The sequence below is a fragment of the Rhizobium sp. BK112 genome (genome assembly GCF_014193215.1).
Taxonomy (GTDB): Bacteria; Pseudomonadota; Alphaproteobacteria; order Rhizobiales; family Rhizobiaceae; genus Rhizobium; species Rhizobium anhuiense.
This window is the reverse complement of sequence record NZ_JACHYZ010000006.1, coordinates 169,606-226,065: the sequence shown is the minus strand read 5'-3', so window position 1 is coordinate 226,065 and position 56,460 is coordinate 169,606. Positions and strand designations below refer to the sequence as shown.

Sequence of the window (56,460 nt, the reverse complement as noted above, 5' to 3'; positions counted from 1 at the left end):
CGACCCCGTGGAACCACGACACGGAATTGATGCATGTGGCGATCAAGGGCTATGACATCGCACCGGCAACCACGCCGCATGCCAATCTGGTCTTCCTGATCGACGTCTCGGGCTCGATGGACGAGCCGGACAAGCTGCCGCTTCTCAAGAGCGCTTTCCGTCTTCTGGTCAACCGGCTGAAGGCCGACGACACCGTCTCGATCGTCACCTATGCCGGCAATGCCGGCACCGTGCTGACGCCGACGCGGGTGGCGGAGAAATCGAAGATCCTGTCGGCGATCGACGGACTGGAGCCCGGCGGCTCGACCGGCGGCGCCGAAGGTATCGAGGCCGCCTATGACCTTGCCAAACAGGCCTTCGTCAAGGACGGCGTCAACCGGGTGATGCTGGCGACGGACGGCGATTTCAATGTCGGCCCGTCGAGCGACGAGGACTTGAAGCGCATCATCGAAGAGAAGCGCAAGGACGGCATCTTCCTGACCGTTCTCGGCTTCGGGCGGGGCAATCTCAACGATTCCCTGATGCAAACGCTGGCCCAGAACGGCAATGGCAGTGCGGCCTATATCGACACCTTGGCGGAGGCACAGAAGGCGCTGGTCGAAGAGGCCGGATCGACGCTGTTTCCGATCGCCAGCGACGTCAAGTTCCAGGTCGAATTCAACCCGGAAAGGATCGCCGAATACCGCTTGATCGGCTACGAGACGCGGGCACTGAACCGCGAAGATTTCAACAATGATCGTGTCGATGCCGGCGATATCGGCTCCGGCCACAGCGTCACGGCGATTTACGAAATTACGCCCAAGGGAAGCCCCGCGGTCATGAATGACGACCTGCGTTATGGCGACAAGGCGCCGGCCGAGACCGCCGATACCGCGCGTCAAGACGAGCTTGCCTTCGTCAAGATGCGCTACAAAAGGCCGGGCGAGGACAAGAGTGCTCTCATCACCACGCCTGTCAATGACAGCAACGCGGTCGTCGCCGTCGATGCCGCGCCGCAGGATGTCCGTTTCTCCGTGGCCGTCGCCGCCTTCGGCCAGAAACTGAGCCGCATCGCCACCCTCGATTCCTATTCCTATCGGGCGATTGCCGATCTAGCCGCGGCATCGCGGGGAACGGATAGCTTCGGCTACAGGTCGGATTTCCTCGGCCTGGTCCGGCTGGCGGACGGCCTCAGCCAGCGGTGAGGTAAGACGTAAATGCCGTCGCAAACGAGAGGCCGTCCCAAAAGGGCGGCTTCGGCTTAGTGATTACCCCGGTCTCGACCCGTTGGCAGTGAGATAGACAGCATAAAGGGACGTGCTTGCGGTGATGAAGAGACGGTTCAATTTCTCTCCGCCGAAGGTGACGTTGGAGACGCCCTCGGGAATATGGATCTTGCCGATCAACGTTCCATCCGCGTCATAGGCGTGGACGCCATCGCCGGCGCTCGTCCATATCCGGCCTTTCCGGTCCACGCGAAAACCATCGAACAGGCCTGAGGTACATTCCGCGAAAACGCCGAGATCGCTCAGTCGTCTCTCATTCGAGACTGCGAGCTTCCGGATGTGACGCGGGCCGCCGGGCTGGTGCGTTGCCCCGGTATCGGCGACGTAGAGCACGCTCTCATCCGGGGAAAAAGCCAGTCCGTTCGGCTTGACGAAATCGGAAGTGACCTGATCAGTCGTGCCTGTTGCCGGGTCATGCCGGTAGACGTGGCATCCGCCGATTTCCTCCTCGCCGTAGTCGCCCTCGTAGTCGTGAAGAATACCGTAGCTCGGGTCGGTGAACCAGACGGTCCCATCGGATTTGACGGCGACGTCGTTCGGGGAATTCAGCCGTTTGCCTGCAATCCGATCGGCCAGGACGGTAATCCTGCCGTCGAATTCGGTGCGGGTGACACGGCGCGTCAGGTGCTCGCAGGTGATGAGCCGGCCCTGATTGTCGACCGTGTTGCCGTTCGAGTTGTTGCTGGGCGCGCGGAAGACCGACGTATGCCCGCTGGTATCGTCGTAGCGCATCATCCGGTTGTTGGGGATATCCGAGAAAACCAGATACCGCCCGGCGGCAAACCAGGCCGGTCCCTCCAGCCAGCGACCACCCGTCCAAAGCCGCTCGACGCGGGCGTGGCCCACGAAGCAGCTTTCGAAACGCGGGTCGAGAACCTCGAACCCCGTACCGTCTATTTGCCCGAACATGATGCTCCTCCCTATCATCAATTGTTATCGATATCATATTGTCGTGTTTTGAAGCTGTCGTACAGGTATCGATGCGCCGAGAATCCTGGTTTTTCGACTGCGGAACGGTGCATTACTGCAATAAAATCGATTGTGCGATGATAGCGATAACTTTATCCTGTGTTGAATTGCCCAACTCGGAAGCTTTGTGAAAGCGGAGACCAGTGAAGAACGAGGATGTGCCGAAAGACAAGCGTCTCAAGCCGGGAGAGGCTCAAAAGCTGACGATGGCGGAGGTCGCCAAATATGTCGGCGTCTCCGCCATGACCGTTTCGCGTGCCTTTCGCCAGGATGCGAGTGTTTCCGAGGAGACCCGCAAGCGCATCATGGAAGCCGTCGATGCGCTGGGCTACGTGCTCGATCTGTCGGCCGGCAGCCTGTCGTCGCGGCGCAGCGGCTTCATCGCCGCCCTGGTGCCGTCGATCAACAATTCGAATTTTTCCGACACCGCACGCGGCATTACCGATGCGCTGGAAAATACCGGCCTTCAGCTTCTTCTCGGCTATACCGACTATTCGGCGGAGAAAGAAGAAGAGCTGATCGAGGCGATGCTGCGCCGCCGCCCGGAAGGCATCATCCTGACCGGTGGTTCGCACACGGCGCGCGCACGGCGGATGCTCGCAAAAGCCGGCATTCCCGTTGTCGAGACGTGGGAACTTCCGGAAGATCCGATCAATCAGGTCGTCGGCTTCTCCAACAGCGAGGCGATGTCCTTGCTGGTGCGGACGCTTGCCGGCCAGGGATATCGGAAGTTCGGTTATATCGGCGGAACGACGGCGCGCGATACGCGCGGCAGCCAGCGGCGCAGCGGTTTCCAGAAGACGGTTGAAGAACTCGGCCTCGGACCGGGACGGATGATTTCCTTCGGCGTTCCGCCCATCACCATGGAACAGGGTGGCCAGGCAATCGTCAGCCTGCTGGAGCGCTGGCCGGACACGGAAGTGGTTCTCTGCGTTTCCGACCTCTCCGCCTTCGGCGCCATCATGGAATGCACGCGCAGGGGAATGAAGGTTCCTCGGGACATCGCCGTTGCCGGTTTCGGCGATTATGAGATCTCCTCCATCTGTCATCCGCGCATCACCACCATCAATGTGGACTGTTATGGCATCGGTCGCCAGGCGGCCGGTCGCCTGCTGCACGCCCTGCAAAGTGGCGAGGCGACCGGCGATGAGATCACATTGACCGGCTATAGGGTTGTCCTGCGCGAAAGCACGGACAGGAACGGCACGCCGACAGCTTGAGCACCACAACGCCGCGCGTCTTTCAGATGCGCGGCGTCGCAACAGTTTGAATTTTTGAACATCTATTTCTGAATCGATTCCGATTTAAGGAATGATCCAGCAGGTTCAGAAGGCGATCTGGACTTTCATCGACTTGCTGCGATCGCCGGCCAATTCGAAAGCGGCGACGGCCTCGTCGATTCCGAAGACACCTGTCAGCAGCGGCTTCAGATCGACGCGACGCGCGTTGATCAGTTCGACGGCGAGCGCAAATTCCTCGTGAAAACGGAATGTCCCGCGCATCTCGATCTCTTTCGCAACGATCATGTTCTGCGGAATCGAGACATCGCCGCCAAGGCCGAGCTGAACGAGAACGGCGCGGGGCCTGAGCGTCTCCAGGCCCGCGCGCACCGCCCGTTCATTGCCTGACGCCTCGAACATGACGTCGAAATATCCCTTGTCGGCGCTATAATTGGCGAGGTCGGCGGCATGCGTGGCAACGTTGATCGTTCTGTCGGCGCCGCTGGTGCGGGCAATCGCCAGAACGCTGTCGGTCACGTCGGTCGCGACGATCTCGCGGGCGCCGAGAACGCGGGCTGCAACGATCGCCAGCATGCCGATGGGGCCGCAGCCGGTGACGAGCACCCGTTTGCCCAGCAGCGATCCGGCGCGGTTTGCCGCATGCAGCGTCACGGCAAAGGGTTCGGCAAAGGCGGCCTCGTGGATGGAAATGCCATCGGCGACCTTGTGGCATTGCCAACGTTCCGCCACCAGCCGCTGGCGAAAGCCGCCCTGAATATGCGGCATCGGCATGGCACTGCCGTAAAACCGCATGTTGAGGCAGTGATTCTGCTGTCCCTTCAGGCAATATTGGCAATGGTTGCACGGCCGGCTCGGCGAAACCGCAACGCGGTCTCCGACGGCAAGGTCGGCGACGCCGGCGCCCAGCGCCTTGACCGTGCCGGCGATCTCATGGCCGAGGATCATCGGTTCGCGCAGGCGCACGGTGCCGAAACCGCCATGATTGTAATAATGCAGGTCGGAACCGCAGATACCGCCGGCTTCGATGGCGATCTCCACCTGCCCGGCGCCCGCAACCTCCGGCTCGCGCTCCTCGATCCTCAGATCCTTGGCGGCATGGATGACGATGGCTTTCATATCGGGACCCTCACACGACGGGAGTTGGAAGCGGGTTGCCGGCAAAATGCGCGGCGAGATTGTCTCTGACCAACTGGCCCATGGCCTTACGCGTCTCGACGGTACCGGAGCCATGATGGGGCTGCAACACCACGTTTGGGAGCGTCAGGAAACGCGCGTCGATCTTCGGTTCGTTCAGGAAGACATCAAGGCCGGCGGCCTTGATCGTGCCATCCCGAAGGGCTGCGATCAGCGCCTCTTCGTCGACGGTCGTTCCGCGCGAAACATTGATCAACATGCCGTTGGGACCGAGCGCTTTGAGTACATCGGCGTTGATGATCTTCATGGTCGCCTGCCCGCCGGGGACGATGACGATCAGAAAATCGGCCCAATCGGCAAGTGCGACCAAGTCCGGCTGGTAGGCATAGGCAACATCCTTGTGCTCGTTGCGGGCGAAGTAGGAGATCTCACAGCCGAAAGCGGCGGCCCGCTTGGCAATCGCCTTGCCGATCCGCCCCATGCCGGCGACCCCGACTTTCTTGCCGGAGACCCTCGTCACCAGCGGCATTGCGACGCTGCCCCACTGGCCGGAGCGGACGAGAACGTCGGCCTGCGGGATCTGCCTTGCCGTGGCAATCAGCAGTCCGATGGCGATATCGGCGACATCTTCGGTCAGCACGTCAGGCGTGTTGGTGACGCGAATGCCGTTGGCGCGGGCATAGGACAGGTCGATAGCGTCGGTGCCGACGCCATAACAGGAGACGATCTCCAGCTTCGGCAATTGCGCCATCAGCTCTGCGGACGCGCCGAGTTCGCCGCGCGTCGCTATGGCGCGGATATCCTTGCCGACTCTTGCAATCAGTTCCTGCCGGTCGGTTGCTTCCCACAGGCGATGGATGCGGTAGTTCGCCTCCAGATCCACCATGTCCCATTCCGGATAAGCTCCGGCCATCAAGATTTCTATCTCAGGCATTCCGTTTCCATCCCGCATTTTGACAGTTGATTATGTTATCGATAACATATAATTCGAAAAAGGGATGTCAAGTGAGTTTCACCGCCAGCGGCAGCGTCAGCCGTCGCCCGCGGCGAGACCGGAGGAGTTATGAGATGAAGAACTTGTTTGATCTTACCGGACGCCTTGCCCTGATCACCGGCTCGAGCCAGGGGATCGGTTATGCCCTGGCCGAAGGGCTGGCGCAGCATGGCGCCGAGGTCATCATCAACGGCCGCACGCCCGAAAGCGTCAAACGCGCGGTCGCGAGCCTCAAGGATCAAGGCCTGTCGGCCCATGCGGCGATCTTCGACGTCACCAGCAAGGACGCCGCCAAAGAAGGCATAGATGCGATCGAAGCCGATATCGGGCCGCTCGACATCCTGATCAACAATGCCGGCATGCAGTTTCGCACGCCGCTGGAAGACTTCCCGGCGGACAAATGGGAGCTGCTGCTGACCACCAATATTTCGAGCGTGTTTTACGTCGGCCAGGCGGCGGCCAAACCCATGATCGCCCGCGGCCAGGGCAAGATCATCAACATTGCCTCCGTGCAAAGCGAACTGGCGCGCCCCGGCATTGCTCCCTACACGGCGACCAAGGGCGCGGTGCGCAATCTGACCCGCGGCATGTGCGCCGACTGGGCCAAGTACGGCCTGCAGATCAACGCGATTGCGCCGGGTTATTTCAAGACGCCGCTCAACCAGGCGCTCGTCGACAATCCGGAATTCTCTTCATGGCTCGAGAAGCGGACGCCGGCCGGACGATGGGGCAATGTCGAGGAACTGGTCGGCGCTGCCGTCTTCCTCTCGGGCCGCGGCTCGTCCTTCATCAACGGGCACACGCTTTATGTCGACGGCGGCATCACGACCTGCCTCTGATAGAGACGGGACGATGAAGCGCGAGAAAATGGCACCGCCTCTGGCCGTTGTCGTCATGGGCGTCAGCGGCTGCGGCAAATCCTCGGTCGGAGAACGCATTGCTGCCCAAAACGGCATGGCGTTTCTAGAGGGCGACCAGCTCCACCCGCCTCAAAACGTCGAGAAGATGGCGCAGGGCATACCGCTGACCGACGACGACCGCCTGCCCTGGCTCGACCGGATCGGCGCGAAAATCAGCACCGCGCTGGACGCATCGCAAGGATTGGTGATTTCCTGTTCGGCGTTGAAGAGAAGCTATCGGGACAGGTTGCGGCAGGCGGCGGGCGGGCGCCTGGCCTTTGTTTTCCTGGAGGGGTCCCGCGATCTGTTGCTGTCGCGGATGCAGGCGCGTCAGGGCCATTTCATGCCGGCGTCCCTCCTCGACAGCCAGTTGCAGACGCTGGAGCCGCCGGCCGGTGAGCCTGGTGTGGTGACGGTGGCGATCGATAATGCCTTGGATGATATTGTAGCGCTGGCTTGCAAGGGATTGAGCGGCATGGCCGTCAAGGGAGGAGATTAGCATGCAGGATGATCACAGGGCAGATGTCGCCGTCATCGGCGCCGGCATCATGGGAACGGCAATCGTCAGCCGATTGATCGAAACCGGGCACAAGGTCTCGGTCTTCGACCTGGACGCCGAAAAAGTCGCGGCTTTGCAGGCCAAGGGTGCCTATGCGGCAGGCTCCGTGGAGGATGCGGTCTCACGGTCGGCGTTTTGTGTGCTCAGCCTCAATCACGCAAATATCGTCCGGGCCGTCGTCTTCGGCGAAAAAGGTGTTTCGGCGGCTGCCAATGCCGACAAGGTGCTGATCGACATGTCCTCGATCGACCCGGCCGAAACGGCCGACATGGCGACGCGGTTGCGCCGGGAAACCGGCATGGCATGGGTGGATTGCCCATTGTCCGGCGGCGTGCCGGGTGCGCTGAGCGGACGCCTGACGATCATGGCCGGCGGCAGCCCCGAGGATTTCGAGCGGGCGCGCGTGGTGATGCGGCATCTTGCCGCCAATTACACGCTGATGGGCGCATCGGGCGCCGGGCAGACCACGAAGCTGATCAATCAGCTGTTTTGCGCCGTTCTGTTCCAGGCCGTCGCCGAGGCGGTCAAGCTCGCTGAAGCCGGCGGCGTCGATCCGGCTGCCATTCCGGCAGCCCTTGCCGGCGGCAGGGCGGATAGTCGCATATTGCAGGAATTCATGGCGAAATTCGCCGCCCGGGATTTCTCGCCGACAGGCAGGATAGACAATATGTTGAAGGACTTGGATTCGCTTCAGGCCTTTGCGCTGAAGACGAAGACGCCATTGCCGATGACCGGCGCGGTGGTCGAGATCCACCGCCTGCTCTGCTCTGCCGGCCTCGGGCCGAAGGACTCGGCCGAGATGATGCGGCTTCTCGACGGATTTCAGGCCGGCTGACGTCAATTCCTCGAGAAATTCGCGATCGTCATCTTTCCGCTTGACCATCCGTAAATGTTATCGATAACATACAGTCAATGACAACTGCAGCTTTGGGAGGAGCCACAGTGGAAGCCAAGAGACTGCTGGAGTTCCAGTCGATCACCAAGAGCTTCGGCGGCACGCAGGCGCTGCGGGACGTCTCGATCGACCTGCGCGAGGGCGAAATCCTCGCGCTGCTGGGAGAAAACGGCGCCGGCAAATCGACGCTCATCAAGACACTTGCGGGCATCTACAAGCCTGATAGCGGCGACATCCTGTTTCGCGGCCAGAGCTATCATCACCGCCCTCCGAAGCCGAACGAGCGGCAGCCGGTTGCCTTCATCCACCAGGATCTCGGTCTGATCGAGTGGATGACGGTCGGCGAGAACATGGGCCTGTCGCAGGGCTTCTCGATGCGTCGCGGCTTGATCGATTGGAACAGGACGCAGGCGCGTGCCAAGGAAGCCTTGAAACTGGTCGGCTGCGATTTTGATCCCACCACGCGGGTCTCGGCGCTGTCGCGCACCGAAAAATCGCTTGTCGCCATTGCCCGTGCGCTTGCCGTCGAAGCCGACGTTCTGGTGCTCGACGAGCCGACGGCGAGCCTTCCCGCCGATGAAGTCGATCGGCTGTTCAATGCGATCCGCCCGCTGAAGGACCGTGGCGTCGGCATGATCTACGTCTCCCACAGGCTCGACGAGATTTTCCGCATCGCCGATCGGGTCGCCGTTCTGCGCGACGGCTGCATGGTGGGACAGAAGCCCGTCAGCGAGACGACACCCGACGAGCTGGTGACGATGATCATCGGCCGCAGCGGCGACAGCCTCTTTTCCAAGACGGAGATCAGGCCCGGCAAGGCAATCGTCGAGGTTCGCGATCTCGTTTGCGCCGGCACGAGCCCGATATCCTTCGAAATTCGCGAGGGCGAGCTTCTGGGCCTGGCTGGATTGCGTGGCGCCGGTCAGGAACGGATCGGCCGCGCGCTGTTCGGCTGCGAGCCCTTCAACGGCTCGGTTCTGCTGCATGGCGAGGCCCCGGACCTTTCGAGCCCGCTGCGGGCCATGGCGTCGGGCATCGGTTTGATTGCCCGTGACCGGACGGAAGAATCCGTGGCGCTGTCGCTTTCCATTCGGGAAAATACCTATCTCAATCCGGGCGCCGTCGGACGTGGGCTTTTGTCCTTCCTGTCGCCGCGCGGCGAGGCCGATCTTGCCCATAAGATCGGCCATTCCGTCGGCCTGCGGCCGAACGACCCGGATCTGCCGGTGGAGGCCCTGTCGGGCGGCAATCAGCAGAAGGTAGTCGTCGGCCGCTGGCTGGCGACCGGCCGCAAGCTGCTGATTGCCGAAGATCCGACTGCCGGCGTCGACATCGGCGCGCGTGCGGAGATCTACCGTCTGATCACCCAGGCACTCGAGGCCGGTCTCGCGGTTGTCGTGGTGTCGACGGATTTCGAGGAAATCGCCCATATCTGCCACCGCGCGCTGGTCTTCTCGCGCGGCAAAATCGTCAGTGAACTGATTGGAAGCGCCCTGACGACGGAGGCGGTCATCACAGCCGCATCCGCATCGGAAGCCGCTTGAGCCATCGGGAGAACAGCCATGCAATCCATTGAATCCACGGCGTTGGAGCCGACCAAGAGCGAAATGGCCGGCCTGTCCACAGGCCAGAAGATCGGACGCCTGATCCCGGTTTACGGGCTGGTGATCCTGACCGTCGGCCTGATCGTGATCTTCTCGATCCTGCTGCCCGATACGTTCCCGACCGTGTTGAATATCCGCTCGATCGTCTCCGACAAGGCAATCATTGCGCTTCTGTCGCTCGCCGCGATGATCCCGATGGCGTCGGGCCGCATCGATCTCACTGTCGGTTATGGCATCGTGCTCTGGCACATTCTCGCCATCAGCCTGCAGACGGCCTACGGCCTGCCCTGGCCGGTCGCAGTCTTCTTCGTTCTCGCACTCGGCGTCTTCACCGGCTTCATAAACGGCCTGCTGGTGGAGGTCGCGAAGATCGACAGCTTCATCGCGACGCTCGGCACAGGAACGGTTCTTTACGCGCTTGCCCTCTGGCACACCGGTGGGCGACAGGTGGTCGGCGTCCTGCCGGAAGGTTTCTATGCGCTGAACGGCACCATGCTGTTCGGCCTGCCGATCACCGGCTTCTACGTGCTGCTGATCGCAATCTGCATGTGGATCGTGCTCGAATACCTGCCGATCGGCCGGTATCTCTACGCCATCGGCGCCAATCCGAAGGCCGCCGCCCTCAATGGCATTCCGGTCCGCAAATTCGTGATCGGCGCCTTCGTCACCTCGGGGCTGCTGGCGGCCCTGACCGGGGTCCTTCTCGCCTCGAAGCTGCGGATCGGCCAGGCAAGCGTCGGCCTCGAATATCTGCTGCCGGCGCTTGTTGGCGCATTTCTCGGATCGACGACGATCAAGCCCGGACGGGTGAACGTCTGGGGCACCTTGATCGGCGTCATCATCCTGGCGGTCGGAATTTCCGGAATTCAGCAATTCGGCGGGTCGTTCTTCGTCGAACCGCTGTTCAACGGCGTCACCCTGCTGATTGCCATCGGCATAGCAGGTTACGCCCAGCGCAAACGCGGAGCTGTGAGGAGGATCACACCCGCATCCAAATGAGGATGCCGGCTCATGTCGGCATTTCACAACAAACAAAATGGAGGAGTGAACATGAAGCGCAGAATGTTATTGCAGGCAACGGTCGCAACCGTCGCCGTTATGCTGAGCATCCCGGCATTGGCCGATTCCATGGCCGACGCCAAGGCCGTGGTCGACAAGTATGCTTCCAAGGTGAGCGCCTGGGATGGCCCGACGAGCGGCCCCAAGGGCGCGACCGGAAAGAACATCGTCATTCTTGCCGCCGATATGAAGAACGGCGGCATCCTCGGCGTGGTCAATGGCGTTCAGGAAGCGGCAGGCGCGCTGGGCTGGACGGTGAAGGCGCTCGACGGCGCCGGTTCGATCGGCGGGCGGACCGCCGCCTTCGGCCAGGCCATGGCGCTGAAGCCGGATGGTATCATCATCAACGGCTTCGACGCGGTCGAGCAGAAGCCGGCGATGGAAGCGGCCAAGGCTGCCGGCATTCCGATGGTTTCCTGGCATGCGGCGTCGGCTGTCGGTCCGGTTCCCGAAGTCGGTGTCTTCGCAAACGTCACCACCGATGCGATGGAAGTGTCGAAGTCCGCGGCGGATTGGGCCTTTGCCGATGCCGGCGGCAAGCCCGGCGTCATCATCTTCACCGACTCCACCTATGCGATCGCGATCGCCAAGGCCGATCGCATGAAGAAGGAGATCGAGGATCTCGGCGGCACGGTGCTCGAATATGTCGACACGCCGATTGCCGAAACCTCTCAGCGCATGCCGCAGCTCACCACCTCGCTTCTGCAGAAATATGGCGCGAAGTGGACGCATTCCCTGGCGATCAACGACCTCTACTACGACTTCATGGGACCTTCGCTCGCCTCGGCCGGTATTGCAGGCGACGGAAAACCGGTGAACGTCGCCGCCGGCGACGGTTCGGAGAGCGCCTATCAGCGGATCCGCGCCAAGCAGTTCCAGGCCGTCACGGTCGCCGAGCCGCTCAACCTTCAGGGCTGGCAACTCGTCGACGAATTGAACCGCGCCTTTGCCGGCGCTCCCTGGTCGGGCTACGTCTCGCCGCTGCATGTGGTAACGAGCGCAAACGTCGAGTTTGACGGCGGACCGAAGAACAGCTTCGATCCCGACAACGGTTACCGCGATCAATACAAGAAAATCTGGGGCAAATAAGCCTTTCAGTCAGGGCGTATCGACCGATACGCCCTGATACTCCGACAACACACCACCATCGATCCAGCTCCGGCGAGTTTTGGAAAAGAGACCCCATGATCATTCGTTATGCTTTGTTTGAAGGCGAAATCCATCCCGGCAGAGAAGCGGAATTCCGCGCATTCGTGCGGCAGCGGCTCGTCCCTCTCTGGACGAAGTTTCCGGGCGCCGAGGAAATCCGGGTACTGGACGGAATGGAACGAGACGAAGGCGCCCCGATCTATGCCATGGCGCTCGCCATTCGTTATCCCGATATGGATGCGGTGAAGGCGGCACTGCTTTCCGATGTGCGGTCCGAGAGCCGCGAAGTCACCGGCGAACTCCTGCAACTCTTCACCGGCAAGGTGCATCACCACGTATTCTCGGCCAACGAATACGCACCGGCCTGACATCAGGCGAGTTTGACGTCGACGCCGGTTCGGGCGAAGGTCGGTTACTCCGGCCGCCGCCTGCTCTTATCAACAGAAGAGACCTATTAAGCGCCCGCGGACGACCGTCCCAGGCGCTTTTTTCACGCCTGCTCACCCCCATCATCCTGCGAAGGTGCCGGATGCGATCGTTCCGGATGCTCGACTTTTGGGGACAATTTTCCACCAGCGACGCTTTTATTAAACTAAATAGTCTACCGATTTAGTAGATTATCCGCCATTTTACCGTGCATCGTTCCTGCAAACAACAATCCGAAACGGGAAGATCGACGATGACATTGGCAAAGACATTCAAAATTGCGTTGTTCAGTCTGCTTGGTCTCAGTGCCGTTCACGGTCCGGCGGCGGCCCAGGCAGATGCCCCCCTGCTTGCCAAAGTGCCGCCAGGCACGGTGCTGACGATCGGCGATCCGGTCACCCAGAAAGCCCTCGAAGTGTCCGGCCTCGACAAAGAGCTCAGTTTTGAAGTGAAATGGGCCAATATCAGCGGCGGGCCGCAGACCTCGGAAGCTTTCCGCGCCCATGCGCTCGATGTCGGATCGGTGGCCGAGATCCCCTCGATCTTCGCCAACTGGAACAACCTGCCCGTCCGCAATATCGCCTATCGCGAACGCCGTGACCCGATTGCCAATCCCATCTACCGCTTCGGTATCGCACCCGGCGCAGCCGTCAAGACGCTCGCCGATTTCCGCGGCAAACGCATCGCCTTCAGCCCGGGCCAGGCCCAGGGCACGCTCGTCCTTCGGGCACTGCATGCGGCAGGTTTGAAAAGCAGCGACGTCACCCTGGTGGAACTGCCGAGCACCGGCGACGTCTATCCGAAGGCATTGGCGAGCAAGCAAGTCGATATCGCGCCGCTCGGCGGTGTCTATATCAGGCGCTACATCGGCCAATATGGATCGGACGGAGCGACCCTCGTGGAGCATGGCCTGCGGGACGATCCGAGCCATCTTTATGCGCCGCAATGGGTTCTCGATGATCCCGCCAAGGCGGCAGCTCTCGCCGAATATGTGGGCCTGTGGGCACGCGCCACCGAATGGGTGAACCGCAATCCGGACCTCTGGATCAAGGAATATTATGTCGGTCAGCAGGGCCTCAGCCAGGAGGATGGGGAATTTCTCGTCAAGCTGACCGGCGAACAGATCGTTCCCGCCGATTGGGGCGAAGTGAAGAAGCGCCACCAGGAAACCATCAATCTGCTGGCGGACGAGCTCGGCTACCAATCTTTCGATGTGGAAAGGATTTTCGACAACCGTTTCGAAAAGCTCGGTGCCGCGGCTCTCGCCAAGAGCCAGTAACGTTCGACATCCCTTCGGAGAGGAGACCTGAAGCATGGCAACCACTTGGGATGCAGATGAGGCGAAACTATCCCTGACATCAGGCGGGAGAGTTGCGCATCGAGTTTCACGAACGGCAAGGCCGGCCGGCTCGACTGGCTCCGCCGGCCCTCGCACCCGTCGTAGGCTGGGTCCCGGACCCGCGATCCCTTTCGGGCTGCAGATCGGGCCGGCATTGCTTGTCCTGACCTGGGTCATCGGCTCGGCGCTCGGATGGATCGACCCGCGCATCCTGTCAGCGCCGTGGACGGTCATCGAGGCTTTCGCAAGGCTGATAGAGCAGGGCCGCCTGCAGGACAATTTCGTGACGTCGGCGACCCGCGCCCTGCTCGGCCTGAGCATCGGATTGCTGATCGGTACGCTCCTGGCGGTTGTCGCCGGCCTGTCCCGGATCGGCGAAGCCCTGATCGATGGTCCGGTCCAGATCAAACGCGCGATCCCGACGCTGGCCTTGATCCCCTTGCTGATCCTGTGGTTCGGCATCGGCGAGGGCATGAAGGTCACCACCATCGTGCTTGCCGTCATCGTGCCGATTTACATCCACACCCATAATGCGCTCCGCAGCATCGACAGCCGTTATGTCGAACTGGCCGAGACGCTGCGCATGAGCCAGAAGGACTTCATCCTTCAGGTGGTGCTGCCGGGCGCCTTGCCGGGTTTTCTCCTGGGTCTGCGGTTTGCCGTCACCCTCTGCTGGGTCTCTCTCGTCGTGGTCGAGCAGATCAACGCTACCAGCGGGCTCGGCTACATGATCGATCTTGCCCGCAATTACGGGCAGACCGACGTCATTCTCGTCGGCCTGGTGGTCTATGTGCTGTTGGGTCTCGTTTCGGACGGTCTCGTCCGTCTGCTCGAACGGAGGGTCCTCTCATGGCGCCGCACCCTGGCAAATTGAAGCCTGCGACCAAGGCCGTCCACGTGCGAAACCTCGTACGCCGGTTTGCGAAAAAGACCATCCTTGACGGCGTCGATCTCGACATCGAGGAAGGCGAATTCGTCGCCCTGCTCGGCCGCAGCGGCTCCGGCAAAAGCACGTTTTTGAGAGCTCTTGCCGGCCTCGATCACGATGTCCAGGGCACCGGCACCCTCGAGACGCCGGAAAGCCTTTCGGTGGTTTTCCAGGATGCCCGCCTGCTGCCGTGGCGCAGCGTGATCCAAAACGTTACGCTCGGCCTGGCCGGCACCACCGGTCAGGAGGAGGGAAGGAAGGCTTTGGCGGAAGTGGGACTTGAAGGCCGGGAAACGGCGTGGCCGAACCAGCTTTCGGGCGGCGAGCAGCAGAGGGTCGCCCTTGCCCGTTCCCTGGTGCGGGAGCCGGCCCTGCTTCTCGCCGATGAGCCGTTCGGCGCGCTCGACGCGCTGACCCGGCTGAAGATGCACGATCTGCTGCGGGAATTGTGTGCAAGGCACCGTCCTGCGGTGCTGCTCGTCACGCACGACGTCGGCGAGGCGATTTCGCTGGCCGACCGGATACTGGTCCTCGACGAAGGCCGTCTCATCGAGGATCTCAAGATCGATCTGCCGACGCCGCGCGATCATGGCGATCCGCGCTTTGCACAATTCCGCGCCCACCTCCTCAGCCGGCTCGGGGTCGACCTCCCGGGCCGCAAGGCTGCCTGAAACGGGCAGCAGCTCAATTTGATCTGGAGATAAGCCAATGAGCACATCGAAACGGCAAATGCGGCTTGGCGCGTTCATCATGGCGACCGGCCATCATATCGCCGCCTGGCGCCATCCGGAGGCGCAGGCCGATGCCGGCCTCAATATCGATCACTACCGGGAGCTCGCCCAAACCGCCGAGCGCGGCAAATTCGATCTCGTCTTCGTCGCAGATAGTCCTGCGGGATGGGACCGCACCAAGGACCCGGAAGCGCTTCGCCGCACCGCCCAGGGCGCGCATTTCGAGCCCCTGACCCTCTGGGCCGCCCTCTCGCAGGTCACCAAGCATATCGGCTTCGTCGCCACCGCATCGACGACCTATGAGGATCCCTATCTTCTCGCCCGCAGGTTTGCGTCGCTGGACTATATCTCCAAGGGCCGTGCGGCCTGGAACGTCGTCACGACGGGCGCGGATGTTTCGAAGAATTTTTCGATCGCCGGCCATCCCGCCCATGCCGATCGTTATGAGCGGGCCGAGGAATTCGTCGACCTGGTGAAGGGCCTGTGGGATTCCTATGAAGACGACGCCTTCATCCGCGATAAGGAAAGCGGCGTCTATCTCGATCCCGACAAGGTGCATCTCGTCGATCACAAGGGCAAGTTCTTCTCGGTGGCCGGTCCGCTCAACGTCGGCCGTCCGGTTCAGGGCTATCCTGTCATCGTGCAGGCCGGCGCATCCGAACCGGGACGCGAGCTTGCCGCCCGCACGGCCGAGATGATCTTTACCGCCAACCAGACTCTCGAGGATGCGCAGGAATTCTACTCCGACGTCAAAGGGCGGCTCGCCCGCTACGGCCGCCGGCCGGACGAACTGCTGATCAGTCCCGGCATATTCCCCGTTCTCGGCGGCACGGAAGCCGAAGCCCAGGCGAATTACGACTATATCCAATCCCTGGTTCATCCCTCCATTGCCTGGAATATCCTCGCCCGCCACTACCGGGGCGTCGACCTTTCCGGCTACTCGCTTGATGATCCCGCCCCGCCCCTGCCCGATAATACCGAACTCAACAAAAGCCGCCTCAAGCTGGTTTCCGATCTGGTGTCGCGCAACAATCTGACACTGCGCCAGTTCTATCTGGCGGTCGCCACCGCTCGCGGCCACCGGACGGTTGTCGGAACACCCGAGCAGATCGCCGATGCGATGCAAACATGGTTCGAGAACGGAGCCGCCGACGCCTTCAACATCATGCCGCCGGTGCTGCCCACGGCGCTGACCGATTTCGTCGATCAGGTCGTCCCCATCCTGCGCAAGCGCGGCCTGTTCCGGCACGAATATGAAGGCACGACGCTGCGGGAGAACCTCGGCCTCCAGCGCCCGCCGAACGGCTTCGCACTTCAGGTGCAGCAGCAAAAGGCGCAGGCCGCCGTATGATCTCCCGGGGGCTTCCCGGTTTCCGTGTTCCGATCACCGACAGAACTGCAGCATCGCATGAGCAATCATTCCGAATTTCTCTGGTATATTCCCAACGACGTCAGACCCGGTCATCGCGGCGATTCCGCTGTCGAGAACCACAACAGCCTGGATACGCTGACCAGCCATGCGCGGGCGCTCGAAGAGCATGGCTGGAAGGGGGCGCTCATTGGCACCGGTTGGGGCCGCCCCGACACGTTCACCGTCGCGGCCTCGCTCGCCGCACGGACCACCACCTTCGAACCGCTCATCGCGATCCGCCCTGGCTATTGGCGACCGGCGAATTTCGCATCCGCGGCGGCGACACTGGACCACCTCACAGGTGGGCGGGTGCGGATCAACATTGTGTCGGGCAAGGACAACTTAGCCGCCTACGGCGACAGCGAGGGCGATCAGGCGCATCGTTATAGCAGAACCAGGGAGTTCATGCGTCTGGTCCGCCGATTGTGGACGGAAGAAAACGTCACCTCGGCGGGCGAGCACTTCCGGGTCGCCGAATCCACCGTGGTGCCGCGCATCGAGGTTCGTGGCGACCGTCGGCACCCCAAATTCTATTTTGGCGGTGCCTCGGAGGCGGCCGAGCGGGTGGCCGCGACCGAGGCCGATGTCCAGCTTTTCTGGGGTGAGCCGTTGGATGGTGTCCGCGAGCGGATCGACCGGCTCAAGGCGCTGAGCCGGGAGCTCGACCGCGACCTCCCGCCGCTGGAATTCGGCCTGCGGATCACGACGCTGGTCCGCGACACCACGGAACAGGCCTGGGCCGATGCCGAGGCGAAGGTCGCCGAGATGGCGAGAAACAAAGGTACCGGCTGGCACGATCACCAGCGCGTGCTCGCCGTCGGCCAGCAGCGGCTGCTTGAGCTCCATGAGCGCGGCGACGTCCTCGACGACAACCTCTATACGGCGCCGGGCAAGTTCGGCGGCGGCGGTGCCGGCACCACCTGGCTGGTCGGCTCGGCGGCGGATGTCGCCCGCTCGCTGCGCAAATACCAGGATCTCGGCATCACCCACTTCGTACTGTCCGACACGCCCTATCTCTCCGAGATCAGGCGGCAGGGCGATCAGCTCCTGCCGCTGCTACGCGGCTGAGGCAGAAGCAGGAATTCCTCGCCGCCCATGCGGATTGCCAGGCTACCTTCCCTCCCGGCATCGCCCAGCAAGCCGGCAACGTGGCGGAGAACGATATCGCCGATGGAATGAAAAGATGTCGTTGATGCTTTTGAAATGGTCGATGTCGACCGATAACAGGGCGGCATGGGTCAGGCTGGAACCGACCCAGTCCGGGTGCGGCATTCCCAATCCAGGCGCACGGCGCTGTCGAGCAGTTCCCGCCAGCTCGCTGCCGGGTTCTCGTCATGCTTTGACTCGGAAGAAGCCCGGCGTGCCACCTCCGCCCCATTTCTTTCCACGCCGCATCGTCCATGAGAACCTCTAACAATTCTCAAAGTGTTGGGCTTAACAACCGGCGAACTCCGTTGGTAGGCATCGACTCGCTGTCCTAATACATCCGGAAAGACTCGTAATTATTGTTGGTTCATTCCCCGAGATCATTGTTCGAATCGGGCGCAAGAAAAGCGCAACGGTCTAATCCCACAACATAAGATCTGTGTAAGCTCTGCCAGACAACTTATCATATTCTCCTGATGCGGGCATATGCCCATTGGATGCGCAAAATTCCGCGAAAATATACGAAAAGCGCAGCAGAATGACGCCCTGTCGGCTCCGTTTACACTCTCTAAAATATATTCGCCTAAATTTTTAGATGTCGGAGCGACGGTCTCAGGATCGTCACCTATGCCATGATGGCGCACCAGGCCCCCGAAATCTCGCATAATATCGACGTTGTTACTTTGACGCACCGCCTCGCATCTTGGGCGCGATGGCTCCGCGCACTCACAGGGTAAACGCGCAAGGGCATGCAAATGGCATCGTTCCAGCACGCAAAGGCGCCTTTCGGCGCATTCGGGGACAGCTCGAGGGCCTCGCATTTGAACGAGATATCACGCGCGACCCTGGCGGCCAGACACGTTTCAACAAACCTCGCCCACACGATGGAGAGTGCGAATGAAGAGCATTAAGAGTTTCGGGATCGCGGTGCGTCTCACCCTTGGCTTCAGCTTCCTGGTTCTGCTGATGGCCGGCCTGACCATCTATTCGGCGGTCAAGGTCGCTGAGATCAACGACAATCTTGAAACGATCAACGACGTCAACAGCGTCAAGCAGCGCTTTGCCATCAACTACCGCGGCAGCGTGCACGATCGGGCGATCGCCATCCGTGACGTCACTCTGGTGACCTCTGCCGATGAGCGGAAGACTGCCGAGGCATTGATCGAAAAGCTGGCCGCGTCTTACGCCGAGAATGAAAAGCGCATGGCGGAGATGGTTGCATCGCCGGCAGGTGCGACGGAACAGGAAAAGACCATTCTCAGCGAAATCGCCGACATCCAGGCGAAGACCAATCCGCTGGTCGCCCAGATCATTGCGCTGCAGGAGAAGGGCGACGGCGAGGCAGCCCGCAAGATCCTGCTCGAACAGGCGAGGCCGGCCTTCGTTGCCTGGCTTGGCGCCATCAACAAATTCATCGACTATCAGGAAGCGCTGAACAAATCGATCGGCGGCGAGGTTCGCAGCGCGGCGAGCGGCTTCAAGCCGATAGCGATGACTGCGCTCGGCATTGCGGCCGTTCTGTCCATCATTGCCGCTGCCATCACCGCACGCACGATCGTCGGCCCGCTGGCAAAGCTTCAGCTTTCCCTGAAAGCGATGGCGGAAGGCAATCTCGACGGCGATCGCCGCCTCGAGGCGCGCGGCGACGAGATTGGCAGGCTCGCACGGGCCGTGGCCGGCTTGCGCGACGCCATTTCGGCAAAGGCCGAACGGGAAGCCGATGCGGAAGCCAAGAGGTCGGTGGCGGAACGGCACCGGCTCGAGCAGGATGCCGGTGAACGTCGCACCCTGGCCGAGCAGACGGACCAGGCTGTCGGCCGGCTGGGCACCGCATTGCAGGCGCTGGCCGACGGTGACCTCACGCAGCAGATCGACACGCCGTTCATTCCGTCTCTGGAAAAGCTCAGAGCCGACTTCAATTCCGCGGTCGAAAAGCTCCGCGCCGCGATGCAGAAGGTTGCCCAGAACGCCAGCGCCATCGCCGGCGGCGCGCAGGAGATCCGCTCCGCCTCGGATGATCTCGCCAAGCGGACCGAACAGCAGGCTGCATCCGTCGAGGAAACGGCGGCTGCGCTGGAGGAGATCACCACCACCGTCGCCGACTCGAGCAACCGGGCTCAGGAAGCCGGCCAGCTCGTTCGCAAGACGAAGGAAAATGCGGAACGCTCGGGCAGCGTCGTTCGCGATGCGGTCGACGCCATGGGCAAGATCGAATCCTCCGCCACCGAAATCGGCAGCATCATCGGCGTCATCGATGAAATCGCCTTCCAGACGAACCTGCTGGCGCTGAATGCCGGCGTCGAAGCGGCGCGCGCCGGCGAAGCAGGCAAGGGCTTTGCCGTCGTCGCCCAGGAAGTGCGCGAGTTGGCGCAGCGTTCCGCCAAGGCGGCCAAGGAAATCAAGGAACTGATCAACGCGTCGAATGGCCATGTGAAAAGCGGTGTCGCCCTGGTTGGCGAGACCGGAAAAGCCCTGCAGGAAATTGCAGTGCAGGTACAGCAGGTCGACGGCAATGTCGTGGCGATCGTCGGCGCTTCGCAGGAGCAGGCGACGGGGTTGAAGGAGATCAATGCCGCCGTCAACAAGATGGATCAGGGCACCCAGCAGAACGCCGCCATGGTGGAAGAAGCGACAGCCGCCGCCCATAGCCTCGCCAAGGAAGCCGACGCGCTGTTCCAGTTGCTGGGCCAGTTCAACATCGGCGGAGCGGTGGCGCCGAAGCGCATATCGCAGCCCGCTGCCGTGGCACAGCATGCTCAACCGGTGGCCTCGCCGGCGCGCCAGATGATTGCCAAGGTGGGCAAGTCGTTCCAGGCGAATGGCAATGCGGCGCTGGCCGGCGATTGGGAAGAGTTTTAAGTCGAGCTGATCCCCCTCCAGCTTGTGCTGGAAAGCAAATGGTTACGAAGGGCAGCGTTTGCTGCCCTTCGTATTTTCATCCTAGGCCCGAGCCGGAACCTTGGCCGGAAGCAGGGCGTTGACCACGACCGCAACACCGATGTTTGCCGCAAGCGCCAGCAGTCCCGTGTAGACGGTGAAGGGTTCGCCGCCGAGGCTGATCAGGTGCAGAGGTTTCCAGCCGGCATCCCAGACGAGGAAGGTGCCGCCGCAGAAGCCGACGAACCAGCCGGCAAGCAGGCCGGGTGCGCGGAACCAGTTGGTATAGAGACCGAACACCAGGGCCGGAAGCGTCTGCAGGATCCAGATGCCGCCGAGCAGCTGCAGGTCGAGGGCGAATTGCGTCGGCAGGAAGATGATGACGAGAAGCGCACCGACCTTCACCACCAGCGACGTCACCTTGGCGACCTTGGCCTCACCCGCATCGCTGACATTGGGATCGACATAGGCTTTCCAGAAATTGCGGGTGAACAGATTGGCGGCGCCGATGCTCATCACCGCTGCCGGCACCAGCGCGCCGATGGCGATCGCCGCAAAGGCGAAGCCGGAGAACCAGCCCGAAAACAGCGTCTTGAACAACGTCGGAACGACATCATTGGCGCTGTCGAGCTTCAGGTTGGCGGCGTGTCCCATATAGCCGAGCAGCGCGAGAAGGCCGAGCAGCAGCGTATAGGCGGGCAGCATGATCGCATTCTTGCGGATCGTCTTGCCGCTGTTGGAGGCAAAGATGCCCGTCAGCGTATGCGGATACATGAAGGCCGCGAGCGCTGAACCCAAGGCGAGCGTGGCATAGGCGACATACTGATTGCCGCCGAGCAGCAGGCTGCCGGAACCCTTGGCCTGGAAGGCCGCGTCAGCCGAGGCAAAGACATTGGCGTAGCCTCCGAGCTTCGACGGGATCAATGCGACGGCTGCGATCACGACGATATAGATCATGATGTCCTTGACGAAGGCGATCAGAGCCGGCGCGCGCAGACCCGCTGAATAGGTGTAGAGCGCCAGCACGATGAAGGCGATCGCCAGCGGCAGTTCGCCATGCAGCCCGAGTGCCTTCAGCACCGCCGTCATGCCGACGAGCTGCAGGGCGATGTAGGGCATGGTGGCGATGACGCCGGTTGCCGCCACCGCGAGTTCGAGACTGCGCGATCCGTATTGACCGTGAACGACGTCGGCCGCCGTCACATAACCGAAATCCTTGGCGCGTTTCCACAGAACCGGCATGACCATGAAGACGAAGGGATAGACGACGATGGTATACGGCAGCGCGAAGAAGCCGTAGGCGCCGACGGTATAGACCAGCGCCGGGACGGCGATCACGGTGTAGGCGGTATAGAAATCACCGCCGACGAGGAACCAGGTGATCCAGGTGCCGAAGTTGCGTCCGCCAAGGCCCCATTCATCGATATGGGCGAGTGTCTCCGGCTTGCGCCAGCGGCTGGCGACGAAGCCCATGACGGTGACGAGCGCGAAAAAGAAGATGAAGACGGCAAGCGCCGTGCCGTTGATGTCAGTCGTCATGGCGGGTGCTCCGATAGGCGATCCAGGTCAGCGTCGCGGTGATCGGCACCCAGAGAAGCTGATACCAGTAGAAGAACGGAAAGCCGAAAAGAGACGGCTCGCGGAGATTGTAGAATGGCGGCCAGAGCAGACCTATAAACGGAATGACAAGCAGCCAGAGCGCTGCCTTGCTACGTGGTTTTTCCATGTCGGGATCCCTTTCAGGCGCCGCGGGCGGCGGTCGCCATGTTCCAGTTGTCGGCGTGGAAGGCAGGTCTGTCAGCCGGCGGCCGCGGCAGGCCCGGTTCGGGTCGCTTGCGGTTTTCCGGTCGATCGGAAGCTGATGTAACGCATGTGAATTCCTCCCAACGGCTCGCACTCGGCCAGCCGTGAGGGGAGTCCTAGGGCGCTGGTTTCATCCCCACAAGATGGGTGCAAGGGTGAAATGCCGGGGCCTACCCAGAAGTGGGTAGGCGCGAATTCACGTCGACTTTTGCAACGATGCCGTGGTCGAGCGCATAGCGGATGAGGCCGGCCGTGGTTGCGATGCCGAGCTTTTTCTTGAGATTCTTGCGATGGGTTTCCGCCGTGGCGGAGCTTATCCCGAGCGCCTCGGCGATCTCCCGGTTGCTCCTGCCGGCAACGATCAGCCCGAGAATGTCGCGTTCGCGCGGTGTCAGGGGATCGCTCCCCTCCTCCACCCGCTCGCCCATCAGCGCGTCGAAGACACCGGAGGAGAAATAGGTGCCGCCACCTGCCACGGTCTCGATGGCCGAGACGATCTCGTCGGTCGAGACGTCCTTCAGGATATAGCCGGCAGCGCCATGCATGACCGAGGAGGAAATATATTCGCGGCTGTCATGCATCGAGAGCATCACCACCCGCGCCTGGGGCAGTTCGTTCCGGAACAATTCGATCGCATCGATGCCGCTCAGCTTCGGCATGTTGATATCCATCAGCACCACTTGCGGCAGCACCTGCCGGCCGATGTCGAGCCCCGTTTGCGCAAGCCCGGCCGTGCCGGCGACTTCGATATGGTCGAATGTTTCGAGCACTGCCTTCAACCCGTCCAGCACCAGCGGATGGTTGTCGATCAACAGCACCTTGATTTTCAGGCGTTCCGTCATGCGGCTTCCGCCTGCCGATCGGCGGGACGATTGGCCGATTTCGGCAGCATCGCCGTCAGCGTCGTGCCGGTCTCGCTGCTGTTGATCAGCAACAGACCGCGGAAGTGGGCCATCCGTTCCTGCATGTTGCGCAGGCCAAGACCCGATCTGCCGGATAAGTCGCCCCTGGCGCCGTCGAAGCCGGTGCCGTTGTCGGTGACGGTCATGCGGGCGCGGCCGCCGTCGCTCCAGAGCTTGACCGAGAGTTTGGAGGCGCCCGAGTGGCGTTCGACATTGTTGAAGGCTTCCTGGGCGACGCGATAAAGCGCGGTGCTCGCCTCGGCCTTCAGCGTGTCGGTGAAGCCCGAAGCATCGATCTTCGTCTCGATCCCCGTCCGCTCGGCGAAATGATAACACAGCGCCTCTAACGCCGCCGTCAGGCCGAGATCGTCGAGCACACGCGGCCGCAGATCGTGCGACAGCCGCCTGATCTCCTTGATGGCGCCGTTCAGCGCCTCGACGCCGCGGTCGATGGTAAGAGCGGCATCGTCGACATTGGTCCTGACCTTGCGGCCGGCAAGGTCCATCGCATAGCGCACGCCGACGAGATTCTGGGAAATGCCGTCATGCAGCTCGCGCGCAAGCCGCGCGCGCTCTTCTTCCTGGGTGTCGATGACCCGCTGCGTCAGCGCCTTGAGCCGGCTGTCGGCCATGCGGCGCTCGTGGAAAGTCAGCAGCATGCAGGTGGTGAAAACGACGAGCACCGAAGGCACGGCGATCAGCGCGACGATGATGAAGGTCCGTCTGATGTTGGCGCGCATGTCGGCATTGGCGGCGGCACTCTGGGCAAAGACATCGTCGAGGTAAACGCCGGTGCCGACCACCCAGTGCCACTTGTCGAGACTGACGACGAAGGAGAGCTTGTCGGCGATCTGTCCGGTCGATGGTTTCTGCCATTTGTACTGATGCAGGCCGCCGCCCGCTTTTGCCGTGGCGATCAGTTCGGCAATGACCTTGTCGCCATCCGGATCGGTCAGGTCGAGCCAATTGTGCCCGTGCCGGAACGTCTGGCGCGGATGGACGATATTGTTGCCGTCATAGTCGTAGACGAAGAAATATCCGTCCTTGCCGTAGTCGAGCGAGGTCAGAATCGCCGCCACCTGCTGCTTGGCAGCCTCGTCGTCGGCGCCGGCCTTGTCGTAGATCGTCTGGATGGCGGACAGGGCAAGGTTGGTCAGATTGAGGATTTCGGCTTCCTTGGTCTTCAGCATGTTCTGCTCGAACGTATCGATGCTGTTCTTGGCGAGGTTTGCCGATTGCCATGTGATGAAGGTGGTGATCGCAAGGATCGAAATGACGAGCGGGACGATCGCCAATGCGATGATCTGGTGTCGTAGCGTCAACGATCATTCCTCCCGAGAATGTGTGCCCGGAATTATGCCCTTTGCCGAATGCGAGTCCAGCGGCTTGTCCGCGCGGCCGCGCCAGCGCTATTCCAGCGGCACGAACAGACCGAGCTTGACGTCGCGCAGCACGACATTCGTGTGCATGCGGCGGATCTGCGGATTGTCTGCCATGATCAGCGCAGCGATATCGTCATAATGTTCGACGTCGCGGGCGGTGACGATCGCGATCAGATCGACCGCGCCCGTGACGTAATAGACCTGCTGTATGTGATCCTGCTTCTCCGCCCACAGGCGGAACTTCGCCAGCGCGTCGTAATTGTCCCGCTCGATCTCCATCCCGACGATGAACACCATCGCCGTTCCCGTCGCCTTGCGGTCGACGACGGCCACCTCCGCCTTGATGATCCCCTCCTCGCGCAGCCGCTTCAACCGTCTTTGCACGGCCGAGACCGACAGCCCGATCCGTTCGGCGATCGTTTCGGCTTTCAGCTGGCAGTCGCGCTGAACGATATCGAGAATGTCACGGTCAAAACGATCCAGTTGTTCCATTGTTCAGTCCAATTCTCGCTGCGGCACTTCGCGGTTTCTGCCGCATTCGCCGCGTGAGGAAGATTATTTTGCACAAATTATGCAGAAGAGACAAAAATTGCGCGAAAAAACCGCGTTATTTTATCATTATCCTTCGCAAATCCAGTCCAGCCGGAACCATGCATGTCGGATCAACCCTTTCCTGCTCTTCGCGTCGAAGATCTTCATAAAAGCTTCGGCTCGCAAGAGGTTCTCAAGGGTATTTCGGCGGAGGCCCACAAGTCTGACGTGATTTCGATTATCGGCTCGTCGGGCTCCGGCAAGAGCACCTTTCTCAGATGCATCAATTTCCTGGAAACCCCGGATCGTGGGCGCATCGCCGTGAACGGCGAGGAAATCGTGCTGGAAATGGGCCGGGACGGCCGGCTGCAGCCGCGCAGCTGGCGGCAGATCGAACGGCTGCGGACCGGGCTCGGGATGGTCTTTCAGAGCTTCAATCTCTGGGCTCATCGGACGGTGCTGGAAAACGTCATCGAGGCGCCGGTGCACGTGATGGGCATTCCGCGGCGCGAGGCCGTCGAAAAAGCCGAGGCCCTGCTCCACAAGGTCGGGCTCTTCGACAAGCGTCACGCCTATCCGGCTTTCCTCTCCGGCGGCCAGCAGCAGCGCGCGGCGATTGCCAGAGCCCTCTGCGTCGATCCCGATGTCATGCTGTTCGACGAACCGACATCGGCGCTTGATCCGGAGCTGGTCGGCGAGGTCCTGAAAGTCATCCGCGATCTCGCGGAAGAAGGCCGGACCATGCTGATCGTCACGCATGAAATGCGCTTTGCCCGCGATGTCTCGAGCCGTGTTCTCTTCCTGCATCAAGGACGGATCGAGGAGGAAGGTCCGCCGGAGCAGATTTTCGGGGCGCCGGTCAGCGCCCGCTGCCGGGAATTCACCGGTCTCAGCGCCCACTGATGCCGACCGCTCTCTCATCGACAACACAAACCAGGAGAATCCTGCGAATGAAACTGCTCCCCACGCTTTTCGCCGGCGCGGCACTCGTGCTTTCCGCCGTCACCGCACAGGCCGAAGTCCGCTTCGGCGTCATGAACGAATCCTATCCGCCCTTCTTCGCCAAGGACGCGTCGGGCCAATGGCAGGGATGGGAAATCGACCTGATGAATGCCGTCTGCGAAGAGATGAAGGAGAAATGCTCGATCGTCGACATTTCCTGGGACGGTCTCATTCCGGCGCTCCAGAGCAAGAAGTTCGACGTGATCTGGTCGTCGATGTCGAACACCGCGGAACGCTCGAAGGTGATCGACTTCACCGACAAATATTACAACACGCCAAGCACCCTGATCGGTCCCAAGGACCAGAAGCCGGGCGCCACCGCCGAGGACGTGAAGGGCAAGACCATCGGCATCCAGGTGTCGACGATCCAGTCGGAATATTACAAGAAGTATTTCGCCGGCGCTGCCGAGGAAAAGACCTACCAGACGCTCGACGAGGCTTTTCAGGACCTCGCCTCCGGCCGTATCGACTATGTCTTCGGCGATTCACTGGCGCTTGACGCTTTCCTGAAAAGCGATGGCGGCAAGGATTGCTGCGCAAAGGCGGGCGACGTCGCCGACGACAAGGAGATCCTCGGCGCCGGCGTTTCGGGCGGCCTGCGCAAGGAAGACACGGAGCTGAAGGCCAAGCTGAACGCGGCCATCGCTGCAGTCCGTGCCAACGGCCAGTATGACGCCATCACCAAGAAATACTTCGATTTCGACATCTACGGCGCGAAGTAAGCAGTCCTGAGAATGGCGACCGCGCAACAAGGTATTCTGGACCTGCTGTCTCCCTATCCTCCGGGATGGGGCGGCGTTCTCTTGGCAGGTGCGGTCTCCACGGTCGCCATCTCGGCTTGCGCTTTCGCGATCGGCCTCCTGCTCGGCACGGGCGGCGCGCTGGGGAAGCTTTCGGGCAATCGCCTGCTCCACCTGCTGCTCGATCTCTATACCACGCTGATCCGCGCCGTTCCCGAACTGATCCTGATCGTCGGGCTCTATTATGCCGGCACCGACGGCCTCAACCGGCTGCTCGCCGTGTTCGACCTGCCGCCGGTCAATGTGAATGGTTTCGTCGCGGCCGTTGCGGTGCTGGGCTTCGTGCAGGGCGCCTACATGACGGAGGTGCTGCGCGGCGCGATCCTCGCCATTCCCGTCGGCCAGATCGAAGCTGCCAAGGCTTTCGGCATGGGGCCGGTGCTGCGGTTTCGCCGCGTCCTGCTGCCGGCGCTCTTGCCGAACGCCCTGCCGGGTCTTGCCAATCTGTGGATGTCGGTCACCAAGGACAGCGCGCTGGTCGCCGTCGTCGGCTATCAGGAACTGGCGCTCGCCACCCGTCTTGCCGGGGCAAGCACAAAACACTACTTCGTCTTTTTCCTTGCTTCGGCCCTTCTCTACCTCGCCATCACGCTCGTTTCCAACCTCGTCTTCAAACTGATCGAGGGACGGGTACGGCGGGGGCAGCCGCGCCTTGCCTGAAGAAAGCGCCCCATGAGTTTCACCTGGATCTCTTCCTATTGGCCGCTGCTTCTGACGGGCGCCTGGCAGACCATTTGCCTGCTGGTGATCTCTGTGGTGTTCGGCTTTGCCCTCGCCATCGGCCTCGCCTTCGCGCAAGTCAGCGGCGGCAGGCTGACGCGTCTACTGGCGCGGGGCTACTGCACCTTCTTCCGCGGCACGCCGCTGCTGATACAGCTGTGGCTTCTCTACTATGGGGTGGGATCGCTGCTGCCGATGATCCCCGGTATCCGCCAGAGCCTGTTCTGGCCGATCCTGCGCGAGGGCTTCTTCTTCGCCGCCGTCAGTTTCACCCTGAACTATGCGGCCTATGAGGCGGAGGTATTGCGCGGCGCGCTGCTCGCCGTTCCCAAGGGTGAGCTCGAAGCCGGCCGGGCCTTCGGCCTGTCGCCCTGGATGCTGACCCGCCGCATCTGGCTGCCGCGCGCCATTCGCATCGCCCTGCCGACCATTGCCGGAGAGATCGTCATGCAGCTCAAGGCGACGCCGCTCGCCTTTACGGTCACGGTGATGGATCTCTATGCCGTGGCGAACAAGGTCCGGCAGGACACGCTGCTCGTCTATGAACCACTGCTGGTCGTCACCCTCTTTTATCTCGCCTTGACTGCAGTTGTCGCCCGCGTCTTCCGAGGTCTCGAAGCGCAGGTGCCGGTTCGCCGCTAGGCGGACGGAAAGGGACTGGCCCATGAACTACCTCGCGCACGAACCACGTGCATCTCGCCCACTTTGTTATGAAAAGCCCGCCGCCGGTCATGGCGCGACGGCCTGAATGGAGACCTCTTCATGAGCACGACGCGAATTCTCGATGGCGGCATGAGCCGCGAGCTACTGCGGCTGGGCGCCGAACTGAAACAGCCGGAATGGTCGGCATTGGCGCTGATCAACGCGCCTGATATCGTTCGCAAGGTCCACCAGGAATTCATTGCCGCCGGCTCCGAGGTCGTGACGACGAACAGCTATGCTCTGGTGCCCTTTCACATCGGCGAGGATCGGTTTTGGAAGGAAGGGCCGGCGTTGATCCGTCTCGCCGGTCGGTTAGCCCGCGAGGCGGCTGATGCCGTCTCGGATCGCAAGGTGCTGGTCGCCGGCTCGCTGCCGCCGATCTTCGGCTCATACGAGCCGCAGAACTTTCAGCCGTCGCGGGTGCAGGACTATCTCGAGGTGCTCGTCGAAAACCTCGGCCCCTTCGTCGATATATGGCTCGGCGAGACGCTGAGCCTGATCGCCGAGGCGGAAGCCGTCCGCAAGGCGGTGGCGGCATCAGGCAAGCCGTTCTGGATTTCCTTCACATTGGCGGATGACGAGGCAGCCATCGGAGGCGGCGAACCGAAGCTTCGCTCCGGCGAAACTGTCGCTGACGCGGCGTCCTGGGCGGTGTCATCGGGCGCTGAAGCCTTCCTGTTCAATTGCAGCAAGCCCGAGGTCATGCAGGCGGCCGTGGAGACGGCGGCGCGCATCTTCCGGACAATGGACGCTTCCATCGAGATCGGCGTCTATGCCAACGCCTTCGAAGGGGAAACAGGCGAAGCGGCCGCCAATGAAGGCCTGCATGAAACGCGCAACGATCTGAATGACGATGCCTATTCGCGTTACGCCTGCTCCTGGGCCGAAGCCGGCGCGACGATCATCGGCGGCTGCTGCGGGATCGGCGCCGCCCATATCCATCGGCTCAAGAAGACGCTCTTGGGTTGACGCGGCACGTGGGCCGCGCCGCCGCAACTGTTATTCAGCTTTCGGCGCCGTTTTCTGCAGCTCGAGGAGGAGCTTGATCAGCTTCGGCGCCATCTCCCTTATTTCTGAAAGATGGACGGCGCTCAGCCGCGTCAGCAGCGCGTCCGCCTTGTCGGTCAGCAGAATCGTCTGGCGGCGCCTGTCGGCCGGATCGGCATGACGTTCGACCAATCCGGCATCCGACAGCCGCCCGACAAGTTCGGTCGCCGTATGCGGCGCGATGATCAGCCGCTCGGCCAGCATGCCGATGGTTACGGCACCGCCGCGTTGTCCCTTGATCGCCAGCAGCGCCTGATGCTGTTGCGTCGGCAGTCCTTCCGACTGGGCGGCGGAGGCGCTGAAGTCCATGAACTGGCGAAGCGCGAAACGGAGGTCGGCGAGAGCCTGGTAATCTTCCTGTCTGAGCGGCGGCGCGGTCTTCCTCAAAGCCATTCTCCTTTGCCGCAGCGGCTGCCCAGTTGGAAGCCATTCGGCCATCTCGAATAGAGGAGCAGTCGCCAGCCGGTCAAGGGAGGCATCTTACGAGGCATTATCGTCTTCATGTTTTCGTCCATTGATTTATATCGTATCACGATATATTGACGCCCCTCGAGCGTATCCGTTTCCGCGTAGCAGAGGCTTCCATGGCGCAGCATCAACCAAGCAACCGGCCGCACGATTTCACCGGCGGTCTTTCCCGGCGCGAGGCCGGAGATTTCACCACCGACCGGCGGGTCCTCCTGCTGGTTGGCATGTCCATCATTGTCGGCACGGCAGGCGCGTTTGCCGCCTGGTGTCTCGTCAGCCTCATCGCGCTGGTGACGAATGCAATCTGGTTCGGGCAGATCGGCATCCGGCCCGCCTCTCTGGCCGCCGTGCCGCGCTCGCTGTGGGGGGTGCTCGTTCCGCCGCTCGGCGGGCTGGTCATCGGGCTGATGGCCCGCTTCGGGTCGGAGAAGATACGCGGCCACGGCATTCCGGAGGCGATCGAGGCCATCCTGATCGGCGGCAGCCGGATGTCGCCGAAGGTTGCGGTGCTGAAGCCGCTGTCATCAGCGATCTCCATCGGAACCGGCGGTCCGTTCGGCGCCGAGGGGCCGATCATCATGACCGGCGGTGCGATCGGCTCGCTGTTCGCCCAATTCTTCCACATGAGTGCGGCAGAGCGGAAGACGCTGCTCGTCGCGGGTGCCGCCGCAGGCATGACGGCGATCTTCGGTTCGCCGATCGCCGCGGTCATGCTGGCGGTCGAACTCTTACTGTTCGAATGGAAGCCGCGCAGCTTCATTCCGGTCGCCGTCGCCGCTTGCGTATCGATCTGCTGGCGTCCGCTGCTGTTCGGCACCGGTCCGCTGTTCCCGACCCACTTTCAGCCAGACTTGCCCTGGTGGGGGATTTTCGCCTGTGCGGCGATGGGCATCATCTCAGGCCTGCAATCGGGATTGCTGACGACACTGCTCTACCGGATCGAGGATCTGTTCGAGGCCTTGCCGATCCACTGGATGTGGTGGCCGATGCTCGGCGGTCTCGTCATCGGCCTCGGCGGCCTGATCGAACCCAGGGCAATGGGCGTCGGCTACGACATCATCGACGGCTTGCTCAACAACCGGCTGCTCGCGCCGGCTGTGATGTCGATCCTGCTGGTGAAGACGGTCATCTGGCTGTTTGCCCTGTCGTCGGGCACCTCGGGCGGCGTGCTTGCACCGCTTCTGATTTTCGGCGGCGCTCTCGGATGGCTGGTCGGGCTTGTTATGCCGGGCAACGATCCCGGCTTCTGGGCGCTGCTCGGCATGGCGGCGATGATGGGCGGAACCATGCGCGCGCCGCTGACGGGAACCTTCTTCGCGATGGAGATCACCGGCGACATCAGCACGCTCGTTCCGCTGCTTGCCGCAACGGTTACGGCCTATGCCGTCACGGTTTTGCTGCTGCGCCGCTCGATCCTCACCGAGAAGATCGCACGCCGCGGCCAGCATATCACCCGCGAATATGGCGTCGATCCGTTCGAGCTATCGCGGGCAAGGGAGATCATGATCAGCGATGTCGATACGCTTCCGGTCACCATGACGGTGGGAGAGGCGTGCGACTTCTTTGCCTCGCTGGAGAAAACGCACCGGATCTATCCGGTGGTCGATGCAGGAGGCAAATTGGCAGGCATCGTATCGAGGGCTGACGCCCTGCTCTGGCAGGGGAATTTGGACCTCGCCGGACAGACGCTTGCGGAAAATGTGACAGACGCGTCCGTTCCTGTCGGGCATCCGGATGATACGGTCGCATTCATCGCCGACCTGATGCTGTCGACCGGCGACGGACGCATTCCGATCGTCGATCCGACCTCAGGGAAATTGTGCGGCCTCATCGCCCGCAAGGATCTCCTGCGGCTGCGCAGTTCCTACCGGTCGGCGGAACTGGATCGGCGGCCGTATCTCACCGCCGGCTCAAAAAGCAGGGCACAATAGCGGTCCGCTGATGTTCTCTCCCTCGCTCCTGCTACTGCGGCGCGCCACATGGAAAAGGTTCCATGTGGCGCGCGCTGACGACTGAAGATGTCAGTGCAGTCCGAACAGGTTCAGCAACTCTTCGCGGTGTCGGACGAATTCCGGGGCGCTGCGGTCGCGAGGACGGGGCAGATCGATTTCGATCAGGCGCGGCTCGCTGCCTTTTTCCCGTGGCAGGATCAGGATCCGGTCGGCGAGATAAATCGCTTCCTCGAGATCGTGGGTCACGAGAATGGTGGTGACATCCTCATCGCGCCAGATCCGTGCGAGCTCCTGCTGCATGCCGATCTTGGTCATTGCGTCGAGCGCGCCGAGCGGTTCGTCGAGCAGCAGGATCTCCGGCTGGACGGCAAGCGCCCGGGCGATCCCGACGCGTTGGGCCATGCCGCCGGAGAGCTGCCGGGGATAGGCCGCCTCGAATTGCTGCAGGCCGACGAGCTTGACATAATGGCGCGCCCGCGCCCTCGCCTGCTCACGTGACAGACCTCTTGTTTCCAGCCCGAAGGAGACATTGTCGAGCACGGTCAGCCAGGGAAGCAGCCGCGGTTCCTGGAAGATGACGGCGCGCTCCGCGCCGACGCCGCACACCGCCTTGCCGTCGACGAGAACCTCTCCCGTGTCGGAATCCTCAAGACCTGCCAGAACCCTGAGCAGGGTCGTCTTGCCCGAGCCGCTGGCGCCGACAATGGCGAGGCTTTCGCCGGAGCGGATGTGGAGGTTGATATCCTTGAGAACCTGTAGCTGTGTCCCGTTTAACTTGTAGGATTTGGAGAGGTGACGGATCGTTACCTCTCCGCGGCTGGTGTCCTCAGCGATGCTCATCACGGTTCCTCAGTTGCTTGCCGGCTTGGCGTCGGCGGCAAAGAGGATGTCCTTGGCCGCCAGCTGGCCTTGCTTCAGCTTGCCTTCGCGAACCAGGACGTCGATCCAGAACTGGATGTCGCGCTCGACCGGCAGGCCGCCGGCGCGCACGCCGTAGCCGCGGAAATACTGTGCGATATCCGCGTTCTCGCCACGCTCGCTGAGCGCCTTGGCCAGGATCTTCTTGGTTTCCTCAGGATGCTCGCGGGCATAGTCGAGGGCGCGGGCCGACTGCTCGACGAAAATCTTCGAAGCCTCCGGATGCTGCTGAATGAAATCGCGGCGCAGTACCACAAAGCCGCCGGCAATGTCTCCAAGCACGTCGGTATCGTCGAAAATCGCCCGCAGACCGCCGTTCTTCAGCGCTGCACCCTCGAAGGTCGTCTGCCAATAGCCGAAGGCGGCGATATCGACCTGCTTGGAACGCAGCACCTGCTCGAGCTGCGGCCCGGGGACGACGACCTGATTGGCGACGTCGGTCGGCAGGTCGACGGAATGCAAGGCCTCGCGGATGGTATAGTCGAGATGGGCGCCGAGCGTATTGACCGCGATGCTCTTGCCGGCAATGTCCTTGATGCCTTTGATCGGGCTGTCTTCCAGCACGTAGAAGGTCGACTGCACCTCGTCGTTGATGCCGTTCGAAGGATAGGCGGCGACGAAATCATTGCCGCCGATGATCGAGTTCAGGACGGCGGAGGTTGCAGCGCTGCCAATCTCGACGTCACCGGATGCCAGAGCGATGAGGGAGGCCGGGCCGCCCTGGGCATAGCCGACATTTTCCAGCGTGATGCCCGTGCCTTCGAAATAGCCGAGCTCGGCGGCGAGTTCATGGGCGGCAAGGCCGCCCTGGCTGGCGAGGTAGCGCAGCTTCACCGTGTCGGTGGCTGCGGCCGGTGTGGCAAGGCCGAGAGCGATCACGGCCGGCAGAAGGAGGTTGCGGGGATGGAATGTCATGTGGTGGTCCTTTTCGGAAGAGGAAAATCGGTGGAAGCAGTCAACGGCCCGGCTGAGACCAGCGGCAGAGGCGGCGCTGCAGGAGAACGAGCAAGGCATTGGCGGCAAGCCCGAGGAAGGCGAGCAGAAGGATCGCCGCAAACATCAGCGGAATCTGGAAATTGTACTGGGCGTTCATGACCTGGAAACCGATGCCCTTGTTGGCGCCGATCATCTCGGCGGCAATCAGCAGCAGAAGCGCAGTCGTCGCCGAAAGGCGCAGGCCGACGAAGATTGCAGGCACCGAGGCCGGCAGGATGACGCGGCGGAAGATGGTCAGCGGCCCGGCGCCGTAGGTCCGCGCCATCTCGATCAGCTTCTTGTCCACTTCCTTGACGCCGCCGATCGTGGCGAGCAGGACCGGAAACAGCGTCGCCCAGAAGATCACGAAGATCTTCGATGTTTCGCCGAGGCCGAGCAGCAGGATGAAGACCGGGTAGAGCGCCAGCGCCGAGGTCTGGCGGAAGAGCTGCAGGATCGGATCGAGCGCCTGTTCGACCAAGCGAAACTGGCCCATGAACAGGCCGAGCGGAATGCCGATCGCGACGGCAAAGGCAAAAGCGGTTCCCGATCGCTGCAGACTGATGGCGATGTCATCCAGCAGCGCGCCGTTGGCCAGATTGGTCCAAAGGGCCGACAGGATCACGTTCAAGGGCGGGAAGACGGCGGGATTGACCCAGCCCCTGGTGCTCGACACCTGCCAGAACAGGAGGAAGCCGATGAGAAGGCCGTAGCGCGGCAAAAGCGATGCGAGCACCCTGCGCACATGCGAGGCGAGAGGGGAAATATTGCTTTCGCTGCTTTTCAGGCGGCCGAAGCTTCTCGGAAGGGTCTGGTTGATTTCATGGGACATGGACCGCTCCTCACTCCGCCGCCTGGAGAGCTGCACGTCCTGCAGCCAACCGATTGACGGGGAAAGGCAGGCCGAGGTTTTCCCGCAGCGTCTTGCCCTCATAAGCGGTGCGGAACAGGCCGCGGCGCTGCAGTTCGGGGATGACCAGATCGACGAAATCGTCGAGCGCCGTCGGCAGCCAGGGCGGCAGAATGTTGAAGCCGTCGGCCGCTTCGTTCTCGAACCATTTCTGCAGCGTATCGGCGATCTTTTCGGGCGTTCCGACGATGGTGTAGTGACCGCGGGCGGATGCGATCCACTGATACAGCTGGCGAATGGTGAAGTTGTTTTCGTCGGCGATCTGGCGGATGAGCGCCTGGCGGCTCTTCATGCCTTCCGTCGGCGGCGCCGGCGGTAGAGGCCCGTCGAGGTCATAACCGTGCAGGTCGAGCGTACCGCCGGTCAGGCCATTGAGGAGGCCGATCCCGTCCTCTTCGACGATGAGCGAGGTCAGGCGGTCGTATTTCTCACGCGCCTCCGCCTCGGTTCTGCCGACGAAGGCGGATACGCCGGGCATGACCAGGATGTGATCGGGATTTCGGCCGAGACCACGGGCGCGTGCCTTGATATCCCGATAAAACTCCTGGGCGGTTTCGATATGCTGATGGGCGGTGAAGATGACCTCGGCCGTCGCTGCGGCAAGCCCGCGTCCGTCTTCGGATTGTCCGGCCTGGACGATGACGGGATGCCCCTGCGGCGACCGTGAGACGTTGAGCGGACCGCGCACGCTGAAGTGTTCGCCGCGATGGTCGGTGTCGTGCAGCTTCGACGGGTCGAAGAACACGCCGGAATCCTTGTCCCGGATGAAGGCGTCGTCTTCGAAGCTTTCCCAGAGTTTGCGGACGACGTCGACATGCTCGGCGGCACGGCGATATCGGTCGGCATGCGGAAGCTGGGTGTCGCGGTTGAAGTTCTGCGCCGTCAGGTCGCCCGTCGTGGTGACGACGTTCCAGCCGGCGCGGCCATCCGAGATCAGATCCAGCGAGGCGAATTTGCGGGCGGTCGTGTAAGGCTCCTCGTAGGTGGTCGAGGACGTGGCGATAAAGCCGAGATGGGTGGTGAAAGGCGCAAGGGCGGAAAACAGGGTCACCGGTTCGAAGCCGGCGACGCGGGCATTGCCGCCTTCACGCGCCCCGCCGAAACCGACGGCCAGTCCGTCGGCCAGGAAATAGGCATCGAAGAGCCCGCGCTCGGCCGTCAAAGCGAGGCGTTTGTGGAACTCGAAACTGGTCGCGCCGTCGGCCGGCTGGTCGGGATGCCGCCATGAGGCAACATGCTGTCCGCCACCGGGAAGAAATGCCCCAAGCCTGATTTTCCGTGTCATTTCGCGTCCTCTCCGTTTGCCGTCAACAGCCCGGTCTTCCCCAGGGCCAAGTATTAAACTGGCTGTTGGACTGCTAAAATACGTTCTCTATAAATTTTATAGAGAAACTTAATTTCATAGTTTCGGAGGAAGCGTGAATAGATTTCCGGGATCGGCTTGAAACTCGAAATTGAACGATCGAGATCGCCGCCCCTGGATTTATAGGGGCAGGCCGATAGGCGGCGTTCTACAGGCGTGACAAAGAGCCGGCTGAGGCGGCGATAAGGAGGGCGTCCGGCGTCAAAATGTCCGTGCAGCCTGACATCAATATGCTGATGTGCTCAGCTATTTCTCATTTTGGCCGGGTCGGAGCATGGTCGAGACCGGCGGCGGCTTTCTTCAGGCAGTCGAGATAGCGGTCGCGGTTGGCGATGCCGTCGTCGCGTGGGGTGACGAGGCAGAGCGTTGCGGCGGCATGGCCTTCTTCGCCGCGCACCGGTACGGCAAAGCAGTGGGTGAAACTGTCGACGATGCTGTTGAAGGTGAAGAGACCTTCACGCTCGGCCTGGCGCACTTCGGCGATGAAGGTTTGCGGCTCGAGCCATTCGCCGTTCGGCAGGCGGAAATCCTGCGGCGGAATGAAGTTCAGGATCTCCTGATCCGACAGATGCGCGACGAGCAGGCGGCCCGACGCCGTCCACGGGATCGGCACCGACTGCCCGACATCCGTCGAAATACGGAATGGGCGTGCGCCTTCGCGCATGCGCACGACCGTGTACCTGTTTCCATCCAGCATGCAGAACTGCGCCGTTTCCCGCGTCTCGTCGGCAAGCTGTTCCAGCGCCGCCTCGCATTCGCGGGTGAAATCGAAATGGTTCTCATAGGCTGCGCCGAGGAAATACAGCTTGCGGCCGAGATAGACACGCCCCTCGCCGCCGGTGAATTCCAGAATGCCATTCTGCAGCAACAGGTTGACGAGTTCGTAAACCGATGAGCGCGGCGCGCCGATCTGCGCGGCGATTTCGTTCGGCTTCAAGGCCTGCCGCTTCTGGCGCAGGAAATCGAGGATCTCGAAGGCGCGGTCGAGCCCTCGGGCGCGTTTGCCGGCTGCTTCGTCCTGAACTGCATCCATCGCTGTCGATCCCTTTTTTACCCGGCCAAGCTTTTCAAGCCCTCTGCCGCATCTGTCAATCGATCCCGTCATTCCTTGCGAATGAAATTTTTGCACCCCTCTTGCGAGGCAGAAAAATCGGCATAAGATCGCCTCGTCCGGTATATAGATCACATGTACATTATATTGGACATAGATGGCAAGCCGTCAACGCTGCCGCACACAAAAAAGGGGATCGACATGAAGAATCTTGAAAACGGCATTTCCGCTTCTCTGCGCCGCCGCCTTCTCGCGGGTGCTGCCGCTGCGGCCGCCCTCGTCGTCTTTTCGGCCGGCACGGCCTCGGCCGCCGCCAATTGCATCAAGGGTGACCGGAAGGCGCCCTATACGGTCGGCTGGGCGAACATCTATTCGGTGCCGACCTGGATGAAGCAGACCGAAGGCACCATCACGGCTGAAGTGGAGGAGCTGAAGAAGGCAGGCCTCGTCAAGGACCTGATGATCACGGACGCGCAGGGCAACGCCCAGACGCAGATCCAGCATATCCAGTCGATGATCGACGCCAATGTCGACGCCATCGTCGTGATCGCCGGTTCCTCCAATGCGCTCGACCGCGTCATATCGGATGCCTGCGACAAGGGCATCGCCGTCGTGAATTTCGACAGCCTTGTCAACACCGACAAAGTGACCGCCAAGATCAACACCGATTCCAATGAATGGGGCGCGACCGCTGCCAAGTGGATGGTCAGCCAGCTCGGCGGCAAGGGCAAGATCATCATCATGAACGGCCCGGCCGGCATTTCGGTGAGCGACGATCGCCGCAAAGGCGCCCAGCCGGTCCTCGATGCCAATCCGGGTCTCCAGGTGATTACCGAGACGAATACGGAATATAACGTCGCCCCGGCGCAGGAAGCGATGACCAGCCTGCTCTTTGCCAATCCCGAAATCGACGGCGTGCTGTCGCTCGGCGGCGCGCTGTCGGCCGGCTCCGTCCTCGCCTTCGAACGCCAGGGCCGCGAGCAGGTGCCGACGACCGGTGAAAACGCACGGCAGTTCCTGGAACTCTGGAAGGAGAAAGGGCTGAAGGGCTGGGCGACCATGCAGCCCAACTGGCTCGGTGCGCTTTCCGTCTATACCGCCGTGCAGGCGCTGCAAGGCAAGGACGTTCCGGCCTTCGTCAAGGTGCCGCTGCCCGTCATCGACGACAGCACGATCGGCAGCTACCTCGCCCGGGCCGACAAGTTCCCGGCTGACGGCTATATCTACTCCGATTACGATAAGGCGCTCTTCGACAAGCTGCTCGCCAAGTAATCCACCCAAATAATCCGACCATGTAACTCGGGTTGAGGAAAGCCGTCATGACGGAAGAACGACCCCTGCTGGAAGCCCGGCAGGTGTTCAGGGGATTTTTCGGCAATCCCGTTTTGAAGGGCGTCGATATCGCTCTTCTGCCGGGCAGGGTTCACGCCCTGCTCGGCGAAAATGGCGCCGGCAAGTCCACATTGATCAACCTCCTGTCCGGTGCTCTGCAGCCGGACAGCGGTTCCATCCTCGTCGACGGCAAGCCCGTCGGGCGTTTCAGCCCGGCGGCTGCGCGCGCGGCAGGCATTGCCGTCGTTCAGCAGGAGCTGAGCCTGACGGCCAGTCTGTCGATTGCCGAAAACATCGGGCTCGGCGCCTTTCCGCGCCGGTTCGGTCTGATCGATTACAAAGCGCTTCATCGCGGCGTTTCGGATGTCTGCGACATGGTCGGGCTCACCGAAGCGCTCGACATGCCGGTCGCCGATCTCGCGCTCGGCCGCCGTCAGATGGTCGAGATCGCCAAGGCGCTGTTCCGAAAGCCGCGCGTGCTGATCCTGGACGAGCCGACCTCGTCGCTCTCCGCCCACGAAGCCGGCATCCTTGCCCGGCTGATCGAGACGCTCAAGGACCGCGGCACGGCACTTCTTTATATTTCCCACCGCCTCAATGAGGTGCAGGCGCTCTGCTCGCATGTCACGGTGTTGAAGGACGGTCTGGTCACCGCCGACCAGTCGCTTTCCGGCATCGACGGCGAGGGTCTGGTGCGCCTGATGGTAGGCCGTGAGACCGGCGACCTGTTCCCGCCGCGCTCAGCCACAGCGCCCGGCGCCATGCGCATCAGCGTCGAAGGCTTCTCCGCCGGCATGGTGCGGGACATCGGCTTCTCAGCCCGCGCCGGCGAGATCGTCGGCATCGGCGGGCTCGTGGGACAAGGACAGGAAGACTTGCTGCTCGGCCTTTACGGCGCGATTCCAGCCTCGGCCGGTCGGGCCGAGGTATCGGGTAAACCCGCCCTGCCCGCCGATGTCGGCGAGGCGAATGCGGCGGGCATCGTTTATGTCCCGGCCGACCGCAAACATGAGGGGCTGGTGCTGCCCCACGCGATCGCAGCCAATCTCATTCTGCCCTCGCTCGGACGGCTCGCCCGCAACGGCTTACGCGACCGGCCGGCGGAAAACAGCCTGGTCGCCGATCTCGCGCGCCGGCTGACGATCAAGGGCGACACGGCCCGCCCGGTGCAGGCGCTTTCCGGCGGCAACCAGCAGAAGGTGGCGCTCGCCAAATGGCTGCCGCTCGATCCTTCCGTTCTGCTGCTCAACGATCCGACGCGCGGTGTCGACATCGAGACCAAGCGGGAAATCTACCTCATGCTCCGCGCTTTCGCCGCCGAGGGGCGGCTCGTCATCCTGGCCAGTTCCGATACGCCGGAACTCGTGCATCTCTGCGACCGTGTCGCGGTTCTGCGCGAGGGGCGCGTCGCGGCGGTGCTGTCGCAGGATGCGATCAGCGAAGGGGCGATCGTCGGCGCGGCCATGGGCATCGCGACCGCGACGCAGGGAGAGGCGGCATGAGCACAATTTCATCATCCCGGCTCTACGGCTCGATCCAGCTCCGCCGCAACCGCGGCCTTGCCGGTCTCTATCTGGTCGTCGCCGCCTTTCTCATCCTCTATGCGCTGCTCTTTCCCGGCATCCTTTCCATCGGCGGCTTCTCCAAGTTCACGCAGAACTGGTTCCCGCTGGCGCTCGTCACCATGGCGCAGGCGCTGCTCATGCTGAACGGCGGCATCACGCTGGCGATCGGCCCGCTCGTCAGCCTTGGAGCGGTGATCGCCGCGACGACGATGGAAGGAGCGCTCGGCGTGCCGGGCGGCATTCTCGCGGTCTCGCTCGCCGGTCTTTCGATCGGCGCCGTCATCGGCGCCATCGTCACGTATCTGAGGCTGCCGGCGATCATCGTCACGCTTGCCGGCTCCTTCATCATCGGCGGTGTGGCACTCATCCTGCTGCCGCGGCCGGGCGGGTTCATTCCCGACTGGCTGTCGACCACGCTGGCCGGCCACACGCCCGTCGCTTTCCTGCTGCTCATCGTGATCCTCGTGCTCTGGAAGGTCTTTCTCGCAACCCCGCTCGGCCTCGGCATCTACGCGGCCGGCGACAATCCGGTCGGCGCATTCCGCTCCGGCGTCCCGGTCGAGCGGGTGAAGGTCGCAGCCTTCGCGCTGTCCGGTCTGCTTGCAACGCTGACCGGTTTGTTCGTCGCCGCGCAGACCGGCTCGGGTGATCCGGTGATCGGCACGCCCTTCACGCTGAACTCGATCGCCGCCGCCGTGCTCGGCGGCGTCGGTTTCCTCGGCGGCAAGGGCACGATGCGCGGCGCGATCTGCGGCAGCCTGCTGCTCTCGGTCATGATCAACGTCATGTTCTTCCTGGGTTTCCCGCCGGTCGCGCAATATGTCGCGCAAGGGCTGATCATCGTTGGGGCGGTCGCTGTTCCGGAACTTCTTGGGGTATGGAGGGCAAGGCGATGAACATGATCCGATCCGCGTTCCGCAATCCGCCGCTCCTGACCCTGCTTCTGGTCGCACTCGTCTGGATCGTCGCAAGCCTCTCGCTGCGTGGTTTCGGCGCCTATGGCCACCTGCGCTACCTGCTCGAACTCGCCGCGGTGATCGGCATTGCCGCCGCCGGGCAGACGCTCGTCATCCTGATGGGCGGCATCGATCTCTCCGTCGGAGCGGTCATCACCGTCACGGCGATCCTGCTGCCGTTGATTTCGCCGGCCTGGGACCCGACCGGCCTTGCCGGCATCGTGGCGGCCCTTGCCATCGCCACCGGCATCGGCCTGATGAACGGCGCCGGTGCTGCCTATCTTCGCGTGCCGCCGATCATCATGACGCTTGCCATGGCGACCTTCCTGCAGGGCCTGCTCGTCATCGTCGCCGGCGGCAGCGCCGTCACTGTCAGCAATCCGGCGGTCATCCTGCTCGGGCAGGCGCGGCCGCTCGGCATTCCCTCGGGCATCATCCTGTGGCTCGTCGTTTCGATCGTCGTCCTGCTGCTCGTCCACCGCATGCCGATCGGCGCCCGTTTCCTGGCGCTCGGGGCGAACCCGCTGGCGGCCCGGCTTTCCGGCGTCAGCGTCACGCGCAACACGCTGGTCGCCCATACCCTGTCGGGCTTTTTCGCCGGTCTTGCCGGCATTCTCGTCCTCGGCATGAACCGGCAGGGCTATGTCGGCATCGGCGACCCCTATCTCTTGACCTCGATCGCCGCCGTCGTGCTCGGCGGCACCTCCATCCTCGGCGGCCGCGGCACCTATGCCGGGACCGTTCCGGGGGCGATCCTGCTTGTGACGACAACGGCGCTGATCACGGTCGTCAATGCCTCGCCCGGCTGGCGGTCGATCATGTTCGGCACGTTGATCCTCGCCCTTCTGCTGGTTTCCGGCCGGGAGACGCGTCGATGACGGAACTCTATCACGGACCGGTGATCGACCCGCACCATCACCTCTGGGACCTTAGGCTGGAACGTCATCCCTGGCTTCAGAAGGCGCGGGCATCAGGCGAAGAGATGGTTTTCGGAAGCCTGGCGCCGATCCTGCGCAACTACGGCATCGACGATTATCGCGCCGATGCCGCCCGCCAGAATGTGGTTGCCACGGTGCATGTCGAGGCCGGCTGGTCCGTTGCGTATCCGCTGGCAGAGAGCCGTTGGCTGGATGGCCTCGACCGCAGCTGCGGCGTGGCGCACCGTTATATCGCGCGCGTTCCCCTCGACGGGCCGGACGCCATGCGCCTGCTCGAGGCGGAAGCGGCAAATCCCAACGTCGTCGGCATCCGCGATATTTTGAGCTGGCATCCCGATGTGGCGAAGAGTTTTGCGTCGCGCGCCAACCGCATGAGCGATCCCGCCTGGCGGGCGGGCCTAGCGCACGCCACGCGGCTCGGGCTGGTCTTCGACCTGATGCTCTATCCCTGGCAGATGAGCGAGGCGCTCGACCTGGTGCGCGCCTTTCCGCAAACGCTTTTCGTGCTCAACCACGGCGGTAGCCCCACCGACCGGACGGCGGATGGCATGACGCTCTGGCGCGGTGGCCTGCGGGCGCTCGGCAGCGAGCCGAACGTGCGCCTGAAGATCTCCGACCTCGTCGCCTACGACAACCAATGGACGCTCGAAAGCCTGCGGCCGGTGATCGAGCATTGTCTCGATTGTTTCGGCCCGGCGCGTGCCATGTTCGCAAGCGACTTTCCGGTCGCGGGCCTGCACGCCTCTTTCGACGAGGTCTATCAGGTTTTCCGCACGGTCGCCGCGCAGCTCTCTTACGACGAGCAGCGCGCTTTGTTCTTTGCCACCGCCAATGACACCTATCGCCTCGGCATCGCCGATCCGGCCGAGATCAGGGACTGCCATGTCTGACCTTCATACCACGACCGAAAACCTACTGATCGACGAGCAGGTGCGCGGCTTTCCGCCAGGCAATCCGCCGCTCCCGCTGGATGCCATCGGCAAGCAAGGATGGAAGCCCTATGACGGCAGGATGGCCCTGCCGCTGATCTCGCTCGACCAGCAGGCTTTCTCCGACAATGCCGAACTGATGATGATCTATGTGAAGAGCCATGGCGCCGAAATCGCCCCCCACGCCAAGACGCCGATGTCGACGGCGCTGTCGGAGGCGCTTCTGGCGGCGGGCGCCTGGGGCACGACGGTCGCCGATATCCGTCAGGCGGCCGTGTTGCTCAAGGCCGGACAGCGCCGGTTGATCCTCGCCAACGAGATCGGTGGAGCTGCCGCCGCCCGCCGGCTGGCGGCCCTGCTCGGCCAATATCCCGATGCGGAACTGCATATTTTCGTGGATTCGACGGCGCTCGTCGAGGCTCTTTGCGCCGCATGGCGGGAACGTGCCGATCTGCCGCCTCTCGGCCTGCTAGTGGAGTTCGGCGCCGGCCGCGCCGGTGCCCGAAGCGCCGACGCCGCCGAGGCAATTCTCGAGGCGATCCTTGCCGTGGAGACTCCGACCTTCCGGCTGACCGGCATCGCCGCCTATGAGGGCGCGGCGGCGACCGCCGATGCGCAAGAGACGATGCGTCGCATCGACTCGCTGATGGCGGTGACATCCGATTTCCTGCCGAAGCTGCGCGCCTGCATCGGCGACGAGCGGCCGCTCCTCATGACGGCAGGCGGCTCGGTGTTTTTCGACCTTGTGGTTGCCAGGCTTTCAGCCGCCGTTGCGGCCGATCCGGCCTGTCGGCTGGTGCTGCGCAGCGGCGCGATCTTCTTCCACGATCACGGCATCTACGAGCGCGGCCTTGCCGGCCTCGATGCACGCGGCGGCTTGCGCATCGGCGGCGAGATGATTTCCGCGGCTGCGGGTTTCCGTCCGGCGCTGCGGGTTTGGGCCGAGGTGCTGTCGCGGCCGGAGCCGCGGCTTGCAATCTGCGGCATGGGCATGCGCGACGTGGCGATGGACCAGGGCCTGCCGCGGCCGCTGGCGCTCTACCGCAATGGTGCGCATCTTGCCGATCTCGAAGGCGCCGAAGTGTTTCGCCTTAACGATCAGCACGCCTTCGTGGCACTTGCCGATGGCAGCGACGTTTCGGTCGGCGACGTCATCGAGTACGGCATCTCGCATCCCTGCACCTGCCTTGACCGGCATGCCATCCTTTACGGGCTCGATCCGGACCATTCGGTGACGGCGGCCTATCTGACCAGCTTCGGCTGAACTCTCCCTCCAAAAAGCAAGAAAAGGAAAACCCGCTTATGATCCAGCGTTATCAGAAAGGTTCGCGTATGAGCCAAGCCGTCAGCTACGGCGGTCTCGTCTATATTGCCGGCCAGGTCGCGGAAAATCGCAAGGCGGGCATTGAGGACCAGACCCGCGATGTGCTCGGCAAGATCGACGCCCTGTTGAAGGAGGCTGGGATCGACCGTTCGCGCCTCATCGCCGTCAACGTCTTCCTGCCGGCGATCGTCGATTTCGAGGCGATGAACAGCGTCTATGATAGCTGGATCGACATCGAAAATCCGCCGGCCCGCGCCTGCACCGAAGCTCGTCTCGCCGATCCCGATCTGCGTGTTGAAATGACCGCGATCGCCGCGCTGTAACGGCATCGCAACCGTCCGCACTGGAGAGATCATGCATAGCGGCCTCGTCAATCCGATCGACTTTTCGTGCGAGGGCCGGCAGGCCGGTCACCTCGCCATTCCCTATTCGGTCGACCGTTCGCCCTATTATCAGATCCGCATTCCGGTCCTTCGCCTCAAAAATGGCGAGGGGCCGTCCTTGCTGCTGATGGCGGGCAATCATGGCGACGAGTATGAGGGTGAACTGCAGCTCGGACGGTTGATGCGGCTGTTGGATGCCGCCGAAATCCGCGGCGCCGTCACCATCCTGCCGATGGCGAACCTGCCGGCGGTGATGGCGGCCAAGCGCTGTTCGCCCTTCGACGGCGGCAACCTCAATCGGGCCTTTCCCGGTGATCCAACCGGTTCGCCGACGGCGCGGATGGCGCATTTCCTCGAACATGAACTCTTTCCGCGTCATGACGCCGTGCTCGACCTGCATTCGGGCGGCACCTCCATGGCGCACCTTCCCTGCACGCTGATCGAGCGGCAGGCCGATGCCGCCCGCTTCGAGCGGTCCGTTTCGCTGATGCGTGCAATGGGTGCGTCGCATGCCTTCATCGCCGATAACGGGCCGACGGCGCCGACATCGATGGGCGCTGCGGCAAGGGCCGGAACCGTCGGTCTTTCCGGCGAGTTCGGCGGCGGCGGCACCGTGACGCCTGAGACAATGGCTTTCACGGCGGTGGCGATCGACCGGCTGCTCGTCACACTCGGCATTATCGAGCGTCCGGTCCTGTCGCGCGTACCGCTCGCCGAGCCCGGGCCGTTACAGTTGCTGTCGCTATCGCGGCACAGCCAAGGCATCTATGCGCACCGCCGAGGCTGGTTCGAGCCGGCTGTTGCCCTCGGCGCCACCGTTGCCGCCGGCGATCTGGCCGGATGGTATCATGATCTCGAACGGCTGGAGCAGCCGGAGGAAGAGTTGCGTTTTGCCGAGAGCGGCATCGTCATTTCCCACAGGCTGCATTGCGACAGCCAGGCCGGCGACTGCCTGATCCAGGTCGCCGAACCCATCACATCCTGAAGAGCGCCGATCTGCTCAAGTGATGGCGTCGACTGCCGCCTTGACCCAGTCGAGACGTTTGGCCGGGATCAGGCCGTAATTGTAGAAGTTCACGCCGTCAGCGCCGGCATCGACGGCGGCCCTGGCACGCGCTGCCAGCACCGCAGCCGCGCTCACCTCGGGATAGAAGACGCGCAGGCCCACCCCGAGAAATTTGTCCGGCCCGATTGCCGCCCGGCCGGTCCGGATGACATCGCCGATGGCATCAGGCGCCATGTCGTAGCAGCATAGGATCGCCCCGTCGCAGAGCTTGCCGGCGGCTGCGAGATCGACGCCGCCGAGCCAGCCGTCCTTCAGGTCGATCAGCACGACGCGTGTCGCCGGGTCGGCGGCCGCCTTGATTTCGCCGATCAGGCTGGTCACCGGCTCGCTGCGCCAGGTGAGATAGGCATGCAGGTCGGGATGGTCGCGGAAGGCATCGATGCCGGCTGCCGGGAAGTCCGGGAACTGCGGTTCCGGGACAGCCCTTTCGCAGAGCTCGGCGATGAAGCGCGCGACCGAGCGGCGCGCGCCTTCGACCGGCACGCCGGCCTTTTCGGCGCGCGCCGTGCAATGGTCGCAGAAGCAGAGCGACAGCAGGAAATCGTCTTCGGCATTCAGGCCGACGCCGTCTTTTTCGTGGTGGTATTCATGCGCGAAGCCCATGAAGTTCGGGCTCTCGAGTTCCACCATGTCGGGCCAGTAGTTCGTCGTGATGTCGCGCACGAGGGTGACGGCATAGTCCCGCGCCGCCGGGCTGGAGGGGCAGAGATTGTAGTAGTTGGCATTGCCGAAGGCGTTTCGCGTCACATGATCGGGATGCAGCATGCCGAGGCGGCTATTGTGCAGGCAGACCGTCCAGCAGGAGACCTTGAGGCCCGTCGCATCGCGCGCCCTGACGAGCGCATCCAGCATGTCGCCGCGCTCAGTGACATTCCCGGCCATCAGCGGCCGGATCAGCTTGTCCTGCCAGAGATTTTCATCCGGCCGGAAATAGACCGTTCCGTCCTCGGGAAAATAGGCCTTCTGCTGCGGGCTGCGCGGCTGAAGGAAACGGCCGGCATGATAGGAGGTCGCCAGGCTGACCGTGTTCAGGCCCGCGCGGCCGTCAAGCTCGGCGGCAAACGCACCAAGCCCCTGATCCTGGATGTCCCAGGGATAAGTCCACATGGAAAGATGCATCGCCCGCTCCCGTCAAATCTGTCCACTTTATAGAACATGTGTCCATAATAGTGTCCAGATGGATCTTTGCGCGCAGTCATCTGAAGGCACTCCCGCTGCACAGCGGGAGTGCGGAGGTCGAGGGCTTAGGCTCTCGCGAGCGACGTCTGCTTCGCTGCATTGTCGATTGCCAGGCGGCCAGGGCCGGCAAAGGCGAGATAAAGGAAAACGAAGCAGAACAAGATGGCGGACTCGCCCATGTTGAGCGCCGGCCAGAAGCTTTGCGGCGCATGCGCCATCCAGTAAGCGGCGGCCATTTCGCCCGAAGCGATGAAGGCGGCGACGCGGGTGTAGTAGCCGACCGTCATCAGCAGGCCAGTGATGACCTCGATTGCACCGGCGACGAGGATCATCGTGGGCAAAGGCGACGGTATGCCCGGGATGGCGGCCGGGAATTGAAAGAATTTCATCGTGGCATGTTCAAGGAACAGCAGCGCGGTGACGATCCGCAAAATGGCGAGGATATAAGGCGTCCACTTGGTCGTGTCTGGCATCGGTATTTCTCCTGAATGATGGTTTTGATGTTCAAGCGGCCGCCGCCTTGAGCTCGATGTTCTCTTTCCAGAGGTTCATCACGAGCTTCAGAGGGCCTTCGACATAGTTGGTGAATGCCGGCATGGAAGCCGGTTCGCGGCCGGCCTTTGCCGCTAGGAAGGCGACGATGTCATCCGACTCGGCAATGTAACGGCCAGGTTCGAGCCGGGCGGCGGGGAAACTCACCTTGTCCAAGTGCGGGCTGAGCTCGGCTCGAATGTCGTCCTCGGCTGGCGATCCGGAGACAAATTCGCGGATCTCGACGTCTTCGTTCAAGCCTGCTTCGAGCAGGAACAGCCGGACCTTGAAGCAGAACGGGCAGTTCTGCTTGAAGTAGAGGATCGGTTTCAGGGTATTGTCGGTCATTGCAGGTCTCCCTTGGAAAGGATGGGCCGTGGTGTTGCGCCGAAACGGAAGCTGGATGCGGTGAGCCCGCCGGCAAAATCGGTCTGGTGATAGGTGACGGCGCCCGGTTCGCTCCCTGCGGCGCCGACCGCGACCATCAGCGGGATGAGATGATCTTCTCTTGGATGCGCGGCGCGGGCGAGCGGCGCCCGCTCCCAGTTCAACAACCGCTCGGCACGTTCTTCGGGCGGCGAACGCAGCAGCGTCTGCTGGAGCCAGGCATCGAATTGCCGGGATGGCTCGCGTCCGCTGCCATCCTGGAAAGCCCTCAGATTGTGATAGCTGAGACCGCCGCCGATGATCAGCACGCCCTCGTCGCGCAACGGCGCCAGCGCCCGCCCGACCTTAAGGTGGACGGCGGGATCGTAGCTGGCATGGATGGAGAGCTGGACCACGGGCATGTCTTCTTCGGGGTAGAGCGGCTGCATGATGCCGTAGGTGCCGTGATCGAAGCCGCGGGCGGGATCGAGCCAGGCGTCGATGCCGCCGGCCTTCAGCAATTCCCGGACATGCCGCGCGAGTTCGGGAGAGCCCGGAGCGCCGTACTTGACGTGGTACAGATATTCCGGGAAGCCGTAAAAGTCGTAGAGCATCCCCGGTCTTTCGCCGGAGGAGACGGCAAAGCCCTGCTCCTCCCAATGCGCCGAGACCATGAGGATCGCCTTGGGCGCATCGCCGAGTTCGGCCCGCATCTCGATCAGCGACTGCTCGAGCTTGTCGAAGTTGCGACGGAACTCGCCGCTCATATAGGGCCAGGGGCCGCCGCCATGACTGACGAAATAGGTGGGAAGACGAAGACTGGTCACGGATTGCATTCTTTCGAAGCGATACTGGCTTGGAACAGGAAGTTTGGTTCCGGCAGCCAAATTCGTCGTTTCGTAGCAATTGATCAATCACGCTTTCATTGAGCGAACGTTTCCTCTATGTTGATGATCGATGGATACGTTAACGAGCCTGCGCGTCTTCTGCACTGTGGCGGAATTGAAGAACTTCACGGCCGCCGCCGATCGTCTCGGTCTCTCGCCGGCGATGGCAAGCAAACATGTGATGCACTTGGAGAAACGGCTGGGAAGCCGGTTGCTCAACCGTACCAGCCGCTCTGTCAGCATGACCGAGACCGGCACGCTCTATTTCAACCAGGCCAGGCTGTTGCTCGACGGCCTGGACGAGGTGGAAGACGCCGTCAGCAATGTCACGGTGACGCCGCGCGGGACCTTGAGGCTAAGTGTCCCGATGTGGTTTGCGAACACGCCGATTGCCCGCGTGATCGCGGAATATCATCAGCGCTATCCCGACGTGTGCTTCGACATGGATTTCAGCGGCCGGCTGGTCAATCTCGTCGACGAGGGCTTTGACCTGGCACTCCGCGCCACGTCGCCCGACCGGCTCGATCCCGGCCTCATCGCGCGGCCGGTGATGGACGTCCCCTTTCATCTTGTCGCGTCCCCTGCCTATCTCACGCGCACCGGCCGGCCATCGAAAGTCGGCGATCTCAACGGGCATTCGATCTTGCTCTACAAAGGCATGAATCCCAGCGGCAGCATGACCCTCGACGGACCGAAGGGCCAGACGACGATGAAGTTCCGCCCCGTCATGCTGAGCGAAAACGAGATCATGCTGCACCTGGCCGCGTTGGAGGGCATGGGTCTGGTCTTCCTGCCGGCGTGGATGACGCAGACCGATATCGCCGAGGGCCGGCTGGAAGTGGTGCTCCCCGAAGAGGTGATGTTCAGCACGACCCTGCACGCCGTCTATCCCAGCAGGAAATATCTGTCCGCCAAGGTCCGCACCTTCATCGACTTCCTGGCTTCACGAAAGAACCTCTGCTCTGAGACCGGCGAGAACCGGCCGACAGGCTGACCTGCATCAATCGAACACGCGTTGATTGGCGGCATTCTCGGTGTAACGCGCGCGGGCTCGCTCGAGCCGCTCCGGGCCGCCGACCTGCGGAACGGCGACATCCCACCAATGGCCGCCTGCGTCGCTTCCAGGAACCGCATCGGTGTCGATCACCAGAACGCTCGGAATGTTCCGCCCCCGCGCGGCGGCGATGCGTGCCTCGAGTTCGGCGATCGACCCTATCTTTTCGGCATGGGCGCCCATCGAGGCGGCGTGCGCGACAAAGTCGATCTCGGGCTGCACATCGACATTGCAGTCCTTGTACATGTTGTTGAACTCGGCGCCGCCGCACTCGATCTGGAGACGGTTGATGCAGCCGTAGCCGCAATTGTCGGTCAACACGACGGTGAACGGCACCCGCCGCATGACGGCGGTGGCGAGTTCCGAATTGGCCATCATGTAGGAACCATCGCCGACGAAGCAGATGACGTCCTTGTCGGGGCGCGCGAGCTTGATGCCCATGGCGCCTGCCACTTCGTAACCCATGCAGGAGAAACCATATTCCATGTGGTATCCGCCCTTGGCGGACTGCCACAGCACCTGCAGTGCGCCCGGCATGGTGCCGGCCGCGCACATGACCACGGAGATTTCCGTCGCCGCCCGCTGCACGGCGCCGATGACCTGTGCGTCGGTGGGCAGGTGTCCCGGCCCGTCCGTTTCCGGTGCCGCCGTCACGCGCTCGACCGTTCTATGCCAATCGGTCCTGATCCCGGCATCGACCTCAGGCCCGCGATAGGCCTTGAGTGCTGCGGAAAGGCGCGTGAGCGTGATCCTGGCATCGCCGACGCAGGGCAATGCCGAATGCTTGGTGGCATCGTATCCGGCAAGGTTGATCGAGGCGAGCCGCCGCGTGGGATTGCGGAAAAGCGCCCAGCTGCCGGTGGTGAAATCCTGGAAACGCGTGCCGATGCCGATCACGAGATCCGCCTCGGCGCAAAGGGCGTTGGCCGACGCCGATCCGGTCACGCCAGGCGACCCGAAATTCAGCGGGTGCTCCCAGCTGTTGGCGCCCTTCCCGGCTTGCGTTTCGACAAAGGGGATATGGTGCTTCTCCGCGAATGCGGCGAGCTCGGCCTCGGCCTCAGAATAGATGACGCCGCCGCCTGATATGATGACCGGCCTGCGCGCGGCCCGGATGGCGTCGGCAAGATCTTCGACCTCCCGCGGGTCCGGTTCGGGACGGCGGATGCGCCAAGCTTTCGGTTCGAAAAACGCTTCCGGGTAGTCGTAGAGTTCTGCCTGCACATCCTGGCAGAATGCCAGCGTGACCGGGCCGCAACTGCCCGGATCGGTCATGACCGCCAGGGCGCGCGGCAGGCAGGTCAGGAGATGCTCGGGACGGGCGATCCGGTCGAAATAGGCCGAGACCGGCCGGAAGCAATCATTGGCGCTGACGGTTCCGTCGTTCATGTCCTCGATCTGTTGCAGCACCGGCTCGGGGCGGCGGTTGGCAAAGATGTCGCCGGGTATGAACAGCACGGGCAGTCTGTTGACATGGGCAAGCGCGCAGGCCGTGATCAGATTGGTGGCGCCCGGGCCGATCGAGGACGTCACCGCCTGGGCGCGCCGGCGCTTCAGCGTCTTCGAATAAGCGATCGCCGCATGCGCCATGGTCTGTTCGTTCTGGCCGCGCCAAGTGGGAAGGGCATCGCCGATCCCATGCAGGGCCTCTCCGATACCGGCGACGTTGCCGTGACCGAAGATCGCCCAGACGCCTTCGATGAAGCGCTCGCCATCCTCCGTCATCTGCACCGAAAGCCATTTCACCATAGCCTGCGCCGCGGTCAGTCGTATGGTTCTCATTCTGCTGCCTCCCGTACGCGCGCCCGTGCGCCGTCCCAGACCGCGCAGAGCCTGGAGTATCGTATCGCCATCTCCTCGACGGCCTCTTCGTCACCGATCGTGCCTTCGAACCAGCCGCGGGCGACCGAGCCGAAGATCGTCCGGCCGACGGCAAATCCCTTGACGAGCGGGAAGCGCGCGGCAACTTCGAAGCTCGCCTTCAAGAGGTCCTCCGGCGCATCCAGGCCGAGGACGACGATCCCTCTGGTATGACGATCGTTTTCCTCGATGGCGGCGCAGACCCGCGCCCATGCTTCGGGTTCGTCCAGCGGCTCGAGCTTCCACCAATCGGGATAAATGCCTTCGGCATAGAAGCGGCGGATCAGTGTCGCGGTCGTATCCGTGGTGACGCTGGCGACCTTGGACGGGATGACCTCGAGCAGGAATTCCAACCTGTTGCGGCGCGACGCCACGTAAAGCCGACGCACTTCCGCCAGTTGCCGGTCCCAGGTCGAATCGTCGTCATCAGGGTGGCAGAAGCAGAGCACCTTGACGACGTTCTCGCGCGCCCATTCCGACAGCCCGCCGCAATCGGGACCGAGGGACGGCTCCAAGGTCAGAGGCCGCGACCCCGGCCATTCGCAGGGTCTGCCGATCCACAGGCCGGTGCCGGAGGCGGTATGGAGCGCGCGCCGGCCAATCCGGTCGTCGCAGAGGATCCCGTAGCCGGTTCGCCCCTTCTGCACTTCCAGGGCTGCCTGAAGGCAAAGCTCCTTGAAGGCGCCGCCCTTCGACGGCGTGTAACCCGTCATGCTTTCGAGCTGCATCCGGTGATCGAAGGCGAAGACGCGCATTTCGGACCAGTCGCCATGCCGGTTGGTCGACCAGTGCATCTGCTCCAGTGCGGCATCATTGCGCAGGTCGGGGCGCATCATGCCGCGCTTAAGGAAGAAATTCAGCTCCTGAAGTGACGGATAGGCCGGCGTGCAGCCGTGACGGGAGACGGCAAAAGCGCCGCAGGCATTGGCGTATCGGAGCGCGGTCGGCCAATCCTCGCCGTCAAGCCAGCCTTTCAGCAGCCCGGCGAAAAAGCCGTCTCCGGCGCCGAGAACGTTGAAGACTTCGACCGGGAAACCCTCGTCCGAAATGCCGTCGTCGAGATTATCCGGTATCGCGTCTTCGAATGCGACCGCCCCCTTGGCGCCGCGTTTGCAGACGAGCGTCGCCGCGGTGACGGCGCGTACCGCCCTGAGCGCCGCCACGGTATCGGTCGTCCCGCCGGCGATGTGGAATTCTTCCTCGGTTCCGACGATCAAATCGAACAGATGAAGCGTCGCCTGCAGTTTTTCGGTCACCTGCCCACTTGCCACATAGCGGCTTTCCCCCTCGCCATGACCGGCCACACCCCAAAGGTTCGGACGATAGTCGATGTCGAGAGCCGTCCGGGCGCCATGCTTGCGAGCAAAGGCGAGCGCCTTCAGCACGGCGGCTTCCGTGCGCGGATGCGACAGATGTGTTCCCGTCACCAACACCGAGCGGGCGCTGGCAACGAAGGCCTCGTCGATATCCTCCTCGCAAAGCGCCATGTCGGCGCAGTTTTCCCGGTAGAATATCAGCGGGAACCGTTCCTCGTCGCGGATGCCGAGGATGACGAGTGCCGTCAGGCGCTCGGGATCGGTCACCACACCCCTACCGTCGACACCATGTCGGGCAAGCTCCTCGCGGATGAACCGGCCCATATGCTCATCGCCCACCCGGGAGATCAGCGCCGAGTTGAGGCCCAGTCGCGCCGTGCCGCAGGCGATGTTGGTCGGACTGCCGCCGATATATTTTTCGAAGGATCCCATATCCTCCAGCCGTCCTCCGACCTGTGCGCCATAGAGGTCGACGCCGGCTCGCCCGATCGTGATCACGTCCAATGTCTTGGTCATGTCGGTTTCCTCGCAGTCCTATTGAAATCTGTCTTGGTGATCGGTTTGGGCATCGCCGGCCTCTTCGCAGCAAACGACGAATGCAGGGGGGCGCGGGCGAATGTCGCCCGCGCCTGCCCATCAGCGGCTGATCGTTGCCTGCAGCGCATCGATGGAGGACTGGATGCCGGCCTCGGTCGACATGGTGAAGTCTTCCATTTCCAGGCTGACCCAACCGTTGTAACCGACCATGCGGACGACGGAGAAGAATTCCTTCCACCACTGCAGATCATGTCCGGCACCGACGGCAACGTAGTTCCAGGTGCGGTTGGCGACATCAGTGACGTCCTTGAGTTCAAGGAGACCGTTGACATCGGCAAGCCCGCGTTCGATGCGCGTGTCCTTGCCATGGCAATGGTGGATTGCGTTTCCAAGCGCCCGGGCGGAGGCGATCGGGTCGGCACCCTTCCAGAACAGGTGACTGGGGTCGAGGTTCATGCCGACGGTCGGGCCGACCTCGTTGCGCAGACGGAACAGAGTCTCGGGGTTCCAGACGAGCATGGCCGAGAAGTTTTCCAGCGCATACTTCTCGACGCCCACTTCCTTGGCAAGCTTCACGAGATCATGCCAGAGTGGGAATGCGCGGTCCTCCCACTGGTAGCGATCGCGCTCGGGCATCTCCTCCGGCCAGCTTTTCGTGTAGACCAGCCAATTCGGAACCATGTCGCCGGGTGCTGCTTCCGGCAGTCCGGACATGGTGACGATGGTCTTCACGCCGATTTCACCGGCGAGACGGATCGTCTGCTCCATCTCCTTGCGGTGGCGCTTGCCCATGTCACCCGGATCGAGCGGGTTGGCCGAGCAATTGAGGGCAGCGATTTCCAGGCCCCGCGCTTCAATTTCCTTGAGCTTCGTCTTCAAGAGACCCTTGTCGGCAAGCAGCTCGTCGGCGCGGAAATGCGGCGCACGAGACCAGCCGCCGCCGGTCATTTCAATGCCTTCGACACCCAGTTTGACGCATTTGTCGAGCATGTCGGTGAAGGAAAGGTCGCCCATCACGTCGGTGCAGATCGATAGTTTCATGTCATTGTCTTTCTAAAAGCGGGGTTGGGGACGCGCCTGGGAGGAGGATGGAGGAGATCCGGCACGTCCCCTGATTGATCAATTGAACTCGACCCAAGCCGAACCTGCGTCTGCCGAGCGGACGCAGTTTTCCAGCCAGCGCACACCTTCGGTGCCGGCTTCGATGCCGGGATAATGATGGTTCTTGAGGAAGGCCTCGTCGCCGCGGCGTTTTGCGTCGATCGCCTGGGCGATCCAGAGGTAGATGTTCGCCCAGCTGTCACCGAGGCCCTCGGTATGCAGCGCGCCCATGCGATCGCAGGCGAGGCTTTCCTCTTCGAGGTAGGGCATGCCGTGGTGCAGGGTGCGGTTCGGTTCGCCCTGCACTTCGTAAATCAGCTGATCGGGATGGGAATCGGACCATTCGATCGAGGCCTTGGAACCGACGAAACGGTAGCGCTGCGAACCCATATTGCCGGCATTCACCGAGGACACCCAAAGACGGCCCCGGGCGCCGTTGTCGTAATGCATGAGAACGGTCGCGTGGTCTTCGAGCGGCGCACGGGTCGGAATGAAGGCCTTGCGGTCGCAGAGCAGCTTTTCGATCTTCATATGCGGCAGCACCACTTCGGAGAGATAGTAGAGGTGCGTGCCGATATCGCCGAGAACGAAGGTCGGGCCGGCGGTCTTGGGATTGGTGCGCCACTTCACGGCTTCGCCGGCGCCGATATCGTCGCCCGCGTTGAAGCCGTGGGTATATTGCATGTCGACAATTCTTATATCGCCGAGCATGCCCTTCTTGACCATCGCCGCCATCTGATGAACCAGCGGATGGCCGGTGAAGCCGTAGGTGACGCCGACGATCAGGCCCTTCTTTTCGGCGAGTCTCGCGACCTCGTCACATTCGGCGACGGTGAAGAACAGCGGCTTTTCGCAGATCACATGAAGGCCGGCTTCGAGGCATGCCTTGGTGATCTCGTAATGGGTGAAGTTCGGGGTGGCGATCGAGACAACCTCGACGCCGTCCTCGCGTCCGGCCTCCTTGGCGAGCAACTCCTTATAGTCATCGTAGCACCGGTCGGCGGCGACGCCGAGCTTCGTGCCGAAGTCGCGCCCGCGCTCGGCGTCGAGATCGAAGGCGCCGCAGACGAGCCGGTATGTGCCATCGCGCTGGGCGCCGGTTCTGTGCTTGTAGCCCACCTGCCCGGTGCGGCCGCCGCCGACCATGCCCCAGCGCAGCGGGCGCTCGATGGTTCTTTCTCCGTTGATCATCTTCTGTCCTTCCAGGAATGAATGTCTGTGATGTTTGAGCGTTCTGGGCAGAACCCCGGTCGCGGTCGCTCGCGCCAATCACCTGGCTGCATCGCGAAGCGCTGGAGGGGCATCGCGCGTTATTTCGCGGTCCAGTACTTGTCGACAAAGCGCTGCATTTCGGCGCGCATGAACTTGCCGGAGTGGTCGGCCTTGTCCTCCCAGGCGAAAACACATGCGGTCATGATGCCGTCGAACCCGATCTCGGCCAGCGTGCTGAAGAAATCCTCCCAGGGAACCTCGCCCTGGCCGATGTTCAGGTGCTGGTGCACCCTGGCCTGCGTGCCCGGAGGGTTGAGGATGTAGCGGAGCCCGGAGGAGGCCTTGTGATTGAAGGTGTCGCCGACATGGACATGGGCGAGCACGTCCTTTGCTTCCCGGAGCATCGCCTTGGTGTCGTCACCGAAATAGAAGGTATGCGGCGCGCAATAGAGAAACTTGACGTTCTTCGAGTTGACCGTCCTGATGATATCGAGTGCTGGCTGCAGGGTTTCGCACCAATCCTCGGGGTGCGGTTCGACGTGCAGATTTATGCCTTCCTTTTCAAAGATCGGCACCAACTCTTCCATCGAACGCCACCAGGCGTCTTCGCAGGCCTCGATCATGGAGCCGGTATGGCAGCAGTAGCACGAACCCTTGTCCGGGTGGGGCCCGCGGCCGAATTCCGAATTCATCGTGTCGACGCCGAGTTCGACACTGATCTCAATGGCGCGCTTCCAGTGCTTGACGGCAGCTTGCCGCTCATTTTCATCGT

54 protein-coding genes (2 of these 54 cut by a window edge) are annotated in these 56,460 nt (G+C 62.6%); 30 read left to right on the top strand and 24 right to left on the bottom strand.

The features are described from left to right. Positions 1-1,184: the 3' portion of a vWA domain-containing protein gene (locus tag FHT75_RS18685; RefSeq protein WP_183845122.1), read on the top strand. Its footprint begins 946 nt before the window's first position; 1,184 of the gene's 2,130 nt are visible here — the last part of the coding sequence; its start codon lies beyond the left edge, outside the window; it ends in the stop codon at positions 1,182-1,184. A 63-nt stretch (positions 1,185-1,247) separates the two neighbouring features. On the opposite strand, the gene FHT75_RS18680 is transcribed toward FHT75_RS18685, so the two are convergent. Beyond that, a complete protein-coding gene (locus FHT75_RS18680) occupies positions 1,248-2,174 on the bottom strand; it encodes an SMP-30/gluconolactonase/LRE family protein (RefSeq protein ID WP_183845121.1) in 927 nt (308 codons plus the stop codon). Positions 2,175-2,377: 203 nt separating this feature from the next. On the opposite strand from FHT75_RS18680, the gene FHT75_RS18675 reads away from it, so the two are divergent. Next, positions 2,378-3,454, top strand: a complete 1,077-nt coding sequence (locus FHT75_RS18675) for a LacI family DNA-binding transcriptional regulator (protein ID WP_047612170.1) — start codon at positions 2,378-2,380, stop codon at positions 3,452-3,454. A 105-nt stretch (positions 3,455-3,559) separates the two neighbouring features. Here FHT75_RS18675 and FHT75_RS18670 read toward each other — a convergent pair whose 3' ends face one another. Further along, entirely contained in the window at positions 3,560-4,591 is a 1,032-nt protein-coding gene (locus FHT75_RS18670) for an L-idonate 5-dehydrogenase (RefSeq protein ID WP_183845120.1), read from the bottom strand. Positions 4,592-4,601: 10 nt separating this feature from the next. Further along, positions 4,602-5,543 (bottom strand): 2-hydroxyacid dehydrogenase, encoded by a 942-nt coding sequence (locus FHT75_RS18665; RefSeq protein ID WP_047612174.1) that lies wholly within the window; start codon positions 5,541-5,543, stop codon positions 4,602-4,604. Positions 5,544-5,677: 134 nt separating this feature from the next. Between FHT75_RS18665 and FHT75_RS18660 the strand changes: the two genes are divergently transcribed. The 12 genes from FHT75_RS18660 (at position 5,678) to FHT75_RS18605 (ending at position 17,671) form a co-directional block, all read left to right on the top strand. Beyond that, positions 5,678-6,442: an SDR family oxidoreductase gene (locus FHT75_RS18660; protein WP_047612176.1), complete on the top strand. Its 765-nt coding sequence runs from the start codon at positions 5,678-5,680 to the stop codon at positions 6,440-6,442. 13 nt (positions 6,443-6,455) lie between these two features. After that, complete coding sequence (locus FHT75_RS18655; RefSeq protein ID WP_047612178.1) at positions 6,456-7,001, top strand: gluconokinase; 546 nt, start codon at positions 6,456-6,458, stop codon at positions 6,999-7,001. 1 nt (position 7,002) lies between these two features. After that, positions 7,003-7,896, top strand: a complete 894-nt coding sequence (locus FHT75_RS18650; RefSeq protein ID WP_097542533.1) for an NAD(P)-dependent oxidoreductase — start codon at positions 7,003-7,005, stop codon at positions 7,894-7,896. Positions 7,897-8,003: 107 nt separating this feature from the next. Continuing rightward, a complete protein-coding gene (locus FHT75_RS18645) occupies positions 8,004-9,500 on the top strand; it encodes a sugar ABC transporter ATP-binding protein (protein WP_047612182.1) in 1,497 nt (498 codons plus the stop codon). Between the two features lie 18 nt (positions 9,501-9,518). Next, positions 9,519-10,559, top strand: coding sequence for an ABC transporter permease (locus FHT75_RS18640; RefSeq protein ID WP_183845119.1), 1,041 nt, complete (start codon positions 9,519-9,521; stop codon positions 10,557-10,559). A 51-nt stretch (positions 10,560-10,610) separates the two neighbouring features. Further along, positions 10,611-11,708 (top strand): substrate-binding domain-containing protein, encoded by a 1,098-nt coding sequence (locus tag FHT75_RS18635; RefSeq protein WP_047612187.1) that lies wholly within the window; start codon positions 10,611-10,613, stop codon positions 11,706-11,708. Between the two features lie 95 nt (positions 11,709-11,803). Then, positions 11,804-12,136, top strand: a complete 333-nt coding sequence (locus FHT75_RS18630; RefSeq protein ID WP_028757287.1) for a hypothetical protein — start codon at positions 11,804-11,806, stop codon at positions 12,134-12,136. A gap of 311 nt (positions 12,137-12,447) precedes the next feature. Beyond that, positions 12,448-13,473, top strand: a complete 1,026-nt coding sequence (locus FHT75_RS18625) for an ABC transporter substrate-binding protein (protein ID WP_047612189.1) — start codon at positions 12,448-12,450, stop codon at positions 13,471-13,473. Positions 13,474-13,507: 34 nt separating this feature from the next. Further along, positions 13,508-14,407 (top strand): ABC transporter permease, encoded by a 900-nt coding sequence (locus FHT75_RS18620; protein ID WP_047614616.1) that lies wholly within the window; start codon positions 13,508-13,510, stop codon positions 14,405-14,407. Then, entirely contained in the window at positions 14,383-15,132 is a 750-nt protein-coding gene (locus FHT75_RS18615; RefSeq protein ID WP_047614618.1) for an ABC transporter ATP-binding protein, read from the top strand. The genes FHT75_RS18620 and FHT75_RS18615 overlap by 25 nt, the downstream gene beginning before the upstream one ends. Before the next feature lie 37 nt (positions 15,133-15,169). Further along, a complete protein-coding gene (locus FHT75_RS18610) occupies positions 15,170-16,543 on the top strand; it encodes an LLM class flavin-dependent oxidoreductase (protein ID WP_183845118.1) in 1,374 nt (457 codons plus the stop codon). A 57-nt stretch (positions 16,544-16,600) separates the two neighbouring features. Further along, positions 16,601-17,671, top strand: a complete 1,071-nt coding sequence (locus FHT75_RS18605) for an LLM class flavin-dependent oxidoreductase (protein ID WP_047614622.1) — start codon at positions 16,601-16,603, stop codon at positions 17,669-17,671. Here FHT75_RS18605 and FHT75_RS18600 read toward each other — a convergent pair. Beyond that, positions 17,644-17,838: a diguanylate cyclase domain-containing protein gene (locus FHT75_RS18600; protein ID WP_245433202.1), complete on the bottom strand. Its 195-nt coding sequence runs from the start codon at positions 17,836-17,838 to the stop codon at positions 17,644-17,646. The two genes, FHT75_RS18605 and FHT75_RS18600, sit on opposite strands and share 28 nt — an antisense overlap. A gap of 808 nt (positions 17,839-18,646) precedes the next feature. Here FHT75_RS18600 and FHT75_RS18595 point away from each other — a divergent pair. Beyond that, positions 18,647-20,608, top strand: coding sequence for a methyl-accepting chemotaxis protein (locus tag FHT75_RS18595; protein ID WP_047612195.1), 1,962 nt, complete (start codon positions 18,647-18,649; stop codon positions 20,606-20,608). 81 nt (positions 20,609-20,689) lie between these two features. On the opposite strand, the gene mctP is transcribed toward FHT75_RS18595, so the two are convergent. The 5 genes from mctP to FHT75_RS18570 form a co-directional block, all read right to left on the bottom strand. Continuing rightward, positions 20,690-22,165 (bottom strand): sodium:solute symporter family monocarboxylate transporter, encoded by a 1,476-nt coding sequence (gene mctP, locus FHT75_RS18590; protein WP_047614624.1) that lies wholly within the window; start codon positions 22,163-22,165, stop codon positions 20,690-20,692. Next, positions 22,155-22,352, bottom strand: a complete 198-nt coding sequence (locus tag FHT75_RS18585; protein ID WP_047612199.1) for a DUF3311 domain-containing protein — start codon at positions 22,350-22,352, stop codon at positions 22,155-22,157. Before FHT75_RS18585 ends, mctP begins: the two co-directional genes overlap by 11 nt. 247 nt (positions 22,353-22,599) lie before the next feature. After that, complete coding sequence (gene mctR, locus FHT75_RS18580) at positions 22,600-23,271, bottom strand: two-component system response regulator MctR (RefSeq protein ID WP_028757172.1); 672 nt, start codon at positions 23,269-23,271, stop codon at positions 22,600-22,602. Further along, entirely contained in the window at positions 23,268-24,653 is a 1,386-nt protein-coding gene (gene mctS, locus FHT75_RS18575) for a sensor histidine kinase MctS (protein WP_028756208.1), read from the bottom strand. The genes mctR and mctS overlap by 4 nt, the downstream gene beginning before the upstream one ends. 87 nt (positions 24,654-24,740) lie before the next feature. Further along, positions 24,741-25,205 (bottom strand): Lrp/AsnC family transcriptional regulator, encoded by a 465-nt coding sequence (locus FHT75_RS18570; RefSeq protein WP_018246856.1) that lies wholly within the window; start codon positions 25,203-25,205, stop codon positions 24,741-24,743. A 162-nt stretch (positions 25,206-25,367) separates the two neighbouring features. On the opposite strand from FHT75_RS18570, the gene FHT75_RS18565 reads away from it, so the two are divergent. The 5 genes from FHT75_RS18565 to FHT75_RS18545 all read left to right on the top strand — a co-directional run bounded on the left by FHT75_RS18565 (position 25,368) and on the right by FHT75_RS18545 (position 29,437). Beyond that, positions 25,368-26,147 (top strand): ABC transporter ATP-binding protein, encoded by a 780-nt coding sequence (locus tag FHT75_RS18565; RefSeq protein ID WP_047612203.1) that lies wholly within the window; start codon positions 25,368-25,370, stop codon positions 26,145-26,147. A gap of 47 nt (positions 26,148-26,194) precedes the next feature. Beyond that, positions 26,195-26,968, top strand: coding sequence for a transporter substrate-binding domain-containing protein (locus FHT75_RS18560; RefSeq protein ID WP_028756210.1), 774 nt, complete (start codon positions 26,195-26,197; stop codon positions 26,966-26,968). Between the two features lie 12 nt (positions 26,969-26,980). After that, positions 26,981-27,706, top strand: a complete 726-nt coding sequence (locus FHT75_RS18555) for an ABC transporter permease (protein ID WP_183845117.1) — start codon at positions 26,981-26,983, stop codon at positions 27,704-27,706. Positions 27,707-27,718: 12 nt separating this feature from the next. Beyond that, positions 27,719-28,408, top strand: coding sequence for an ABC transporter permease (locus FHT75_RS18550; RefSeq protein WP_028756212.1), 690 nt, complete (start codon positions 27,719-27,721; stop codon positions 28,406-28,408). A gap of 120 nt (positions 28,409-28,528) precedes the next feature. Further along, the gene (locus tag FHT75_RS18545; RefSeq protein WP_047612205.1) at positions 28,529-29,437 is read left to right on the top strand and encodes a homocysteine S-methyltransferase family protein; all 909 of its coding nucleotides are present in this window, start codon (positions 28,529-28,531) and stop codon (positions 29,435-29,437) included. A 30-nt stretch (positions 29,438-29,467) separates the two neighbouring features. Here the strand turns inward: FHT75_RS18545 and FHT75_RS18540 are convergent, their stop codons facing one another. Beyond that, positions 29,468-29,902: a MarR family winged helix-turn-helix transcriptional regulator gene (locus FHT75_RS18540; RefSeq protein ID WP_047613385.1), complete on the bottom strand. Its 435-nt coding sequence runs from the start codon at positions 29,900-29,902 to the stop codon at positions 29,468-29,470. 197 nt (positions 29,903-30,099) lie between these two features. Between FHT75_RS18540 and FHT75_RS18535 the strand changes: the two genes are divergently transcribed. Beyond that, positions 30,100-31,914, top strand: coding sequence for a chloride channel protein (locus tag FHT75_RS18535; RefSeq protein WP_047612209.1), 1,815 nt, complete (start codon positions 30,100-30,102; stop codon positions 31,912-31,914). A 90-nt stretch (positions 31,915-32,004) separates the two neighbouring features. Here FHT75_RS18535 and FHT75_RS18530 read toward each other — a convergent pair whose 3' ends face one another. From FHT75_RS18530 to FHT75_RS18510, 5 genes are all read right to left on the bottom strand, one after another. Continuing rightward, complete coding sequence (locus tag FHT75_RS18530; protein ID WP_047613387.1) at positions 32,005-32,775, bottom strand: ABC transporter ATP-binding protein; 771 nt, start codon at positions 32,773-32,775, stop codon at positions 32,005-32,007. 9 nt (positions 32,776-32,784) lie between these two features. Continuing rightward, positions 32,785-33,768: an ABC transporter substrate-binding protein gene (locus FHT75_RS18525; protein ID WP_028755800.1), complete on the bottom strand. Its 984-nt coding sequence runs from the start codon at positions 33,766-33,768 to the stop codon at positions 32,785-32,787. A gap of 40 nt (positions 33,769-33,808) precedes the next feature. After that, positions 33,809-34,660, bottom strand: coding sequence for an ABC transporter permease (locus tag FHT75_RS18520; RefSeq protein ID WP_047612212.1), 852 nt, complete (start codon positions 34,658-34,660; stop codon positions 33,809-33,811). A gap of 10 nt (positions 34,661-34,670) precedes the next feature. Beyond that, positions 34,671-36,023, bottom strand: coding sequence for an LLM class flavin-dependent oxidoreductase (locus FHT75_RS18515; protein WP_047612214.1), 1,353 nt, complete (start codon positions 36,021-36,023; stop codon positions 34,671-34,673). A gap of 331 nt (positions 36,024-36,354) precedes the next feature. Next, positions 36,355-37,134, bottom strand: coding sequence for an IclR family transcriptional regulator (locus FHT75_RS18510; protein ID WP_047612216.1), 780 nt, complete (start codon positions 37,132-37,134; stop codon positions 36,355-36,357). A gap of 219 nt (positions 37,135-37,353) precedes the next feature. On the opposite strand from FHT75_RS18510, the gene FHT75_RS18505 reads away from it, so the two are divergent. The 8 genes from FHT75_RS18505 to FHT75_RS18470 are packed head-to-tail and all read left to right on the top strand — an operon-like array spanning position 37,354 to position 45,564. Further along, on the top strand, positions 37,354-38,424 hold the full coding sequence (locus tag FHT75_RS18505; RefSeq protein ID WP_047613388.1) for an ABC transporter substrate-binding protein: 1,071 nt from the start codon (positions 37,354-37,356) through the stop codon (positions 38,422-38,424). A 47-nt stretch (positions 38,425-38,471) separates the two neighbouring features. Next, a complete protein-coding gene (locus FHT75_RS18500; RefSeq protein ID WP_183845116.1) occupies positions 38,472-39,986 on the top strand; it encodes a sugar ABC transporter ATP-binding protein in 1,515 nt (504 codons plus the stop codon). After that, positions 39,983-40,945: an ABC transporter permease gene (locus FHT75_RS18495; RefSeq protein WP_028755794.1), complete on the top strand. Its 963-nt coding sequence runs from the start codon at positions 39,983-39,985 to the stop codon at positions 40,943-40,945. Before FHT75_RS18500 ends, FHT75_RS18495 begins: the two co-directional genes overlap by 4 nt. Next, a complete protein-coding gene (locus FHT75_RS18490) occupies positions 40,942-41,883 on the top strand; it encodes an ABC transporter permease (RefSeq protein WP_047613390.1) in 942 nt (313 codons plus the stop codon). Before FHT75_RS18495 ends, FHT75_RS18490 begins: the two co-directional genes overlap by 4 nt. After that, positions 41,880-42,833, top strand: a complete 954-nt coding sequence (locus FHT75_RS18485; protein ID WP_047612221.1) for an amidohydrolase family protein — start codon at positions 41,880-41,882, stop codon at positions 42,831-42,833. Before FHT75_RS18490 ends, FHT75_RS18485 begins: the two co-directional genes overlap by 4 nt. Next, positions 42,826-44,136 carry an alanine racemase gene (locus FHT75_RS18480; protein ID WP_183845115.1) on the top strand — a complete coding sequence of 437 codons (1,311 nt, stop codon included), beginning with the start codon at positions 42,826-42,828 and terminating at the stop codon, positions 44,134-44,136. Before FHT75_RS18485 ends, FHT75_RS18480 begins: the two co-directional genes overlap by 8 nt. A 38-nt stretch (positions 44,137-44,174) precedes the next feature. Continuing rightward, complete coding sequence (locus tag FHT75_RS18475; protein WP_028755790.1) at positions 44,175-44,519, top strand: RidA family protein; 345 nt, start codon at positions 44,175-44,177, stop codon at positions 44,517-44,519. Between the two features lie 31 nt (positions 44,520-44,550). Continuing rightward, positions 44,551-45,564 (top strand): succinylglutamate desuccinylase/aspartoacylase family protein, encoded by a 1,014-nt coding sequence (locus FHT75_RS18470; protein ID WP_028755789.1) that lies wholly within the window; start codon positions 44,551-44,553, stop codon positions 45,562-45,564. A gap of 15 nt (positions 45,565-45,579) precedes the next feature. On the opposite strand, the gene FHT75_RS18465 is transcribed toward FHT75_RS18470, so the two are convergent. From FHT75_RS18465 to FHT75_RS18450, 4 genes are all read right to left on the bottom strand, one after another. Continuing rightward, positions 45,580-46,764, bottom strand: a complete 1,185-nt coding sequence (locus FHT75_RS18465; RefSeq protein WP_028755788.1) for a hypothetical protein — start codon at positions 46,762-46,764, stop codon at positions 45,580-45,582. Between the two features lie 125 nt (positions 46,765-46,889). Then, the gene (locus FHT75_RS18460) at positions 46,890-47,297 is read right to left on the bottom strand and encodes a DoxX family protein (RefSeq protein ID WP_028755787.1); all 408 of its coding nucleotides are present in this window, start codon (positions 47,295-47,297) and stop codon (positions 46,890-46,892) included. Positions 47,298-47,328: 31 nt separating this feature from the next. Further along, positions 47,329-47,703, bottom strand: coding sequence for a glutathione S-transferase N-terminal domain-containing protein (locus tag FHT75_RS18455; protein WP_028755786.1), 375 nt, complete (start codon positions 47,701-47,703; stop codon positions 47,329-47,331). Next, positions 47,700-48,548: a DODA-type extradiol aromatic ring-opening family dioxygenase gene (locus FHT75_RS18450; protein WP_028755785.1), complete on the bottom strand. Its 849-nt coding sequence runs from the start codon at positions 48,546-48,548 to the stop codon at positions 47,700-47,702. Before FHT75_RS18450 ends, FHT75_RS18455 begins: the two co-directional genes overlap by 4 nt. 130 nt (positions 48,549-48,678) lie before the next feature. On the opposite strand from FHT75_RS18450, the gene FHT75_RS18445 reads away from it, so the two are divergent. Then, positions 48,679-49,602 (top strand): LysR family transcriptional regulator, encoded by a 924-nt coding sequence (locus FHT75_RS18445; RefSeq protein WP_028755784.1) that lies wholly within the window; start codon positions 48,679-48,681, stop codon positions 49,600-49,602. A gap of 6 nt (positions 49,603-49,608) precedes the next feature. Here FHT75_RS18445 and iolD read toward each other — a convergent pair whose 3' ends face one another. The 5 genes from iolD to FHT75_RS18420 form a co-directional block, all read right to left on the bottom strand. After that, a complete protein-coding gene (iolD, locus tag FHT75_RS18440) occupies positions 49,609-51,444 on the bottom strand; it encodes a 3D-(3,5/4)-trihydroxycyclohexane-1,2-dione acylhydrolase (decyclizing) (RefSeq protein WP_028755783.1) in 1,836 nt (611 codons plus the stop codon). Next, positions 51,441-53,354, bottom strand: a complete 1,914-nt coding sequence (iolC, locus tag FHT75_RS18435) for a bifunctional 5-dehydro-2-deoxygluconokinase/5-dehydro-2-deoxyphosphogluconate aldolase (RefSeq protein WP_183845114.1) — start codon at positions 53,352-53,354, stop codon at positions 51,441-51,443. The genes iolD and iolC overlap by 4 nt, the downstream gene beginning before the upstream one ends. A gap of 120 nt (positions 53,355-53,474) precedes the next feature. Beyond that, positions 53,475-54,416 carry a sugar phosphate isomerase/epimerase family protein gene (locus FHT75_RS18430; RefSeq protein ID WP_028755781.1) on the bottom strand — a complete coding sequence of 314 codons (942 nt, stop codon included), beginning with the start codon at positions 54,414-54,416 and terminating at the stop codon, positions 53,475-53,477. Between the two features lie 78 nt (positions 54,417-54,494). Next, entirely contained in the window at positions 54,495-55,667 is a 1,173-nt protein-coding gene (locus FHT75_RS18425) for a Gfo/Idh/MocA family protein (protein WP_028755780.1), read from the bottom strand. A 119-nt stretch (positions 55,668-55,786) separates the two neighbouring features. Further along, on the bottom strand, positions 55,787-56,460 hold the 3' portion of the coding sequence (locus tag FHT75_RS18420; RefSeq protein ID WP_183845113.1) for a sugar phosphate isomerase/epimerase family protein. The gene runs 232 nt beyond the window's last position; the window shows 674 of its 906 coding nt (coding positions 233-906); the start codon falls outside the window, past its right edge — the gene reads right to left on this strand; it ends in the stop codon at positions 55,787-55,789.

Bases quoted from the DNA above. Each gene is read 5' to 3' on its own strand.
- FHT75_RS18485 (WP_047612221.1), top strand. From the start codon at position 41,880: ATGACGGAACTCTATCACGGACCGGTGATCGACCCGCACCATCACCTC.
- FHT75_RS18570 (WP_018246856.1), bottom strand. From the start codon at position 25,205: ATGGAACAACTGGATCGTTTTGACCGTGACATTCTCGATATCGTTCAG.
- FHT75_RS18680 (WP_183845121.1), bottom strand. From the start codon at position 2,174: ATGTTCGGGCAAATAGACGGTACGGGGTTCGAGGTTCTCGACCCGCGT.
- FHT75_RS18615 (WP_047614618.1), top strand. From the start codon at position 14,383: ATGGCGCCGCACCCTGGCAAATTGAAGCCTGCGACCAAGGCCGTCCAC.
- FHT75_RS18565 (WP_047612203.1), top strand. From the start codon at position 25,368: ATGTCGGATCAACCCTTTCCTGCTCTTCGCGTCGAAGATCTTCATAAA.
- FHT75_RS18510 (WP_047612216.1), bottom strand. From the start codon at position 37,134: ATGGATGCAGTTCAGGACGAAGCAGCCGGCAAACGCGCCCGAGGGCTC.
- FHT75_RS18625 (WP_047612189.1), top strand. From the start codon at position 12,448: ATGACATTGGCAAAGACATTCAAAATTGCGTTGTTCAGTCTGCTTGGT.
- mctR (WP_028757172.1), bottom strand. From the start codon at position 23,271: ATGACGGAACGCCTGAAAATCAAGGTGCTGTTGATCGACAACCATCCG.
- FHT75_RS18470 (WP_028755789.1), top strand. From the start codon at position 44,551: ATGCATAGCGGCCTCGTCAATCCGATCGACTTTTCGTGCGAGGGCCGG.
- FHT75_RS18445 (WP_028755784.1), top strand. From the start codon at position 48,679: ATGGATACGTTAACGAGCCTGCGCGTCTTCTGCACTGTGGCGGAATTG.
- FHT75_RS18665 (WP_047612174.1), bottom strand. From the start codon at position 5,543: ATGCCTGAGATAGAAATCTTGATGGCCGGAGCTTATCCGGAATGGGAC.
- FHT75_RS18530 (WP_047613387.1), bottom strand. From the start codon at position 32,775: ATGAGCATCGCTGAGGACACCAGCCGCGGAGAGGTAACGATCCGTCAC.
- iolC (WP_183845114.1), bottom strand. From the start codon at position 53,354: ATGACCAAGACATTGGACGTGATCACGATCGGGCGAGCCGGCGTCGAC.
- FHT75_RS18480 (WP_183845115.1), top strand. From the start codon at position 42,826: ATGTCTGACCTTCATACCACGACCGAAAACCTACTGATCGACGAGCAG.
- FHT75_RS18655 (WP_047612178.1), top strand. From the start codon at position 6,456: ATGAAGCGCGAGAAAATGGCACCGCCTCTGGCCGTTGTCGTCATGGGC.
- FHT75_RS18455 (WP_028755786.1), bottom strand. From the start codon at position 47,703: ATGACCGACAATACCCTGAAACCGATCCTCTACTTCAAGCAGAACTGC.
- mctP (WP_047614624.1), bottom strand. From the start codon at position 22,165: ATGACGACTGACATCAACGGCACGGCGCTTGCCGTCTTCATCTTCTTT.
- FHT75_RS18610 (WP_183845118.1), top strand. From the start codon at position 15,170: ATGAGCACATCGAAACGGCAAATGCGGCTTGGCGCGTTCATCATGGCG.
- FHT75_RS18595 (WP_047612195.1), top strand. From the start codon at position 18,647: ATGAAGAGCATTAAGAGTTTCGGGATCGCGGTGCGTCTCACCCTTGGC.
- FHT75_RS18545 (WP_047612205.1), top strand. From the start codon at position 28,529: ATGAGCACGACGCGAATTCTCGATGGCGGCATGAGCCGCGAGCTACTG.
- FHT75_RS18460 (WP_028755787.1), bottom strand. From the start codon at position 47,297: ATGCCAGACACGACCAAGTGGACGCCTTATATCCTCGCCATTTTGCGG.
- iolD (WP_028755783.1), bottom strand. From the start codon at position 51,444: ATGAGAACCATACGACTGACCGCGGCGCAGGCTATGGTGAAATGGCTT.
- FHT75_RS18650 (WP_097542533.1), top strand. From the start codon at position 7,003: ATGCAGGATGATCACAGGGCAGATGTCGCCGTCATCGGCGCCGGCATC.
- FHT75_RS18525 (WP_028755800.1), bottom strand. From the start codon at position 33,768: ATGACATTCCATCCCCGCAACCTCCTTCTGCCGGCCGTGATCGCTCTC.
- FHT75_RS18430 (WP_028755781.1), bottom strand. From the start codon at position 54,416: ATGAAACTATCGATCTGCACCGACGTGATGGGCGACCTTTCCTTCACC.
- FHT75_RS18555 (WP_183845117.1), top strand. From the start codon at position 26,981: ATGGCGACCGCGCAACAAGGTATTCTGGACCTGCTGTCTCCCTATCCT.
- FHT75_RS18670 (WP_183845120.1), bottom strand. From the start codon at position 4,591: ATGAAAGCCATCGTCATCCATGCCGCCAAGGATCTGAGGATCGAGGAG.
- FHT75_RS18465 (WP_028755788.1), bottom strand. From the start codon at position 46,764: ATGCATCTTTCCATGTGGACTTATCCCTGGGACATCCAGGATCAGGGG.
- FHT75_RS18490 (WP_047613390.1), top strand. From the start codon at position 40,942: ATGAACATGATCCGATCCGCGTTCCGCAATCCGCCGCTCCTGACCCTG.
- FHT75_RS18635 (WP_047612187.1), top strand. From the start codon at position 10,611: ATGAAGCGCAGAATGTTATTGCAGGCAACGGTCGCAACCGTCGCCGTT.
- FHT75_RS18535 (WP_047612209.1), top strand. From the start codon at position 30,100: ATGGCGCAGCATCAACCAAGCAACCGGCCGCACGATTTCACCGGCGGT.
- FHT75_RS18475 (WP_028755790.1), top strand. From the start codon at position 44,175: ATGATCCAGCGTTATCAGAAAGGTTCGCGTATGAGCCAAGCCGTCAGC.
- FHT75_RS18640 (WP_183845119.1), top strand. From the start codon at position 9,519: ATGCAATCCATTGAATCCACGGCGTTGGAGCCGACCAAGAGCGAAATG.
- FHT75_RS18495 (WP_028755794.1), top strand. From the start codon at position 39,983: ATGAGCACAATTTCATCATCCCGGCTCTACGGCTCGATCCAGCTCCGC.
- FHT75_RS18425 (WP_028755780.1), bottom strand. From the start codon at position 55,667: ATGATCAACGGAGAAAGAACCATCGAGCGCCCGCTGCGCTGGGGCATG.
- FHT75_RS18620 (WP_047614616.1), top strand. From the start codon at position 13,508: ATGGCAACCACTTGGGATGCAGATGAGGCGAAACTATCCCTGACATCA.
- FHT75_RS18520 (WP_047612212.1), bottom strand. From the start codon at position 34,660: ATGTCCCATGAAATCAACCAGACCCTTCCGAGAAGCTTCGGCCGCCTG.
- FHT75_RS18500 (WP_183845116.1), top strand. From the start codon at position 38,472: ATGACGGAAGAACGACCCCTGCTGGAAGCCCGGCAGGTGTTCAGGGGA.
- FHT75_RS18560 (WP_028756210.1), top strand. From the start codon at position 26,195: ATGAAACTGCTCCCCACGCTTTTCGCCGGCGCGGCACTCGTGCTTTCC.
- FHT75_RS18550 (WP_028756212.1), top strand. From the start codon at position 27,719: ATGAGTTTCACCTGGATCTCTTCCTATTGGCCGCTGCTTCTGACGGGC.
- FHT75_RS18515 (WP_047612214.1), bottom strand. From the start codon at position 36,023: ATGACACGGAAAATCAGGCTTGGGGCATTTCTTCCCGGTGGCGGACAG.
- FHT75_RS18630 (WP_028757287.1), top strand. From the start codon at position 11,804: ATGATCATTCGTTATGCTTTGTTTGAAGGCGAAATCCATCCCGGCAGA.
- FHT75_RS18585 (WP_047612199.1), bottom strand. From the start codon at position 22,352: ATGGAAAAACCACGTAGCAAGGCAGCGCTCTGGCTGCTTGTCATTCCG.
- FHT75_RS18505 (WP_047613388.1), top strand. From the start codon at position 37,354: ATGAAGAATCTTGAAAACGGCATTTCCGCTTCTCTGCGCCGCCGCCTT.
- FHT75_RS18605 (WP_047614622.1), top strand. From the start codon at position 16,601: ATGAGCAATCATTCCGAATTTCTCTGGTATATTCCCAACGACGTCAGA.
- FHT75_RS18600 (WP_245433202.1), bottom strand. From the start codon at position 17,838: ATGCCGCCCTGTTATCGGTCGACATCGACCATTTCAAAAGCATCAACG.
- FHT75_RS18660 (WP_047612176.1), top strand. From the start codon at position 5,678: ATGAAGAACTTGTTTGATCTTACCGGACGCCTTGCCCTGATCACCGGC.